The organism is Sphingomonas sp. PWP1-2, from assembly GCF_049898305.1.
Taxonomy (GTDB): domain Bacteria; phylum Pseudomonadota; class Alphaproteobacteria; order Sphingomonadales; family Sphingomonadaceae; genus Sphingomonas; species Sphingomonas glacialis.
Genome location: NZ_JAFCXM010000005.1, coordinates 281,149 through 335,202, shown reverse-complemented (window position 1 = coordinate 335,202; position 54,054 = coordinate 281,149). Strand labels below are relative to the sequence as shown.

Here is a 54,054-nt window from a genome sequence, read left to right as displayed (position 1 = left end):
TGACGGCGCCAGCGCGAGAGAACCGCCAGATACCGTCCCCGGCTGCGACAAAACGGTTCGTCGCATCGACGAACGGATTTCCGCATTCGTCATCGCTGCGTCAGTTGCGGTTCATGTGGCCCGCGCTATCGGTGACGCGACCAGAAGATTGGCGGAGCCTTGCGCCACCTCGATCGTTCTGCGCTTCATGGCCCGCACGGCACGGTTCGCCGCACTGGACCGCCTCTGGAGATCGAAATGCCGATAGCTTCCCCAACGCTTAGAAAATCCCTGGTGGTCGCGCTCGGCGCCGTCACCCTGCTGACGTCCGCTTGCGCTACCGAATCCACCTATGGCCCCGCGGTCGGACGCGGCTTCGAACGCTCGGGCTATAGCGATCGCCAGATCGAGGCGAACCGCTTCATGGTCAGCTTCTCGGGCAACAGCTACACCGCGCGCGACACGGTCGAAAAGTATCTGCTGTATCGCGCAGCCGAACTGACGGTCCAGAACGGTGGCGATTATTTCGTCTTCGCCGATCGTGAAGTCGACAAGAAGACGCGCACCTATACCACGCCCGGAATCGGCGGGTTCGGCGGCGGCTTCGGTTATGGTGGCGGCTTCGGTGGCGGCTATTGGGGCCCGAGCTGGCGCTATCGCGGCCGTGGCTTCGGCTGGCGCAGCTGGGATCCGTATTTCGGCGATCCCTTCTTCGACCGCGGGATCGACGTCAACACGATCGACAAATACGAAGCCAATGCCGAGATCGTGATCGGCAAGGGTCCGAAGCCCAAGGACAACATTCGCGCATTCGACGCGCATGACGTGATCGCCAACCTCGGGCCGAGCATCGTCACGCCCAAGTGATCGCGCGCCCGGTCGCGCCCAGCGCGGCCGGGACCTGATACCGAATACGAAAAAGCCGCACCCGCTCTTGAGCGGATGCGGCTTTTTTGTTGGAGCGGCGCCCGTGGGGGCGCCGCGTCCTTAGTAGCGGTAGTGGTCGGGCTTGAACGGGCCTTCGACCGGAACGCCGATATAGCCAGCCTGCTTCGGGGTCAGCTGCGAGAGCTTCACGCCGAGCTTTTCGAGGTGGAGCGCGGCGACCTTCTCGTCGAGGTGCTTCGGCAGGACGTAGACTTCGTTCTTGTAGTTCTCGCCCTTGGTCCACAGCTCGATCTGCGCGAGCGTCTGGTTGGTGAACGATGCCGACATCACGAACGACGGGTGGCCCGTGGCGCAGCCGAGGTTTACCAGGCGGCCCTTGGCGAGGATGATGATCTGCTTGCCATCGGGGAACTTCACCAGGTCGGTGCCCGGCTTCACTTCGTCCCACTCATAGTTCGACAGCGCGGCGATCTGGATCTCCGAGTCGAAGTGGCCGATGTTGCAGACGATCGACATCGGCTTCATCGCCGCCATGTGCTCGGCGGTGATGACGTCGGCATTGCCGGTCGCGGTGCAGAAGATGTCCGCGCGAGTCACGGCCTCTTCCATCGTCACGACTTCGAAGCCCTCCATCGCGGCCTGCAGCGCGCAGATCGGATCGACTTCGGTGACCATCACGCGCGCGCCGCCGTTGCGGAGCGACTGCGCCGAACCCTTGCCGACATCACCGAAACCGGCGACGCAGGCGACCTTGCCGGCGAGCATCACGTCGGTCGCGCGACGGATCGCGTCGACCAGCGATTCCTTGCAGCCGTAGAGGTTGTCGAACTTCGACTTCGTCACCGAGTCGTTGACGTTGATCGCCGGGAACGGCAGCTCGCCCTTCTTGGCGATCTCATACAGGCGGTGGACGCCGGTCGTGGTCTCTTCCGAAACGCCCTTCAGGTTCTTGACGGTCTCGGTCAGGTAACCGGGATACTTCGCCACGAACGCCTTCAATGCGCGCTGGAATTCGACTTCCTCGTCATTCTCGGGCTCGCCCATCGTGTGGCCGGCTTCGAGCTTGGCGCCCCACAGCGCGAACATCGTCGCGTCGCCGCCGTCGTCGAGGATGATGTTGGCGGTCTGGCCGTTGCCACCCTTGTCGGCGTCTGCGCCCCAGTTGAAGATGTCGCCTACATAGTTCCAATAGTCGGCCAGGCTCTCGCCCTTGATCGCGAACACGGGAACGCCCGTCGCGGCGATCGCGGCAGCGGCATGGTCCTGCGTCGAGAAGATGTTGCACGTCGCCCAGCGGACGTCGGCGCCGAGCGCGGTCAGCGTCTCGATCAGCACTGCGGTCTGGATCGTCATGTGGAGCGAACCGGTGATGCGCGCGCCCTTCAAAGGCTGCGATGCGGCGAATTCCTCGCGCAGCGCCATCAGGCCGGGCATCTCGGTCTCGGCGATGTTGATTTCCTTGCGACCGAAATCGGCAAGCGTGATGTCGGCGACGACATAGTCGTTCGCAGGGCGGTCGAGAACGGTGGCCACGGGGCTATCTCCGGTTGTGTGATGCCGCGCCCCTACCCGCAAAACGCCTGCGGATCAAATATAAAGATATCTTTATATCTTGCCCGGAAATCCGGAAAACCGTCTCACGCCCGGCCGGCTTGGCTCACCAGCAGGCGCGGATCGATCCCGGCAATCGCAAAACCCGCCTCCCAGCGGGCGTCGGCCGCGACATCGTACAGGAGATCCGGCGTCGCCGCGACGTTGAACCAGCCATGCCGCGTCATCTCGCCATCGAGCTGCCCCTCGGACCACCCGGCATAGCCGAGCGCGACAAGCCAGCGCGACGGGCCACGGCCCTCGGCAATCGCCTTGAGCACGTCGATCGTCCCCGACAGCCCCCACAGCGCACCCGCCGCGCCGGCCACTTCGATCGTATCCTGCCCGGCCCAATCGAGCGTGTGGAGCACGAAGCCGCGCCGCGGCTCGACCGGGCCGCCGAAATGCACCGGGGCATCGGGCGCAACGCCCGGATCGATCTCGAGCTGCTCGAGCACGGCGTGCAGCCCCAGCCCCTCGATCGCCGTGCCGACCCCGATGCCGAGCGCACCCTCCGCGTCATGCGCGCACATCGCGATCACGGCATGATCGAAGCGCGGGTCGCCGATCCCGGGCATCGCCAGCAAAAACTGGCCGGTGAGAAAGGTCGCTTGGTCCATGCCCTGAACATAGGCCCGCGACACGCGGCTCGCCACGCTTGAAATTCGCGCGCGCCTGCACGACGTACGGCGCGCCGCTCGCACTTTCTTCACCGGGCGGCGCAACAGGAGAGATTTCCATGACGATCAGCGTCGGCGACCGTATCCCGAGCATCACCCTCACCAAGGCCACGGCCGATGGCCCCGATCAAATCAGCTCGGACGAGTTCTTCAAGGGCCGCAAGGTCGCGCTGGTCGCGGTACCCGGCGCCTTCACCCCGACCTGCTCGGCGCGTCACCTGCCCGGCTTCGTCGACAAGGCTGCCGAACTCAAGGCCAAGGGCGTCGACGAGATCGCGTTCACCTCGGTCAACGATGCCTTCGTAATGGGCGCATGGGGCAAGGCGAGCGACGCTGGCGATATCGTGATGCTCGCCGACGGCAATGCCGATTTCGCCAAGGCCGTCGGCCTGACCTTCGACGGTTCGAAGTTCGGCATGGGCGAGCGCAGCCAGCGCTATTCGATGCTCGTCAACGACGGCGTCGTCGAGCAGCTCAACGTCGAAGCCCCCGGCGCGTTCGAAGTCTCGTCGGCCGAGCATCTGCTGAGCGAAATCTGACCCTCGTCGCGGCGAAGCGAGCGATCGCGACGCCGCGCCGATCGCGCTCACGGAACCTGGCCCGTCTCAATGAGTTGCTAGGGATGAGTTCATTGGAAAGGGCAGTGCCATGAGCGACGACAAAATCGATTCGACCAAGTCCGCGGCCAGCACGACCGAAACGATCATCGAGCAGGCCGAAGGTCTGTTCGAGCAGGCCAAGGACGCCGTGACCGAGGCGTTCACCGCGACGGTCGACGCGGCCAAGGCCAACCCGCTTGCCGCTGCCGGAATCGCGGCAGGTGCAGCAGCGGCGATCGCTGGTGCGGCGTTCGGGGCGAGCAAGCTGCTCGCCAAGGATGACGAGCCGACCAAGACAGACGCGAAGGCCTGACAGCCTCAAGATCGCGTGCCATCCCGGCCAACGTCGGGGTGGCGCCGACTTGCCAGCGTAACGGTCCCGGTTTAGCCCTTTGGGATGACGCAAGCATCCGACATCGTCGCCGAACTCGATCGGCTCTATCGCGCCTCGGTGGCGCGGCTTCAGCAGGCGCTGACCGCCTATCTCGCGACGGGCGAACAACCCGCACCCGAAAGCCGCCACGATGGCAGCTTCGCCTATCCCGAAATCCACCTTCACTATCGCGGTGGGAGCGACCGGCCGACGCCAATGCGATCGTTCGGCCGGCTCGTCACCGAGGGCGATTACGCGATCAGCGTTACCAAGCCCGCGATCTTTGCCGACTATCTCACCGAACAGTTGACGCTGCTGATCGAGGATTACGACGTCACGGTCGAGGCGGTCGCGGGGCGGCAGGAAATCCCTTTCCCGTATGTGATCGATCCCGGCCACGCGCTCAGCCTCGACCAAGTCTCCGCAGTCGAACTCGCGCGCTATTTCCCGGCAACCGAGCTCGCGCATATCGGCGACGAGATCGCCGACGGCCTATACGAAGTCAGCGACGGCGCGCGCCCGCTCGCGCTGTTCGATGGCCTGCGCACCGACTTCTCGCTCGCGCGGCTGCGGCATTACACCGGGACGCCGCCCGAGCATGTCCAGCGCTACGTCCTGTTCACCAACTATCACCGCTATGTCGACGAGTTCGTCCGCTGGGCGTTCAGCCAGCTCGCGCCTGGATCCGACGGCACACCGTCGCGCTACAGTGGCGTGTCGGGTGCGGGCGGCGTGCTGCTGCGCGCGGGCGACGATGTCGAGGCGGCGCTCGCCGATACCAGCGCATGGCGGCGGCACCAGATGCCGGCCTATCATCTGATGGCGGCGGACGGCACCGGGATCACGCTCGTCAATATCGGCGTCGGCCCGGCGAACGCCAAGACGATCTGCGATCATCTGGCGGTGCTGCGGCCCGAGGCGTGGCTGATGATCGGCCATTGCGGTGGCCTGCGCCCGAGCCAGCGGATCGGCGATTACGTGCTCGCGCACGCCTATCTGCGCGACGATCACGTGCTCGACGACGTCCTGCCCCCCGCGATTCCCGTCCCCGCGATCGCCGAGGTCCAGCTCGCGCTTGCCCGCGCCGCCGAGACGATCTCGGGCCAGTCGGGCGACGAGCTCAAGCGGCGGCTGCGCACCGGCACGATCGTCACCACCGACGACCGCAATTGGGAGCTGCAATATTCGCGCAGCGCCCTGCGCTTCTCGCTCAGCCGAGCGGTCGGGATCGACATGGAATCGGCGACGATCGCCGCGCAGGGCTATCGCTTCCGCGTGCCCTATGGGACGCTGCTGTGCGTCTCGGACAAACCGCTCCACGGCGAATTGAAGCTGCCGGGGCAAGCCAACCGCTTCTACGAACGCGCGATCAGCGAGCATATGCGGATCGGCATCGAGGCGTGCGAGGAATTGCGCCGCGAGGGGCAGAAGCTCCACAGCCGCAAGCTCCGCGCGTTCAACGAACCCCCCTTCCGCTAAGCCACGCCCCGTTGGGGGACACCCCGGCGGCTTCGTGCGTTACGCAAGCTCAACGAACAAGGACGACCCCATGGCAACGCCGCCCAAAAAGCCGACCGATACTGAGTCTAAGCGCCCGGCGGCGGACGCATCTGCGACGCCGCCCCCACCGGCCAAGGCCAAGCCCGCCACCCCGCGCAAGACAGCGGCCACCAGCAAAACGCCAGTTGAAGCCACGGTAAAGGCCACCCCGACCAAGGCCCCCGCCCCGCGCAAGCCCGCCAAGCCGCGTCCGACGACCTCGACGCGCGCGACGGCAAGCAAGCCAGCGACCGCGCGCAAGGCGCCTGCCAAGACGACTGCCGCCGCCGCCGCCGCCGCCACGCCGCGCGCCAAGTCAGGGAGCCGCTGGGGCAAAGCCACCGTCGTCGGCGGGATCGCCGCGATCGGCGCAGCCGCCACCGCCGCGCTCTTCGCCCTGCGCTCGAGCACGCCGCGCGATGAAAAGCTCAACCCCGGCGCCCACGCGCATCAGGCCGACGGCACCGATTCAAGCGCGTCGTTCGAAGCCGGGATCGCCGACGAAGGCACGGTTCCGGAGTAAGTCCGGACGGTGATCGGTCGTAGTGCGACCGATCACCTCTTGATCACCGCTCGGCCAGCCTGAATTCTACCGTCAGCGTCACATCGGTCGCCACGGAGTCGCTAGGAGCCGAGGCGGCGAGGCCGATCATCCGGACCATCTGACCTGCAAAATCGGTCGAGTTCCAGTCCTGCTTCTCGCTGATCCTGGTCAGCGTGGCAGGTCCGGATCCTAGCGACACGGCGTACGCAGCAGCTTCCTGCCTTGCCTTGGCCAATGCTTGCTGCTTGGCCGCACGCCGCGCTGTCGTATCGTCGATCGAGATCGCGAGCGGCTTTTCGGCCGGTTTCGCATCGGCCGCCGTAAGCGCCGCAATCGCCACGGACCGATTTGGCGCGTCAAACGAAACCGGTGCATTCGCACCGAGCCGCTCGGCCGGCTTCGGCTTCGTCGCCGCTCCGGGACTTGCGAGCAGATCCTTCAAATCGACCGTATTGCAACCATACGACCCGCGCGTGCCGGACATCGCCCCCATCATCCCGGCGAGCGAGGGCCGTTCGAGCGGCTGCGCCTTGGTGACGCCGATGGCCCGCAGGCTCGCTTCGAGCTCGGCGACCTTGCGCGCCAACGCCGCATCCGCCTCGGCCTTTGTAGCACCGCAGGCGAGGACGTTGCCCGAGACGCGAAAGCGATCCGCGGGCGTTTCAACGTGTCCGGAGGCAACGATCTCAACCGTCACAGGCGGGCTCCCGCCGGTGACGGCCTGGCCCGCGAGAACGGCCATGATCAGGAAGGACGTTACCATCCGCTTGGCTTCCCCTGGTTCTGCTTGTCCAACCACGCCTTGAGTGGCGCGAAATACTCGACCATCGCCTGGCCCGACAGCTCGCGGCTGCCGGTGAACGCCTGCAGCGCCTCGGGCCACGGCTTCGACTGGCCCATCGCGAGCATCGCGTCGAGTTTCGCGCCGACTTCCTTGTTGCCGTAGAACGAACAGCGATGCAGCGGCCCGGTCCAGCCCGACTGCTTGCACGCCGCCTGATAGAATTGGAACTGGTAGAGCCGCGCGAGGAAGTAGCGCGCATACGGCACGCTCGCCGCGACATGGTATTTCGCGCCCGGATCGAAGCGCGTCTCGTCGCGCGGCACCGGCGGGACGATCCCCTGATACTTCAGCCGCAGCTCGTTCCAGCTCTTCTCATACTGCGCCTCCGGCGTCGCGCCCGAGAACACGCCCCAACGCCATTTGTCGATCAGCAGGCCGAATGGCAGGAAGGCGACCTTGTCCATCGCCTGCTTGAGCAGCAGCCCGATATCCTTGTCGGGGCTCGGCACCTTGGCGGGATCGAGCAGGCCGATCTTGACCAGATAATCGGGCGTGATCGAAAGCGCGACGAAATCGCCGATCGCCTCGTGAAAGCCGTCGTTCGCGCCATTGCGGTAGAGGAAGGGCTGCGCGTTATACGCGCGCTGATAGTAATTATGGCCCATCTCGTGATGGATCGTGACGAAGTCGTCGCCATTGACCTTGGTGCACATCTTGATCCGCAAATCATTGACGCTGTCGACGTCCCACGCCGAGGCATGACACACGACTTCGCGGTCGGCCGGCTTGACGATCTGCGAGCGCGCCCAGAAGGTATCGGGCAGCGGCTTGAAGCCGAGCGAGGAATAGAAGCCCTCGCCGGTCTTGAACATCTTGATCGGATCGTAGCGCTTGGCCTTCAGCAGATCGCCGACGTCGTAGCCGACATCGCCTGCGCCTGCCGGGGCGACGACATCATAGATATTGCCCCATTCCTGCGCCCACATGTTGCCGAGCAGGTCGGCGCGGATCGCGCCGGTCTTGGGCTGCACCGCGTCGCCATATTTCGCGTTGAGCTTCCAGCGGACATAGGTGTGGAGCGCCTTGTAGAGCGGCTCGACCTGCTTCCACAGCGTGTCGGTGGTCGCCTCGAACTGCGCAGGCGTCATGTCATACCCTGAGCGCCACAGCGCGCCGACATCGGCATAACCGAGCCCCTTCGCGCCCTGGTTGGCAATCACCACCTCGCGCGCGAAATCCTTGCGCATCGGCGCGCCGACGGCGTCGTGCCAGCTGACCCACATCTCCTTCGATTTGGCAGGATCGCGCACCTCGCCCATCGCCGCCTCGATATCGCTGCCGTTGATCGGCTTGCCGTCGAGCGTTCCCTTGCCCTTGCCGTAATCGGAGCCGAGCTTGGTCACGATCGTCGACAGCTCGGCTGCAGCACCCGGCGTGGTCGGCGCGGGCAGCGTCAGGCCGTTGCGGAGCAGATCGAGCTTGCGCTTGGTGTCGAACGACAGGCCGGGCAGGCTCGCATATTTCGCGGCCTCGAGCGCGAGGCGGACCTGCATCTCGGTGCCCTCGGCGCCGAACTTGGCGGCGATCGCATCGGTGTCATCGGTGATGTAGGTCGCGTTGATCCACGCCGCCTGCTGCGCCGGGGTAGAGAAATCCGCGAGCTCCTTTTCCGCACGCGCGACGAAGGCGTCGGCCTCAGCGGTGGTGGGGGCGGCCGTCGCGGCAGCGGGCGCCGGCGCGGCCGCGGCGAGCGTCGGCGTGGTCGCCAGCGCCAGAACGAGCGCGAGCGAAGAAATACCTGTGCGGATCATGGAAAGCCCCGTTTTACGTGATGCGGCAATCTGTGCCGCATCCCGCGCCCGGTCAAGCCGCGAGAAACTCTGCGATTGCCGCGCCGAGCTCGGGCTTGAGCACCGCGCTCATATGGTTGCCCGGCACTGACCGGAAGGTCGCATGCCGCATCGCTTCGGCGAGCGCTTCGCCCGAGCCATTGTCGTCGTCATCGACGCCGGTGACAACGAGGGTCGGTGTCTCGATCGCCGCGATCGCTGCGGCGGGCGTATCGACGAAGGTGTCGAGGATGCGCAGCAATGCCACCGGATCGCCGCCGGTGGTCTTGAGGAACGCCTCGGTCAGCCACTCGCTGCTCCCGCGCGCGAAGCTGCCGAGGTTGGTCAGCACATTGTGGAAATAATGCCCGCGCCCCGAGGTGTGGAGGATGCCCTCGAGCCCCATCCCCGACAGCACCGCGCGCCGCGGGGTCGCGCCAGTGGCAAGCATTCGCATCGTCGTACGCCCACCGAGCGAATAGCCCGCGAGATCATAATCGGAGAGCCTAAGGTGCTCGATCAGCGCGAAGCCGTCGCGCATCAGCACGTCGGGCGGATAGCTGGCGGCATCATGCGGCTTGGCGCTGTCGCCGTGCGCGCGCAGATCGGGCATGATCACGCGGAAACCGGCCTCGGCGATCTTCGCGGCGTGGCCATATTTGATCCAGTTGATCGTCGCGTTCGAGAAGAAGCCGTGGATCAGCACGACAGGGCGCCCCTCGCCCATTTCGCGCCATGCCAGGCGGGTGCCATCGAAGCTCTCGAAGAACTGCGGTTCAGTCGGGGAGTTTGCCAAGCGCTTTCATCCATCGATCGGCCGTGGAGGGATTATCCGCCACGCGCGTCGTCGTCGGAAGGTCCTTAGTGTCGAGCCATGCCGCGTGCCAAGTCTCGGGCGAGAAATGCTGCATCGGGCGGAAACGCGACGGGTCGTCGAAGCTGCTGACGGTGATACAGATCATACACGCGGGCTGAGTCTACGGAGCGTGCCCGCGCCGAACCGTCACAGCAACCGAGCATCATGCGACAGACGGCAGGATGGCGTCCTTCCCGCGATCATGTGCTGTCGACCGATGACATCCCACAAGGTCGAAAAAGGCCCGCGGCGAGTCGTCACGCTGTCCGGCAGCGTCGAAGAAATGCCAGAGATCCAAATTGGGGATCAGCAGATGCGCTGGCGCGGCGCTGCCGCGCTTGGGCAGGCTCGACAAGAAGCGATAGCGGGAATCGAGGAGGAAGAAGTCCAGGTCTCCCCTGCGCTCCACCCGTCGCTGCGCCTCCAAATCTTTCGACCGATCGAGCAATGCGGTCCCGCGGATGTGGCGCCCACCGTCGGTGCCGCCATACCAAGGCAGCCAATAACTGGTGCGCCCGGTCTTTACGCCGTGGACAGCCACCACCACGCCTTGCGGCCAGTCCTCGTTGATCGGCGCATTTTCGAAATGGACCGTGACACCCGGATTGCTGCGCAGGACGTAGCGCGCATTCGCGACGGGGCACATGTGCACCGCCGCGACTGCCAGCAAACCGAGTCCGATCATCAGTCCCCCTTGTTGAGATACCGCCGCCCGAGCAACTCCGCGATCTGCACCGCGTTCAACGCCGCACCCTTGCGGAGATTGTCGCTAACGCACCACAAAGACAAGCCATTCTCGACGGTCGAATCCTCGCGCACGCGGCTGATGAAGGTCGCATATTCGCCGACGCATTCGACCGGCGTGACGTATCCGCCGTCCTCGCGCTTATCGACGAGCATCACGCCGGGCGCCTCGCGCAGGATTTTCTGCGCCTGTGCCGCCGAGATCTCGTTCTCGAACTCGATGTTGATCGATTCCGAATGCCCGACGAACACCGGCACGCGCACGCAGGTCGCGGTGACCTTGATCTTGGGGTCGAGGATCTTCTTGGTCTCGACCACCATCTTCCACTCTTCCTTGGTCGACCCATCGTCGAGGAAGCTGTCGATGTGCGGGATCACGTTGAACGCGATCTGCTTGGTGAACTTCTTGGCTTCGGCCGAATCGCCGACGAAGATGTTGCGCGATTGCTCGAACAGCTCGTCCATCCCCGCCTTGCCCGCGCCCGACACCGACTGATAGGTCGAGACGACGACACGCTTGATCTTGGCGAAATCATGCAAGGGCTTGAGCGCGACGACCATCTGCGCGGTCGAGCAGTTGGGGTTGGCGATGATGTTGCGCTTGGTATAGCCCGCGATCGCGTCGGGGTTCACTTCCGGCACGATCAGCGGCACGTCGGGATCCATGCGGTAGAGCGACGAATTGTCGATCACCGTGCAACCCGCCGCGGCAAAGCGCGGCGCGTGGATCTTGGTCCCTTCCGAGCCGATCGCGAACAGCGCCATGTCCCAGCCTGTCGGATCGAAATGGTCGATATTCTGGACCTTGAGCTTGCGCCCCGTCTCACCGAAATCGACCTCGTCGCCCTGGCTGCGCGACGACGCGACGACGGCAATATCGTCGAGCGGGAACTCGCGCTCCGCCAGAATATTGAGCATCTCGCGCCCGACATTGCCCGTCGCACCCGCGACCACGATCCGATAACCCATAACTTCCTCCAATTCGGAACGCGCCCGTAGCGACATTACGCCGGCGCGTCCAATCGCTTTGCTAATCGTGCGTGCGCGCCTGCCAGGTCGCATGGGTTATTCCATGCACCGTTGCGAGATGATCGGTCAGCGCATCGAGCTCGCTGACCGCTATATTGGTACTGACGAGCTTGGCCACAATCTCCACCCGGTCCTCGCCACGCGAGATGATGTCGAGTTCGGCAACGGGCAGCTGCGCGGTCTCGAGATGCTCGGTCAGCAAGTCGCCCATCGGGCCGGCGTCCTCGGCATCGGTGGTGATCGTCACGCTATACGTCGCCTCGACGCTGCGCCCCTCGAGCGGGATGCGGTTGATGGCATCGACCAGCGGGCGCAGCATCGTGTTGGCGAGGATGACGAAGCCGGTGAGCAGTACCGCCTCGGCGATCATGTCGCTCCCCGCGATCGCGCCGACCGCAGCCGAGCACCAGAGGGTTGCGGCGGTGTTGAGACCGCGGACGTTCATCCCCTCCTTCATGATCACGCCCGCGCCGAGGAAACCGATCCCCGACACGACATAGGCGATGATCCGGATCGACTCGACGTCGCCACCCAAGCGCTGCCCGAGATCGACGAACGCCGCCGAACCGAGCGCGACCAGCGCATTGGTGCGAAGGCCCGCGGTACGCTGGCGATACTGGCGTTCTGCACCGATCAGCGTGCCGAGGATGAAGGCCGCGACGTAGCTGACGACGGTGTCGAGGAACGGCCAGAGGTGGAAGGTGGTGAGGAACCGCATGATGATGGCCGCCCTAGCCCGATTGTCTCGCTACCGCCTCCCCGGCGAAGGCCGGGGCCCAGGAGCGAAGGTAGAGGTAACGGAGCGCAGCCGCTCGCATGCTCTCGTGTCGCTCCTGGGCCCCGGCCTTCGCCGGGGAAGTATCAGCGCCGTTATTCTTACTTCTTGTCCTTCACGTTGCGATCGAGGAACGTCAGGATCGTCCCCCACAGATGCTCGCTGATCCCCGGCCCACCCACACGGTGGGTATAGCCCGGGTAGAACATCATCTCGAACGGCGTCGCGGTCGCCTGCATCCGTGCCGCAAACGCCGTCGAGTTGGTGAAGACGACGTTGTCGTCGGCCATGCCGTGGATCAGCAGCAGCGGATCCTTGATGTCGGGCGCCTTGCCGAGCGCGTCCGACGCGAGATAGGCCTGCTTGTCGGCGACCGGCGAGCCCATGTAGCGCTCGGTATAATGGGTGTCGTACTGCTCCCATTGCGTCACCGGCGCACCCGAAACGCCGGCGGCATAGACGCCCTGGTTCGCCTCGAGCATCTTGAGCGTCATGTAGCCGCCATAGGACCAACCATAGATCGCGACCTTCGCGGGATCGACGAACGGCTGGCTCTTGATGAACTTCGCGCCCGCAAGCTGGTCGGCGACCTCGACCGTCCCCATCGCGCGGTAGATGTGATCCTCGAACGCCTTGCCGCGATTGTACGAGCCGCGATTGTCGATCTGGAAATAGATATAGCCGTGCTGCACCAGGTACTGCGGCAACGCGCCGCCCCAGCCGCGCGTGACCTGCTGCCCGGTGCCGGGGCCGCCATAATGCTGGAAGAAGACCGGATATTTCTTCCCCGGCTCGAGCGGCGGGGTGATCATCTCGTAATAGAGCTCGGTACCGTCGTCGGCCTTGATCGTGCCGAACTTGGTCTGCTGGTGGCTGGCGAGATACGGGTAGTATGGATGCCCTGGCTTGATCGCATTCTCGTTGATCCACGACAGCCGCTTGCCGTCGACGTCGGCGAGATAGACCTGCGTCGGCTGCGTCGGGCTCGAGCGCGAGACGATCATCCGCGTCGCGGCGTCGTCCATCGTGCCGTTGTTCCACCAGCCGGCTTCGGTGAGGCGCGTGATTACGTTCGGGCGCGCGATGTCGACCGAATAGAGGTGCTGCTCGAGCACGCCATCCTTATTACCGGTAAAGAACAGCCGCCCCTTGGCCTCGTCGACGCCGAGCAGCGCCTGGACGACCCAGTCGCCCTTGGTCAGCGCGGTCCACGTGCCCTTGTCGAAGCGATAGAGATGGCCGAAGCCGGTCCGCTCCGACCGCCAGATCAAGCTCCCGTCCTTCATAGGACGATAGGCGTCGGACAAATTGAGCCAGCTGCGCGTGCCCGATTTCTCGGTGAACAGCACCGTGGCCTTGCCCGTCGCAGGATCGACCTTGAGCATGTCGAGCGTCTTCTGGTCGCGGCTCTCGCGCTGGACGAACAGCGCGCTGCCGTCGGGCGTCCAGTCAACGCGCGCGAGATAGATGTCGGGATTGCTGCCGAGGTCGACCTTCACCTTCCCCGACCCGTCCGCCTTCATCACGTACAGCGCGACCGCGACGTTGGGCGTCCCCGCGGCAGGATAGCGCTGGTCATAGACCTTGGTTCCGTTCGCACCGATCGCCGCACGCGTGACGATCCCGACGGGCGCCTCGTCGAAACGCTCGACCGCGATGTGGCTGTCGGCAGGCGACCACCAATATCCCGTCCGCCGGTCCATTTCCTCCTGTGCGACGAACTCCGCCTCGCCCCAATGCACCGTCCCGCCGCCATCGCTGCTGACGGCACGCGCATCGCCGCCGCCGAGCGGCTGGACGAAGAGGTTCTGCCCGCGCACGAAGCTGACGAAGCCACCCTTGGGGCTGATCACCGGGTTGAGCGCGCCATCGCCCGGCGCGTTGGTCAGCCGTCGCGTCGTGCCATCGAGCCCGGCGAGATAGAGGTCGCCATCGATCGGCACGAGGATCGTCTTGCCATCGGGCGCCCAGTCATAGGTGACGATCCCCTTCGAGCCCGCGATGCGCGCGCGCTCGCGCTGCATCTTCTCGGCCTCGGACAGTTCGGCGCCCGAGCCGACCTTCTTCGAATCGACCAGCATCCGCTCGACGCCGGTGCGCGTGTCGCGCGCCCACAGGTCGAAGCGCTCCTTCTCGTCGGCGCGCGGGCGCAGCGAGGTGAGCAGCGTACCATCGGGCGAGAGCTTGACGCCGCGCGGCTGGACGCCCGAGAGGTCGGGGCTGCCGAATACCGCTTTCAGCGTCAGCGGGGTGGCGACGGGATCAGCAGCCATGGCCGGCACCGCCGCACAGGCGAGCATCACGCCCGCAAAAGCCCAACTCGCCCGCATCCCGCATCTCCAGTCCCTGTCGCGCCCCAGACGGGCGGTGGAGCGCGCTTATCGCGGGCCCCGCGCGCCAGGTAAAGGGACGTTAGGCGAGTGCAGGCGCGCCCTCGGCTTGCGGCGCGCGCGGACGCTTGCGCCATGGCAGCACGCGCTGCTCGACCAGCGACCGCCACGCCCATTCGACCGGCGCGATGTCGTACTGCCGCACCCACAGGTTCGCGCCGACCAGCAGCACCGCGTCGATGACGAGCGCGGTCACCATCAGCGGCCCCCAACTCATCTTGCCGTACAGGCCGAGGACGAACGGCGGATACAGCACCCAGAGGCAGATCAGCGTCTGCGCGATGTAGATCGACAACGCGGTCCGCCCCGCCGCAACGAAGGGCCGCAACAGCCGCGCGCCGAACACGGTCGAGACGAGCAGGTTGATCAGCGCGACATGCCCGAGCGTCATTGCCTGACGCGCAATCTCGTAGCTCGCCCAGAAGGTGTAGGGGCCGTTGCCGAACTGCATCTGCTCGTGCGCGCCGATCATGCGAAGCGGGATCCCGACACCATAGGCGATGACTGCCATCCCGACATAAAAGCGCCGCGACCGCCGCCCCTGCAGGATGCCGAGCTTGTAGAGCGCCGCGCCGAGCAGCATCACGCTCGCCGCCTCCCAGACGAACAGCACTTCGAGAAATTGCGATTCTATGTCGAGAAAGCTGTGCCATTGCGCCGCTGCCCAGGTCGCGAAGGTGCCGGTCCGCGCGGCGTCCTCCGCCGCAATGTCGCTGCGCGATTTGGCCTTGGTCTCGGCGCGCTTCTTGGTCTTCTCGGCCTTGTTCTTGAGCAGCTTGCGCTCGTCGGCGGTCGGCTTGGCACCGGCCGCGACCTTGGCCTCGATCGCAGCGACCTGCGCACGCGTCTGCAGCGTCTGATAATAGCCGAAATAGCCGCCGCCGACGAGCTGGAACAGCGCGAGCGTCAGCCCGATCATGATCAGCAGCCGCGGCCGCAACCGCCGGAACAGGAACGCCACCAACGCCGCCAGCCCATAGGTGTGCAGGATGTCACCAGGCCAGAGCAGGATGAAGACATGGACGAGCCCGAAGGCGAACAAGATCAGGTTGCGCACATAGTAGCGCCGCAGCACGACCCTTTCGCCCGCCCGTTCGGCGACACGGTCGGTGAGGATCACCATCCCCGCGCCGAACAGCATCTCGAGCATGCAGCGCGCGGTGCCGTTGGCGAACACCTCGCGCAGCCACCACGCCACCTGATCGCTCGCCGACCAGCCGAGATGGCGAATGTCGTCGAACGACGCATAGAGCGACTGCCCCATGTCGTTGATGTTCATGAACAGGATGCCGAGGATCGCCACCCCGCGCAGGATATCGAGCACCGCGATGCGCGGCGCGCCATCGGGTTCGGCGGCAGTGGTGATCGCGACGTCGGACATGTTTCCCCCCATGGCCTCAAATCGCGAAAAGTATAGCGCGATGACGTGTGTTATGCAAGCATTACACGATCCCGCTTTCGGAAGGAAAGCAGCGCTGCGAGGGTATTCGATGCAACAGAGACGTATCCGTCTGGTCGCGCTCGGCGCCGCGCTCCTCGTCGCGGCGGCAAGCCCCGTGTCGAGCCAGTGGATCCATGACCGGATCTACCCCGCGCCGACCGCCCCGATCGCCGCCGCGCCGCTCCCAGCGGGCGCGCAGCGGGTGAGGCTGACGACGAGCGACGGCCTCGCCATCACCGGCGCCGAAATCGCACCTCGGCCGGGCCAGCCGACGCTGCTCGTCTTCCACGGCAACGCGTCGAGCGCGATGGGCTCGCTCGACTGGTTCGCACCATTGATCGCCGCGGGCTATGGCGTGGTCGCCGCCGAATATCGCGGCTATTCGGGCAATCCCGGCCGAGCCGACGAAGCCGGCCTCGGGCGCGATGCCGACGCGTTCTACGCCGAGGCCAAGCGCCTTGCCGGCAGCGACCGCGTGATCGTCGTCGGCCACAGCCTCGGCGGCGGTGTCGCGTTCGGCCTCGCCATGCGGCAAAAGCTCGACGCGCTGGTGACGATCGGCACCTTCACCGGCCTGCGCGCGATGGCACCCAAGATCGCGCGCAGCTTCATCGCCGATCGCTACGACAATCTTGCCGCGGTGCCCAAGCTCGACGAGCCGTATTTCCTGCTCCACGGCATCGCCGACGACACCGTTCCCGCCGCGATGGGGCAAGAGCTCCACAAGACCGCGTTCCTCGCCAAGCGCGACGGCTTCAGCGCGGTGATCCGCGGTGCCGGCCACCATCCCGACGGCGCGGTGATCGCCCCGATCATCGAGGCGATCACCGCGCGCCTCGACCATCCCGACGCCTCCACCCCGCCGCTGCCCGACAGCGTCAAGCTGATCGCGTTCCGCTAGGTCGCGCTGCGCGGCGCTTCGGGCTAGGAGGAGCGATGACCGCCCCGCTCCCCACCGTGTCGCGCGAAGAACCGCTGCAACGCGCCGACCTCGAACGCCTCATCGCGAACGGCCCGCAGCATCTCCTCGACTGCGACCTCGACGACGCCGACCTGTCGGGGCTCGATCTGTCGCACTGGCGCTTCGAGCGGTGCAGCCTGCGCCGCGCCGACCTATCGGGCGCGCGGCTCGAGGCGACGGCGTGGATCTCGTGCCGCACCGCCTTCGCGCAGTTCACTCGCGCCGATCTCGCCGACGCGCGCTTCGAAGCGAGCGATCTCAACAACGTGAGCCTGCGGGGTGCCACGCTGACCGCCGCCAGCTTCGAACGCTGCAAGCTCACCGGCGCCGACCTGTCCGACGCCAAGGCGTTCGACCTGCGGTTCGACGAAGTGCTGCTGATCAACGCCAAGCTGCCCAATTTCTCCTTCCGCAAGCAGACGCTGCGCAAGCTCGACTTCGGCCAGGCCGATCTGCGCAAGAGCGACTTCCGCGCGGCGGTGTTCGAGGAGTGCAGCCTGCGCGACGCAGGGGTCGCGGGCTGCCGCTTCGACGGCGCCGACTTGCGCGGCTGTGATCTCGGCGGGATCGCCTTGGTCGACGCGCGCCAGTTCCGCGGCGCGACGATCTCGCGCGAGCAAGCCGGGCAGTTGCTGGGAGAATTGGGCCTGCGCGTCCTTTAGCGCCCCACCGTGTTGCGCCGCAGCACAAACCGCAGTACCTAGAGCGCACTCGCATGGACCCGGTGCAAATCCGGGTGGCTATTCCGGCCGCCGATCCGCCGGACAACGCACATCGCACTCCAAATTTCGACGCCGCTCTCGACAGACGGCGCAGCTGCGATTTTTGCGGACACTCCTTTTATGAACAGCACTCCCCTTTCCCGGTATCGCGCCGAATGGTTCAGCGGCATCGGTGGCGCCCGCCGCGATCTGCTCGCCGGCCTGGTCGGCACCTTTGCCTTGATCCCCGAAGTCATCGCCTTTTCGTTCGTCGCCGGGATCGACCCCGAAGTCGGCCTGTTCGCCTCGTTCGTCATCGGCATCGTCCTCGCCTTTTTCGGCGGGCGCCCGGCGATGATCTCGGGCGCCGCCGGATCGGTCGCGCTCGTCGCGGCGGCGCTGGTGCACGGCCACGGCCTGCAATTCCTGCTCTACGCGACGGTGCTCGCCGGTCTGCTCCAGATCGTGTTCGGGCTGCTCAAGCTCGACGTGCTGCTGCGCTTCGTCTCGCGCTCGGTGCGGACGGGCTTCGTCAACGCGCTCGCGATCCTGATCTTCTCGGCACAGCTGCCGCAGATGCTCGGCGTCACCTTGCACACCTATGCGATGATCGCGGGTGGCCTGGCGATCATCTACCTCGTGCCCCGCATCACGACCGCGATCCCCTCGCCGCTGATCTGCATCGTCGTGCTGACCGCGATCAGCATCGCCTTCCCGATGCCGATCCACATTGTCGCCGATCTGGGTCGGCTTCCCACGTCGTTGCCCGCGTTCGCCTTGCCGAACGTCCCGCTCGACTGGGCGACGCTGCGGATCGTCGCGCCCTACGCCTTCGCGATGGCCGCGGTCGGCCTGCTCGAATCGATGATGACGGCGAGCGTCGTCGACGATCTCACCGACACCACCAGCTCCAAGGCACGCGAGTGCAGCGGGCTCGGGCTGGCGAATGTCGCGGCCGGGCTGTTCGGCGGGATCGCGGGCTGCGGCATGATCGGCCAGACGGTCGGCAACGTCCGCTATGGCGGCCGGGGGCGGCTGTCGACGCTGGCGGCGGGCCTGTTCCTGCTCGTCATCATGGTGCCGCTCCGCCCGTGGGTCGCGCAGGTGCCCGTCGCGGCGCTGGTGGCGATCATGATCATGGTGTCGATCAGCACCTTCTCGTGGAGCTCGCTCGCCGATCTGGCGCGGCATCCGAAGGTCTCGGGCGTCGTCATGCTCGCGACCGTCGTGGTGACGGTGGCGACGCACGATCTCTCCGCCGGCGTCGGCGTAGGCGTTCTGCTCAGCGGCGTGTTCTTCGCCTTCAAGGTGACCAAGCTGCTGCGCGTCGACACGACGTTCGATCCCGCGACCGATACGCGCATCTACACCGTGTCAGGGCAGGTCTTCTTCGCCAGCGCCGAGATCTTCGCCGATCAGTTCGACCTGCGCGACACGGCGCGGACCGTCCGCATCGACCTGACGCGCGCGCATCTGTGGGACGTAACCGCGGTCGGCACGCTCGAGGATCTGGTCACCAAGATGCGGCGCCACGGGACGATCGTCGAGCTGATCGGCCTCAACCAGGCAAGCGCGATCCTGGTCGACCGGCACGCGCCGCTGGTCCGCGCCGAGGCCTAAGCCCAAACAAAAAGGGCGCGGGGATCGAAATCCCCGCGCCCTTTCCTGTGCCTTGCGGCGCTGGCGATCCGATTACTCGGCGGCAGCGACCGTCTTGGCCGGACGCGTGTCGCGACGCTCGGCGATACGCGCCGACTTGCCGGTGCGGCCACGCAGGTAATACAGCTTCGCACGACGCACCGCGCCCTTGCGGACGACTTCGATGCTGTCGATGTTCGGCGAATACAGCGGGAAAACGCGCTCGACGCCTTCACCGAACGAAATCTTCCGTACGGTGAAGTTCGAACCCATGCCCTTGTTCGAACGCGCGATGCACACGCCTTCGTAGTTCTGGACGCGGGTGCGCTCGCCTTCGACCACCTTCACGCCGACCTTCAGCGTATCGCCGGGGCGGAATTCGGGGATCTTCTTGTTCTCGAGAAACTTGGCGATGTTCTCGGCTTCGATCGTCTGGATGAGATTCATCTCATGCGTCCTTCTTCGTTCGTCGCGCGCCAGAGGGCGACTGGACCCGAGCACCCTCATGGCGCTCCCAGAGATCCGGCCGCCTTAGCCGTGTTTCGGTCTCGGCCATGTGCTTGCGCCATGCCGAAATCCTCGCATGATCCCCCGATCGCAACACTTCGGGGATCGTGCGCCCTTCCCATTCATAAGGTCGGGTGTACTGCGGGTATTCGAGCAGCCCCGTTTCGAAGCTCTCGTCCACGCCACTGTGAGCCGCGCCCATTACGCCGGGGAGCAGCCGAATGCAAGCATCGAGCAGGACAAGCGCGCCCATCTCGCCGCCCGACAATATATAGTCGCCGATCGAAACTTCCTCGATCTCGCGCGCGGCGAAGATGCGTTCGTCGAAGCCTTCAAAGCGCCCGCAGAGGATGGTGACGCCGGGACCTTCGGCGAGTCTGCGCACGCGCGCCTGCGTAAGCGGGCTCCCACGTGGCGTCATCGCGAGCAGAGGGCGTCCGGCGGGGACGCTGTCGATCGCTGCGGCGAGGATATCGGGGCGCAGCACCATCCCCGCCCCGCCGCCCGCCGGCGTGCCATCGACAGTGCTGTGCTTGTCGGTCGCGAAATCGCGGATGTTCCGCGCGTCGAGGCTCCATTTGCCCTCACCGAGCGCGCGGCCGGCGAGCGACAGGCCAAGCGGTCCGGGGAACATCTCGGGATAGAGCGTGAGGATAGTCGCGGCGAAGGTCATGCCAGCGTCCAATCCTCGACACAAAGATCGGGAATACCCTTAAAGTCACGGACATTCCCGGTGACAATGGTCAGCTTGCAAGCAAGAGCGTGCGCCGCGATCAGCCTGTCGTAGCTTGCCCGAACGAAGGGAAGCGCTGCATAAATCCGAGCCGATGCCTGATCGAACGGCAGTACCGGGATGCTCTCCAGAAACGCGTCGATAATGTCGAGCGGCGGCGGCTTGCCATTCATCGCGCCATGCGCGACCTCGGCATAGGCAATCGCCGACGTAACCATATCATCCTCGTCGCACATCGCCATCCGCTCCCGCAACCGAGAACTCGATGCCGAAATCGCTGCGATGATGATATTGCTGTCGAGAAGATACTTCACGCTTCAGGTTCGACCGGCGCAAGCCAATCAGGATCGTCCGACAGCAAGGTGCGATGCTCAAAAACGCGATCTTCGCTCGCGATGGGCTTCAGGTCGAGATGTTGGCCGATACCCCAGACCTTATCGATATTGAACTTACGCTTGGGGATGTTGACCGGCTCGACGATGAAGCTGCCGCGATCCTCACGCACTTTCATCTCCATGCCCTCCTTCACGCCCAACGCCTTCGGCAATCGCAGCGCGACCGAGTTGCCGGACTTGAAGGTTTTAGCAGTGTATTCGTCGCCCATCTCAAACTCCGTATATACAAGGCGTATATACATTCCGCAAACCCGTCAAGGAACGCCCTGCTCTCTCGCGCGTATCGCAGCCATGGACGATTGCATCATCATCGGCGCCGGTCCCGCCGGCCTTACCGCCGCGATCTATCTCGCGCGATTTCATCTGAAGATCAGGCTCTTCGATTGCGGCAGCAGCCGCGCCGCGCTGATCCCGCGGACGCACAACCATGCCGGCTATCCCGGCGGGATCAAGGGCACCGAACTGCTCCGCTTGATGCGCGAACAGGCGGCCGAATTCGGCGCGCTGCGCGAAGAGGCAGAAGTCACCGCGATCGTCCGCCGCGGCGACGATTTCACCGTCGAGGTCGAAGGCCGCAGCTTCCCTACGCGTTCGGTGCTGCTGGCGACCGGCGTGGTCAACCTCCGCCCCAAGATGGACGGCGCCGTTCACGACGCCGCGCTCGAGAACGGACTGATCCGCTATTGCCCGATCTGCGACGGCTATGAGGTCACCGACAAGCGCGTCGGCATCATCGGGACCGCCACACACGGCATGAAGGAGGCGCTGTTCCTGCGCGGCTATACCAAGGACGTGACGCTGATCGCCCCCGGCGGCGCGCATGAGCTCGACGACAGCTGCCGCGCCAAGCTTGATGAAGCGGGCATCGTCCACCGCGACGGGCCTTGCACGCCGATCGAGGTCCAGGGCGATCAGATCGTCATCACCACGCCCGACGGCGCGCTCAGCTTCGACAGCATCTATCCCGCGCTCGGCTCGACGATCCGCTCGCACCTGGCGGTCGCGGCGGGCGCCAACGCAACCGACGAGGGCTGCCTGGAAGTCGACGACCACCAGCGCACCTCGATCCCCGGCCTGTTCGCGGCAGGCGATGTCGTGAAAGGGCTCGACCAGATCAGCCACGCGATGGGCGAAGCCGGCGTCGCCGCGACGACGATCCGCAATTTGCTCGACGAGCGGCAGCCGCTCAGACGATAAAGCCGGCCTCGACAACGAGCTTTTCGGCATTCCACTCGGGAACGGCGTCGGCGTTCATCGGGATCATGAAGCGTTTGCCCGGCTTGCCGTCCTCGGACGGCCGTTCGATTTCGATCACGTCGCCCGCGCCGAAATCGTCGATCGCGACGACATGGCCGAGCGCCTCGCCCGTGGTCGAAACCGCAGGCAAGCCCAGCAAATCGGTGTGATAATATTCGCCGTCCTCGAGCGGCGGCAGCGCCGAGCGCGGTACGGTCAACTCGGTCCCGCGCAAGGCCTCGGCCTTATTGCGGTCGGTCACTTCGGCGATCCGCGCGATCATGCCGTTGCTGCCGTGGCGCACCGACTTCAACGACAGCGTGCCGCCGTTGAAGTCGGTATACGCGGCAAGATCCTCGGTGAAGACCTTGAGACGGACCTCCCCCGTCACGCCGTGCGCGCCGATGATGACGGCGAGCGTGACGGGGTTGTCCTGTTGCATCAGCCGTTCGCCGGGGTTTCTTCCGAGGTCGCCTCAGCAACGGCTTCGGCTTCCGGGGTCGGGGTTTCGGTCGCGGCTTCTACTTCGGTAGCGACGACTGCTTCGGTCTCGGCCTGGCTGGCAGCGGCAGCGGCTTCAGCAGCCTCGGCAGCGGCAGTGGCTTTGGCCTCTTCCGCAGCGGCAGCGGCTGCAACCTTGGCTTCTTCCTCAGCGGCGGCTGCTGCGACCTTGGCGGCCTCGGCATCGTCGAGCTTCTTCTGGCGCTCTTCGACGCGCTCGACGGCCTTCTCGCCGGGCTTGCCCTTGTTCGGGTTGTTGCGGGCAGCGCGCTCGCGCACACCCTTCACGTCGAGGAAGCGGGCAACGCGGTCGGTCGGCTGCGCGCCGACGCCGAGCCAATAGGTCGCACGCTCGGTGTCGAGCACGATGCGCTTCTCGTCATCCTTGGCGAGCAGCGGGTTATAGGTGCCGATCTTCTCGATGAACTGGCCATCGCGCGGTGCGCGCGCATCGGCGACGACGATGCGGTAATACGGGCGCTTCTTGGAACCGCCGCGCGAAAGACGAATGCTGACTGCCATGATAGAGTACCTTCTTGCTTTAATCTGTTGATCGGGTTGAACTTATTTCTTCTTGAGCAAATTCTCGAAGCCGGGGGGAAGCTTGGTCTGGCCGCCGCCGAGGCCGGGAAGACCGCCCCCGCCGCCGCTCAGCATCTTGGCCGGGTCGATGCCGCCCATTCCGCCGAGCGCACCGCCGAGGCCACCCATGCCGCCGCCACCGCCGAACATCTTGGCCATGCCGGCAAGGCCGCCCATCTTCTTGATCTTCTTCATGGCGTTGGCCATTTCCTGATGCATCTTCAGGAGCTTGTTGACGTCCTGCACGGTCGTCCCCGAGCCCTTGGCGACGCGGATCTTGCGCTTGGCGTTGAGCAGTTCGGGCTTGCGCCGCTCCTTCGCGGTCATCGAGGTGATGATCGCGTCCATCCGCACCAACACCTTTTCGCCGCCGACCTGGTCGACCATGCCCTTGGCCTTGCCCATGCCCGGGATCATGCCGGCGAGCGCGCCGATGCCGCCCATCCGCTGCATCTGCTTGAGCTGGGCGCGCAGGTCGTCGAGGTCGAACTGCCCCTTGGCCATCTTGGCGGCCATCTTCTCGGCGTCTTCGACCTGGATCGCTTCGGCCGCGCGCTCGACGAGGCCGACCACGTCGCCCATGCCCAGGATGCGGCCAGCGACACGCTTGGGATCAAAGGCCTCGAGCGCGTCGAGCTTTTCGCCCATGCCGGCGAACTTGATCGGCTTGCCGGTGACGGCACGCATCGACAATGCCGCACCGCCGCGCGCATCGCCGTCCATCCGGGTCAGCACGATGCCGGTGAGCGGCACCTGCTCGGAGAAGTTCTGCGCGACGTTGACGGCGTCCTGGCCGGTCAGCGAGTCGACCACTAGCAGGATTTCGTTCGGCTTGGCGACGTCGGCGACGGCGCGCATTTCGTCCATCAGCGCCTGGTCGACGTGGAGACGACCCGCGGTGTCGAGCATCAGGACATCATAGCCCTGCAGCTTCGCCGCCTGGACCGCGCGCCGTGCGATATCGACCGGCTGCTGGCCCGCCACGATCGGCAGCGTCGAGACTTCGGCCTGGGTGCCGAGCACGGCCAGCTGTTCCTGCGCGTTCGGGCGATTGACGTCGAGCGACGCCATCAAGACCTTCTTGCCCTGCCGCTTGGCGAGCCGCAGCGCGATCTTCGCCGTGCTGGTCGTCTTACCCGAGCCCTGCAGGCCGACCATCATGATGATCGCCGGCGGCGTTACGCCGAGTTCGAGCTCGGCCGCCTCTGCGCCGAGCATCTCGGTCAGCGCATCGCTGACGATCTTGACGACCTGCTGCCCAGGCGTGACCGAACGCAACACGTTCTGGCCGACCGCCTGTTCGGTGACCTTATCGACGAAATCGCGCGCCACCGGCAGCGCAACGTCGGCTTCGAGCAGCGCGACTCGCACTTCGCGCATCGCGCCGCGCACGTCTGCCTCGGTGAGCGCACCGCGCCCCCGCAACCGATCGAACACACCGCCAAGACGGTCGCTCAGGCTCTCGAACATCCGAAAAAACCCTTCCAAAACATCGCCGCCGCACCGTAACGCAAAGAGCGCCGGCGGACGAAACCTCGTCGGCCGGCGTAGCCCCATGGGGCAGCCCTTACGCTCCAGTGCAGGAACGATCCGCGCGCCCTACGCCGTTTCGATGCGCCGCGCAACCGTCGGGCTTAACGCGATCTACACGGCTGTCGTGAGAAGAGACAGGTTCAGTGTGGGGTGGACAGCTTTCTATGACGGTCGAGATACGTGGCGAACCGAGCGACGCGGGCAGCTCTGCCCCGCCCAAACGCCGCGAGATCCTCAACGGCGCGATCACGGTCGCCTCGATCCTGCTGTTCGTCGGGACTGGCAGCTCGGTGCTGTCGACCACCGTCCGGCGCTATTTTTACGGCGGCGAAGGGCCCGACCAGACGCTGGTGATCGCGCTGCTGCTCAACGTCGCGCTGATCCTGTTCGGCTGGCGCCGCCACCGCGAGCTCGCGCATGAAGTGACGATCCGCACCGCCGCGGAGGAGCGCGCGCAGATGCTCGCCGCCAAGGATCCGCTCACGGGCTTCCTCAACCGCCGCAGCCTGGCCGAGGAAGGCGCCGCGATGTTCGTGCGGGCGCAGGCGCGCAACAAGGCGATGGCGCTGCTGATGCTCGATCTCGACCATTTCAAGATGGTCAATGACATGCACGGCCATGCGACCGGCGACGCGCTGCTCCAGCAGGTCGCGCTGCAGATCGCCGAGGCGATGCCGAGCGTCGCGCTCACCGCGCGCTTCGGCGGCGACGAATTCGCGTGCGCCTTCCTGTTCGATGCGGCGCACCCCGCGACCGTCGAGCGGATCGCCGAAAAGCTCGTCAGCCAACTCGCCCAGCCGTTCCGGATCGAGGGATTGCAGCTGCACATTTCGGTCTCGGTCGGCATTTCCCGCTCGGACTTCGATTGCGCGAGCATCGACGCGCTGATGCGCTCGGCCGACATCGCGATGTACGCCGCCAAGAATTCGGGCCGCAACCGCTTCGCCTGGTTCGACCTGTCGATGGAGCGCGAGCTGCAAGCGCGCAACGAGCTCGAAGTGGGCTTGCGCAACGCGATCCCGCGCCAGGAGATCGTCCCCTATTTCGAACAGCAGATCGACCTCACGACGGGCCGGCTGAGCGGGTTCGAAGTGCTGGCGCGCTGGGAACATGCGACGCGCGGGCTGATCGTGCCCGACACCTTCATCCCGATCGCCGAGGAAACCGGGATGATCGCCGATCTCTCGCTGTCGCTGATGCGCCAGGCGTTCCTCGCCGCGAAGGATTGGGACGCGGCGCTGTCGCTGTCGGTCAACATCTCGCCGAGCCAGCTGCGCGACGCGTGGCTCGCACAGAAGATCATCAAGGTGCTGACCGAGACAGGCTTCCCCGCCAGTCGGCTCGAGATCGAGATCACCGAGACCGCGTTGTTCGACAATCTCCCGCTCGCGCAATCGATCGTCGGCAGCCTCAAGAACCAGGGAATCCGGCTCGCGCTCGACGATTTCGGGACGGGCTATTCCTCGCTCGCGCATTTGCGCGCGCTGCCGTTCGACCGGATCAAGATCGACAAGAGCTTCATCATGTCGATGACCGAGAACACCGAAAGCGCCGCGATCGTCACCGCGATCACGCGGCTCGGCGACAGCCTCAATTTGCCGATCACCGCCGAGGGGATCGAGGATCTCGCGGTCGAGGAGCGGCTGCGCGGCCTCGGCTGCGGCAAGGGCCAGGGCTATCTCTACGGACGTCCGACGAGCATCGCCAACACGCGGCGACTGCTCGCCGAGCGGCGCTTGTTGCAGAACGCGGCGAGCGAAGCGGGCGAGCCCGACGAACGCCGCGCGGGCTGACTTCTTACTCCCCTCCCAGAAAGAGAGGGGCTGGGGGTGGGTCGGCCCGTGGAGAGGTCGACGCCAGCCTTAGGCCGCCCCACTCCCGCGCCCGCCCTTCCGCCGCCGCGACGCGCGATCCATGGACTTACCGCCCCACGCCCCCTAGATCGCGACGCAATGCCCGATCCGCAGATCATCTCCCTCGGCTGTCGCCTCAACATCGCCGAAAGCGAAGCGATCCGCGCGCTTGTTGGCGGGCGTGATTTGGTCGTCGTCAACAGCTGCGCCGTCACCAACGGCGCGGTCGCCGAGACGCGCAAGGCGATCCGCCGCGCGCGTGCCGAGCGGCCTCTGGCGCATTTGGTGGTGACGGGATGCGCCGCGCAGATCGACCCGGCGAGCTTCGCTGCGATGCCCGAGGTCGACCGCGTGCTCGGCAACGCCGAGAAACTGACGGCGCAAGCGTGGGCAGCCCCCGATCCGGTGATCGTCGGCGATATCCTCCGCGTCCGCGAAACCGCCCCGCACCTTGCGCCCGCTTTCGCCGCGCACGCCCGCGCCTTTGTCGAAGTGCAGAACGGCTGCGACCATCGCTGCACCTTCTGCGTGATTCCCTACGGCCGCGGCAACAGCCGCTCGGTTCCGGCCGGCGCGGTGATCGATCGGATCGCGGCGCTGGTCGATGCGGGCCACCGCGAGATCGTGCTGACCGGCGTCGACCTCACCAGCTACGGCCCCGATCTGCCCGGGGCGCCGAGCCTCGGGCAGCTGGTCGAGCGGATCCTCCGCCACGTTCCCGCGCTCGAACGGCTGCGGCTATCGTCGCTCGACGGGATCGAGATCGACGATCGCCTGTTCGCGCTGCTGACGCAGGAGCGGCGCCTGATGCCGCACGTCCACCTCTCGCTCCAGGCGGGCAACGACATGATCCTCAAGCGGATGAAGCGCCGTCATGCGCGCGCCCAAAGCGTCGCGCTGGTCGAACGCCTCAAGGCGGCGCGCGCCGACATCACGATCGGCGCAGACCTGATCGCCGGTTTCCCGACCGAGGACGACGCGATGTTCGCCGACACGCTCGCGCTGATCGACGAGTGCGACGTCGTCCACGCGCACATCTTCCCCTATTCGGAGCGCGACGGCACGCCTGCCGCACGGATGCCGGCGGTGCCCGTGCCCGTCCGCAAGGCGCGCGCGGCGCTGCTGCGCGCGGCTGGCGCGCGGCGCAAGGCGGTGTGGCTGCGCGGGCTGATCGGCACGACGCAGGACGTGCTGGTCGAGCGACCGGGCGATCGCGGCCATACGCCCGGTTTCGCCGAGGTGCGCTTCGACACGCGGGCAGTCGGGGTGGTGCAGACCGTTCGCATCATCGACACCAACGGCAGCACGCTTCGCGCCATTCCCCTCCCCGCTTCCCCGGCGCAGGCCGGGGCCCAGTCGTGGAACGGCCGTGGGGAAGTCCAGCCCTCGCCAACATCCGCCATTTCTCCTGGGCCCCGGCCTTCGCCGGGGAAGGAAAATCCGTTGCAGTTGCAAGAGATCAGCGCATGACCCCCACTTGGCACGACAAACTCCTCGGCGGGTTCAAGCGCACCTCCGACCGGCTGCTCGGCAATCTTGCCGGGCTCGGCACCGGCCCGCTCGACCGCGCGACGCTCGACGAGATCGAGGAAGCGCTGATCGCCTCCGACCTCGGCCCGCAAACCGCCGCGCGCATCCGCCACCGCCTGTCGACCGGCGTGTTCGAGCGCGACATGGAGGATCTCGGCATCCGCCTCGTCGTCGCCGAGGAAATCGAGAAGGTGCTCGACACCGTCGCCAAGCCGCTCGAGATCACCGGCTTCCCGCGCCCGCACGTCATCCTGGTGATCGGCGTCAACGGCTCGGGCAAGACGACGACGATCGCCAAGCTCGCGCATCTGCTGAAGGAACAGGATTACGGCGTGATGCTCGCCGCCGGCGACACCTTCCGCGCCGCCGCGATCGGCCAGCTCGCCACCTGGGCCGAGCGTGCGGGCGTACCGATCATCTCAGGCAAGGAAGGCGGCGACGCGGCCGGGATCGTCTATGAGGCGGTCAAGCAGGCGACCGCCACCGGCATCGACGTGCTGATCGTCGACACCGCCGGGCGCCTCCAGAACAAGCGCGAGCTGATGGACGAACTCTCGAAGATCCGCCGCGTGCTCGGCCGGCTCAACGTCGACAGCCCGCACGACGTGCTGCTCGTGCTCGACGCGACCACCGGCCAGAACGCACTCAGCCAGATCGAGGTGTTCAAGAAGGATGCCGGCGTCACCGGGCTCGTGATGACCAAGCTCGATGGCACCGCACGCGGCGGCGTGCTCGTCGCCGCGGCCGAGCAATACGGCCTGCCGATCCACGCGATCGGCGTCGGCGAGGGCATGGGCGATCTGCGCCCGTTCGACGCGAACGAGGTTGCGCGGATCATCGCCGGCGTGGAAGGGGTCCGCAAATGACCCCTACCTCCCCCAAGAAGCCGCTCGGCGCCGGGCAGCGCCTGGCGATCGACATCGGCCCGATCGCGATCTTCTTCCTCGTCAATTTCCTGACGCCCGGGATCGACATGGTCAAACTGATCGCGGGGACGACCGCGTTCATGATCGCGAGCATCGCGGCGATGATCTATTCGCTCGTCCGCTCGGGCCGGATCTCGCCGATGTTGTGGCTGACGGGCACGCTGGTGCTCGTGTTCGGTGGGCTGACGCTCTATTTCCACAATAAGGAATTCATCCAGATCAAGCCGACGGTCATCTACGCGATGCTCTCGGCGATTCTGGTCTTCGGGCTGCTGACCGGACGGCCGCTGCTCAGCCTGTTCCTCGAAGCTGCCTATCCCGGCTTGAACGAGACCGGCTGGCGCAAGCTGACGATCAACTGGGCGCTGTTCTTCGCCTTCCTCGCGGTGATCAATGAAATCGTCCGCCACGAATTCAGCTACGCCTTCTGGCTTGGCTTCAAGCTGTGGGGCGTGATCCCGCTGACCTTGATCTTCGCCTTCGCCAATGTGCCGATGCTGATGAAGCACGGCTTCAACACGCAGGACGACCCGCCCGTCCCGCCAGTGGAGTGAAGCCGTTTAGCCCTCTCCCATCCTTCATGGGAGAGGGTTGGGTGAGGGTCTTCTTCTCGTCGGCGCATGTCCAGCAGAAGGCCCTCACCGACTGCGACTAGGTCCGCCTGAAGGAGGCGGACCTAGTCTACGTAGCCTCTCCCGCGCGCGGGAGAGGAAAAACAATCCCTCAGGCATCTCAGGAAATCGCGGGGGAGAGCGCATTCGCTCGATCCCCCGCACGATCGTGTCGCCGTTGCCGGTTTTTACCGGCGGCCCCTCATCCGTCGTTTGTGTTCTGATCCGGCGCTACGACAGCGATTTCGCTATACCAGCCGCACAAACAAAAAAAAGGCCGGTCTTTCGACCGGCCGTGAAAGTTTTAGGAGAGGATGCCTGAAAGGCACACTCTTTGTGCACTGCAGCAGGATCCTTAGCAACTGCAATGTACGCGCTACCAACTGCACCGCGTGCAACTGCAATCGTTTGAACCGCCGCTGTGGCTCAGGCCGCGTCGAAACGCTTGCCGGCTTCGTCCCAGTTCACCACGTCCCACCACGCCTTCAGATAGCCCGGACGATCGTTCATGTAGGTGAGGTAATAGGCATGCTCCCACACGTCGTTGGCGAGGATCGGCGTGCCCTTGTCCTTGGCGTCGTCCATCAACGGGTTGTCCTGATTCGGCGTCGAGACGACCTTCAGCGCGCCGCTCTCGTCCTTGATCACCCACGCCCAGCCCGAACCGAACTGGCCCGCACCCTTGGTGTTGAAATCGTCCTTGAGCTTGTCGAGGCCACCATAGGCGTCGATCGCCTCGGCGAGCGCGCCCGACGGCTGGGTCGAGCCGGCCGGGCCCATGATCTTCCAGAAGAAATCGTGGTTCCAGAAACCGCCGCCATTGTTGCGCACGAGCGGCGGCAGCGTCGAGATCATGCCGAGGATTTCCTCGATCGTCTTGCCCTCGAGCTTCGGGTCGGCAGCGACGCCTTCGTTGAGCTTGTTGGTGTAAGCCGCATGATGCTTGTCATGATGGAAGGTCATCGTCTCTTTCGAGATCGTCGGCTCCAGCGCGTCATAGGCATAAGGCAGCGGGGGAAGTTCGAAAGCCATGGGTCTTCTCCTGTAAAGCTCGATACGCAAACGTCAGGCCCGGCAAATGGGTCCCGCCCGCTCGTTACGCAACCGATTCTGTCGCCGCGCCCGAAATCAGCCCGTGGCGCTTCAGCGCGTGGCGCAGCTGGTCGTAACTGAGGCCGAGCGCCTCGGCAGTCGCGCGCTGGTTGAAGCGGTTCTCGGCCATCGCCGTCTGCAGCATCTCGCACTCGAAGCGCGCGAGCCGCGCCTTGTAATCCATCGGTTCCGCGGCTGCCGCGGACGGCGGCGCTGCGACGGGCGGTGCCGCTGGTGCGACTGCGCTGGGCTCGGCAAGCGACACCATCGTCGCCGGCCGGTGCGGCGAGTGAAACGGGTCGAACTGGATCGCGTCGATCGGCCCGTCCAGATCCCAGCGATACACCGCACGCTCGACGACGTTGCGCAGCTCGCGCACGTTGCCCGGCCATTGGTACGCGACGAGCGCCGCTTCGGCCGGTTTGGTGAAGCCCGGCCAATGGTCGCGCCCGAGCTCGGACGCCATCCGCCGGCCGAAATGCTCGGCCAGCACCAGAATGTCGTCCACGCGCGCGCGCATCGGCGGCAACGTCACCACCTCGAAGCTCAAGCGGTCGAGCAGATCGGCGCGAAACTGATGCCGCGCGACCTTGTCGGGCAAATGCTCGTTGGTCGCCGCCACGATGCGGACGTCGACGCGCATCGGCCGCGACGCTCCGATCCGCGTCACCTCGCCATATTCGACCGCGCGCAGCAGCCGGTCCTGCGCCGCCATCGACAGCGTGCCGAGCTCGTCGAGGAACAGCGTGCCGCGATGCGCCTCCTCGAACCGCCCTGCCCGCGCCTTGGTCGCGCCGGTGAACGCGCCAGCCTCGTGCCCGAACAGCTCGGCCTCGATCAGCGTCTCGGGCAGCGCCGCGCAGTTCATGATGACGAGCGGCTGGTCCCAGCGCGGGCTCAGGCGATGCAGGCGCTCGGCGACGAGTTCCTTGCCCGTCCCACGCTCGCCGATCACGAGCACCGGCCGGTCGAGCGCCGCCGCGCGGCTGGCGAGTTCGAGCGCGTCGAGAAACGCGCCCGATTGTCCGATCACTTGGGTCGTTCGCTCCATTCCCAACGCTTGGCGTAAAATCCCAAGCCTTGGCAAGTGTGTTTTTTAACTACCACACCCAAACCCACGCAAATCCGCCATTTCGAAAACTGGCACGCTCCCTGCAAAGCTGTTGGCATCGCCCCACGGGGCTCCGCACTTCCGCCAAGGAGACACGAAATGAACAGCGAATATAAGTCGGGCAACTCGGTCGCCCAGATCTTCGTCGCCCTCGTCGCCACCGTCCTGATCGGGTCGGTCGCCATCGTCGGCACGGTCGGCCCGGCCACTGCCGCCCCTGCCGCGATCAGCACGATCGCCTGAGTTTTCTCGCCAGTATCTGCGTACCCCCCGAAGGAGTAACATCATGGGCATCTTCAGCCGAACCCGCGACATCATCGCCGCCAACTTCACCGACCTGCTCGACAAGGCCGAAGACCCCGCCAAGATGATCCGCATGATCATCCTCGAGATGGAGGAAACGCTGGTCGAAGTCCGCGCCTCCGCCGCGCGCACGATCGCCGACCAGAAGGAAATGCGCCGCCACATCAGCAAGCTCGGCAGCTTGCAGGAGAGCTGGACCGAAAAGGCCGAGCTCGCGCTGTCGAAGGGCCGCGAGGACCTCGCCAAGGCTGCGCTCGTCGAGAAGCAGAAGGCCGCCGACATGGCCGGGCAGCTCAGCGGCGAGATCAGCGTCCTCGACGAGGCGCTGCGCAGCTCGGAAGAGGACATCGCCAAGCTCACCGGCAAGCTGCGCGAGGCACGCACCCGCCAGAACTCGATCGCGACGCGGCTCGAGAGCGCGCAGAACCGCTTCAAGCTGCGCGACCTCTACGCCGGGCCGAAGATGCAGGACGCCTTCAGCCGCTTCGAGATCATGGAGCGCCGCGTCGACATGGCCGAGGGCCGCGCCGAGGTCGCCGGCTTCGGCGCCCCGCCCAAGACGCTCGACGAGGAAATCGCCGAGCTCAAGTCGGCCGAGAAGGTCGAGGCCGAACTCGCCGCGATGAAGGCCCGCGTCGGAAAGGACGGCTGAGGTGGAGGACGTCCTCGTCCCCATCGCCGTCTGCGGCACGCTCTTCATCGGGATGCCCTGGGTGATCCTGCACTACATCACCAAGTGGCGGCAGGCGCCCAAGATCACCAACGAAGACGAGAAGCTGCTCGACGAGCTCTACTCGCTCGCCCGCCGGCTCGAGGAGCGCCTCGGCACGGTCGAACGGATCATCGCCGTCGATCACCCCGAATGGCGCGCGAGCATGCCGCTCGCCGAGCCCACCCCCTACGATCCAGCACGGAGGAACTGAAATGTCCGCCAGCCGCACCAAATTCTACCTCGACAAGCAGAACAGCAAATGGCTGGGCGTCTGCTCGGGGATCGCCGATTACACCGGCATCGACGTGACGCTCGTCCGCGTCGGCACCGCGATGCTGACGCTGGTCACCAGCGGCTGGGTGTTGCTGGCGTACATCATCATCGCCTGTGTCGCCGACAAGAAGCCGCTCGGCCTCTACGACAGCGCCGAGGACGCCAAGTTCTGGCAGGGCGTGCGCGCCAACCCGACGCGCTCGACCGCCGAAGTCCGCAGCAAGTTCCGCGACATCGACCGTCGCCTCGCCGACATCGAGATGATGTACACCAGCCGCAACACACGCCTCGCCGACGAGATCGACAGCCTGCGCTGATCTGATCCGGGCTTGGGGCAAAGCCAAACAGGGGAAAACACATGAGCAACCTAGCACTTTTGATCCCGGTCGCGGCGATCACGGTCGGACCCGTCGCCTGGGTCGTGAACACCTGGGTCCGTGCCAAGCACGGCTATCCGATCGAGACAAAGAAGGGCGAACTGATCCACCGCGGCGACGACCTCAGCCTGACCCGCCAGACCGACCTGCTCAAGGCCGAGAACGACAAGCTGCACGGCCAGGTCAGCCGGCTCGAGGAGCGCCTCGCGGTGCTCGAACGCATCGCCACCGATCCCGCCGAGCGTGTCTCGCGCGAAATCGACGCGCTGCGCTGATCCCGAAAGGATACCGCCATGGGCTTCCCCATCGCACTGCTGATCCCGATCTTCGCGGTCTGCATCCCGCTCTGCGCCGTGATCGGCATCTTCATAGTCCGCCCGTGGCTGCGCCATCAGGAGCGCCGCATGGAGATCGAGGCGACGCTGGTCGCCGAAAAGGCCGCGCAATATGCCGCGCAGACCGAACGGCTCGAACAGCGCGTCCGCGTGCTCGAGCGGATCATCACCGACCGTGGCGTCAACCTCTCGCATGAAATCGACCGCCTGCGCGACGCTCCACTCAACTAACTCTTTACAAACAAACTCTTTCTCCCCGAGGATATCATGATCGCATTCTTTATTGTGCTCGCCGTCGTTACGGCGGGGGGTGTCTGGGCGACCGAAAGCGTCGACCGCCCACGCCGCCGCAAACTTCGCGAAGCCGCCGTCCCGGCCGAATAAGCCGGTCCAGTTCCACCCTTTTGAAGGAGTGACCCAAATGAACCCGTTTGAAATGGTCGTCGCGATCATCGTCGTGGTCACGCTCGGCCGCGTGCTGATGGCGCGCTACGGCGTGGTCCACACCAAGCATGGCGAGGACGTCCGCTTCCGCGACGATCCCGCAGCCCAGGCCGAGAACGACCGGCTGCGCGACGAATTGCGGGCGATGAAGGAGCGGCTCGCCGTGCTCGAACGCCTCGCCACCGACAATAACGACAGCGGCGCCCGCCTCGATCGCGAGATCGAGAAGCTCCGCGACCGGCCCTAACCGATGACCCTTTTTGCAGGAGCAGGGATGATGACCGACCCGACCTTCTACATCACGATGGCCACCGCCGGCCTCGCCGGGCTTGCGATGCTGACCGGCGCCGCGCTGACCGGCTGGCGCGGCTGGCTCGCCTTCAAGCAGCAGGAACTCCACGCGTTCGGCGATCCGACACCAGCGCAACCGCTGCCCAATGCGAGCGCGCGGATCGAGATCGCCGATCTCAAGGAGCGGATCCGCAAGCTCGAGGCGATCGCGGCGGGCGTGGACTTGTAATCCGTCGCCCCGGCGCAGGCCGCGGCCGCTATGCCGGGCGCGCTGCACCAGCCCCGCACACGAGCCATCGGCCCCGGCCTACGCCGGGGCGACGGTTGGGGTTGGCACCCTCGGAGGGTGCGGTATAGCAACCCCCATGCAAACCCTCGCCGATCTCGAATCCGAATATAGCTTCCTCGATGCGGACGACCGTTACCGGCTCCTCATCGATCTCGGCCGCGAGCTCGAACCGATGCCCGACGCACTCAAAACCGATGCGACGCTGGTGCGCGGGTGCTCGGCCTCGGTATGGGTCTATCCGATGGCGGAGGACGACGGCACGCTGCATTTCCTCGCCGATTCGAACGCTGCGATCACCAAGGGGATCATCGCGCTCGTGCTGCTGGCGGTCCAGGATCAGCCCGCCGCGGCGATCCTCGCCACCGACATCCCGACCGAGCTCGCGCCGTTCGATCTCAAGAACCAGCTGAGCTCGAACCGTACGCAAGGCATTCCCAACATGATCGCGCTGATCCGCGACACCGCCGCGCGCTACGCCGACGCCTGATGCCCGCGCGCGCTCAGTGCGGCACGACGAGCGGCGTCCCCGTAAAGCGCTCCGGCTGGCAGCCGAGCACCGGATCGTAGCGCACGCTGCGCCGTGCGATCAGCGGGACCGACGCGGTCACGGTGCGCGTCGCTGGATCTTCGGACAGCCGGATCGGCTCCATCCCCGGCTCGAAATCCTTGTGGCAGTCGCCGAGCGGCCGCCCGCTGACATAGCGGCACCCGCACGCGACTCGCGCGGCGTAGCCGACGCCGAGCTCGAGCTGGGCGCGGTGGCCACGCACCCACGCATAGCTGCCCCCCGCCACGACCAGCACCATGGCGAGCAACGACCCAAGAATCAGGCGTCTTGCATTCATCACCGCCGAGCCTAGTCTTCGTCCATGCGAATGAAAAGCCATTGGCTGATGCTGGCGAGCGCACTGCTCGCGACCGGATCGGTCGCCGCCCCTGACCCCGGCCCGCTCGCGCCGCTGTTCCGCGCCGATGTCGGCGAAACGCGCGCCGCGCTGCTGCTCCGCGACGGGCAGGTCGTCGCGAAACGCTATGCGCCGGGCTATTCCGATGCGACGCGCTTCATCAGCTGGTCGATGGCCAAGACCGTCACCGCGCTGCTCGTCGGAGACCTTGTCGCCGACGGCAAGCTCGCGCTCGATGCGCCCGCGCCGATCGCCGAATGGCACGAAGCGGGCGATCCGCGCCGTGCGATCACGCTGCGGATGCTGCTGAATATGGCGTCAGGGCTGGCGCACACCGAAGTCGGCGATCCGGTCGAAGCGTCGGACACCAACCAAGTGCTGTTCGTCAGCGGACCGCAGGCGATGGCAGCGCGCGCGATCGGTGCGAAGCTCGAGGCCAAACCCGGTGCGAAGTTCGAATACAGCTCGCTGACGACGCTGATCCTGTCGGAAATCATTACGCGCACGCTGACGACGAGCACCGACCCCCGCGAGCGGGCACGCGCCTACCAGGCGTACGCCGAGCGCCGCCTGTTCACCCCCGCGGGCATCACCAGCGCACGGCTCGAATTCGACGGCGCGGGAACGCAGATCGGCGGATCGCTGATCTACATGACGCTCGACGATTATGGCCGGCTCGGCAGCGTGCTGCTCGCGGGCAAGGCGCCCGACGGCACGCAGATCGTCGCGCCCGACTGGCTCGCCTTCATGAAGACGCCGTCGCCCGACAATCGCGAATATGGCGGTCAGCTCTGGCTCAACCGGCCCGGCGGGGTCGACCGGCGACCCGCGCTGTTCCCCGACCACGGCCCCGCCTCGTTGGTGTCGTGCCTCGGCCATCTCGGCCAGTTCGTCATCGCCTCGTCCGATCAGAAGCTCGTGCTCGTCCGGCTCGGGAAGACGCAGGATGACACGCCCACCTTCACGACGCTGCGCACCCGCCTCGGGCAGATCGTCGAGCGCATCCCGCTCGCCGCTCGGGGAGAGACCCGGCGCTAAGTGCGAGTGCAGTTGCAGCACCGTGGTCGCTTGACGAATGCCAGATGGCGACGCCGGAGCGTCTAGTCTCGCGGAATGCCCTTATCGGGCGCTGCGCCAAGCCCAAGCTCGGCGGCCACCGCGGCAATCGGCAGACCTTCGCGCACCAATAGCCACTCGCCCGGCGCGGCACCGTTCACCACCGTCACCGCGCCCTTCGGACACACGCCGAGGCATTTTACTTCGATAATCCCGAGCGAGCCCTTGCGGCCCTTGGCGACATCGAGCTCGGCGCGCAGCGCCTTGGCGAGCCCGGTCTTGCCCTTCGGCCCGAACCCGCCGCCGATCTTCTTCGAACATTTCTTGCAGACCAGCAGCGTGTTCGCCCAGTCCGAACGGACGGTCTTCAAGCCTCGGGCTTCCACTGGCGCTGCTCCTCGGCAGCTTTCAGCACGTCATACGCCGCCTGGATCGCGAGGAAGCGCGCCGCAGCCTCCTTGTCGCCGGGGCGGACGTCGGGATGGTTCGACTTGGCCAGCCGCCGCCACGCGACGCGCACCGCCTCGAACTCAGCATCGACTTCGAGCTCGAGCACTTCGAGCGCGCGCATCTCGTCGCGCGATCGGCTGCCGTCACCGCGCCCCGCCCACTGATTGTGGCGCGATTCGGTATAGCCTTCGGCGGTTTGCGTCTCGGCGCGCTCGCGCTCGGCGGCTTCCTCGGCGCTGAGGCCTTCGAAATAATTCCAGCCGCGATTGTACTCGCCGGCATGGACCTGACAGAAATACCAGCGTTCCGGGCTGTTGGGGGATTTCGGCGCGGGGCAATCGCCCTTTTCGGTGCAGCCGTGGCGGTCGCACAACCGTACGGTCGCGGCCTCGCTGCCAGCCTCGCCATAAGCGCGCCAGCGCGGAAAACCCCAGTCGACCGATCGTGATGATGTACGCGCCATAGTGGGCCATCTAAGCATCGCGGTGCGATAGCGCCATGACGCTTTTGTGAAACGCCCATGAAAAGCGTCGAAAACGAAAAAGCGCCAGAGGGTCTGTAAGCCGGGTTCTGTCCCCCCCGCCCTGCGACGGGGTTAGGCGACCATTCCTCTAGGACGACGTTTGCACGCCGCCTCAAGCAATCAACCCGGGTGACGAGCTGAAACGAAGCCCATGTGCCACCCCTATTCGATCTTGCTCCCGGTGGGGTTTACCATGCCGCTTCGGTTACCCGTCGCGCGGTGCGCTCTTGCCGCACCCTTTCACCCTTGCCTGTTCCTCGCCCCCTTGCGGGAAGCTCGGACATCGGCGGTCTGCTCTCTGTGGCACTGTCCCTGGGGTCACCCCCGCCGGGCGTTACCCGGCACCGTCGTTCCGCGGAGCCCGGACTTTCCTCGCGCGCTCGAAAGCACCCGCGGCCGCCCGACCCTCTGGCTGCGCGTTCCTTAGTCGTCCCCGGTCGGCTTTGGCAACAGCAGTGCGAGCAGGATGCTGCGGCATTCGCCGTCGATCACGCCGTCGATCAGCTCGGGGCGGAAGCGCCGCTGGAACGCGACGACCGCGGCGAGCTTGTCGCGCACGTCATAGCCGAAGCGCTCGAGCGCGACGAGGAAGCCGGCATCGGCCCACATCGGGTCGAGCAGCTTCTTGGTCGGTCGCGGCAAAGCGAGGCGCACCTTGGCGAGCCGGTTCCACGGGAACAGCTCACCCGGGTCCTGCTTGCGCGCCGGCGCGATGTCCGAATGGCCAACGACGTTGCCGCGCGTGATCCCGTGGCGTTCGGTGATCCCCGCAACCAACGGGATCAGCGCATCGATCTGCTCCTCGTGGAAAGGGCGATAGCCGAATTCGTGCCCCGGATTGACGATCTCGATCCCGATGCTCGCCGAATTGACGTCCTCGATCCCGCGCCAGCACGATTTGCCGGCGTGCCACGCGCGCTTGTCCTCGGGCACCATGCGCAGCACTTGCCCGTCCTCGGCGATGAGATAATGCGCCGAGACCTTCGCTTCCGGGTCGCGCAGGCGGTCGATCGCCGCCTGTCCGGTCTGCATGCCGGTATAGTGCAGCACGATCATCGACACCGGCAGCGAACGGTCGTCGAAATTGGGCGAGGGCGTTTCGATGATCGTCATGGGGAGGTCCCTACGCAAGCCAAACCAGAGCTTAAGCACGGACGCGCGCGACAAGGAACCCCGTCAGCAACGGCTGGTAGCAGAGCTCGTCAAACGCTCGATGCGTCGCGTTCGTAGAGGCCGCGATACGTCGGGCTCGGCTGGAATGCCTCGGTCTGGCCGATTGTGGTCTCGCCCGCACCCAGCACGAGCACGCCGCCGGGCTGCAGGATCGTGGCGAACCGGTCGAGGATCTGCCGGCGATCCTCGGGGGTCAGATATAGCAGGACGTTGCGGCACAGCACGACGTCGAAGCGCCCCGACGGCAGCGTGCCGGCGACCAGGTTCATCCGACGAAACGCGATGCGGCGGACGAGTTCGGGCTTGGCGATCCAGTCGGTGCCATCGGTGTCAAACCATTCGACCATGCGCCGGATCGGCAACCCGCGCTGGATTTCGAATTGCGAGTAGCGCCCGCTGCGCGCCCGCGCGAGCGCCGCTTCGGACACGTCGGTGGCGATGATCTCGGGCATCGCAGCCCCGGCGAGCGCCGGCTGTTCGGCAAACAGCATTGCGAGCGACAACGGCTCCTGGCCGAACGAGCAGCCGGCGGACCAGATCCGCAGCCGCCGTTCGGGATGGTCGACGCGCATCGCGGCGAGCGCTCTCGCGACCAGATCGAGCACCGCGGCATCGCGAAAGAACGAACTTTCCTGGTTGAGCAGCGCGTCGGCGACCTGCTCGGCAATCGTCGGCGAGCGCTGTGCCGCCACCGCCAGCGCCTCGAGCGAAGCGAGCCCGAGGTCGCGCATCAACGGGGTGAGCTCGGTCTCGATCCGCCACGCGCGGTTCGCGCCGAGCTGCTGCCCGGTGCGAGACTCGAGGATCGCGGTCAGCACGCCCATCGTGCCCGCAGGTGAAGCGCGGTCGAACGGCAGGTTGAACTTCAGCGCGTCGCTGCCATCGCTCATGCCGGACGTCGCCGCGTCGCGACGATACGGCCGATCTCGGCCGGCGGCAGCAGCGCGCTGGCGAGCCCGGCCGTCGCGATCGCGCCCGGCATGCCCCACACGACCGAGCTCGCCTGATCCTGCGCAAGAACGATCCCGCCGCGATCGACCAGCCGGCGGGCGCCGTCGCTCCCGTCGCGCCCCATGCCGCTCAGCACGATCCCGAGCGCGCGCGCGCCGTAAACCTCACCCAGGCTGTCGAACATCGGATCGACCGAGGGCATGCAGCCGCTCTTGCTGGCCTCGCTGCTCAGCCGGATCGCGGCGCCGTCGCCGGTGCTGACGACGCGCATATGCGCATCGCCCGGCGCGACGATCGTCCGGCCGGGGCGGATCCGCATCGAATCGGTCGCGACGTCGCACGGTCGGTCCGCCATCATCGCGACCTGGGCTGCAAAGAACGGCATGAACGAGCCTGGCAAATGCTGGGTAATCAGGATCGGCAGCGGGAACGACACGGGCAGCTCGCGCAGCAGGCTGGCGAGCGCGTGGATCCCGCCGGTCGAGGCGCCGATCGCGACGATGTCGAACCCCTGCCCCGTCGCGAGCGCAGCGCTGGCGCCATCCGATTCGGGGCGTCGCGGCGACAGCCCAAACGGCGTCTCGGCGGGGGTTTCGACCGCCAGCAGGCGGCGCAGCTTCTCGACGATCGCAACCGAGAACCGCCCCGCGAAATCGCCCACGCCGGGCTTCATCAGCGTGTCGGCCGCGCCGAGCGCGAGCGCCTCGATCGTCGCGGCAGCGCCTTCGGCGGCGGCGGACGAGACGATCAGCACCTTGGCCCCCTGCCCCGCGACGATCAGATCGGGCAGTGCCGCCAGCCCCGAAGTCCCGGGCATTTCAATATCGAGCACGACCGCATCGACCGGTGTCGCGCGCAGAAACGCGAGCGCCGCGTCGGCGTTCGAGACAGCGCCCGCGACGATGAAGCGCCCGCCTTCCAGCGCCCGCGCGATCACCGCGCGCGCCACGGCCGAATCATCGACGATCAGCACCCGTGGCGAGTCGTCGACCGCGCTTCCGGCGATGAGGGAGGGAGCCAGGGGCATCATGCGCCCTCAGGCCATGCCGACAATCTGAAGCTTGCTTTCGAGCGTTTCGCGGTCGAACGGCTTCATGACATATTCGTCGGCGCCCGCCTCGATCGCGGCGCGGATGTGCGCCATGCCGTTTTCGGTGGTGCAGAACACCACCTTGGGGCGGCTCGCGATCGCGCTGTCGCGCAGCGCGCGCAGGAAATCCATGCCGCTCATCACGGGCATGTTCCAGTCGAGCAGCACGACGTCGGGCGCGCAGGCGAGGCACGAATCGAGCGCCTCGCGGCCATCGCCGGCTTCGGTGACACGAAAGTTGAGCGTCTCCAGGATGTGGCGGGCGACCTTGCGGATCACCTTCGAATCGTCGACGACGAGGCAGGTTTTCATGAATTCACCCTGTTAGAGCACGCTATGACGGACTTTGCCCGAAATGCGTAAGCGTCCCGTTAATCTCACGCCGCAAGCGCCAGCCCGCGCGGAATGAGCGCCGCCAGGCCGATCGCGAGGATCGGCTCGCCATCGCGCTCGATGATCCCGCGCCCGACGGTCAGCCATCCCTTGTCGAGCACGATCCCCGCCGCCAGCGGCGCGAGCTCGAACGGCGCGACATCGTCGAGCGCATCGACCAGCACCGCATAATGGTGCCCCTCGACGATCGTGATCACCGCGCGCGTCGCGGCGGTCGTTCCCGGCTCGAGCCCGAGCGCGGCACGCGTGTCGATTACGGTCACCACGCGGCTGCGCAAAGCAGCAAGCCCGCGCACGTGATGGTCGGCGCGCGGCACCGGGATGATCGTCCCGATATCGACCACCGATTCGACCTGGTCCGATTCGATCGCGACGATGCGACCGGCGATCTGCGCGATCAGGAAGAGTGGCATCAGCGGCCTCCTGCCGAGCGCGCGACCGCCGCCAGCACGGCGGGGCGATCGTAGCGGAAAATCGTGTCGCTGGCGCCTTCGGCCTCGCGCCGCAGCCGGACGACCGGGATCTGGCTCGCCGACGGCGCGGCGTCGCTTTCCATCCGCACCAGCACGCGCGGCACTTCGCCCGGGCGAAGCGCATCGGTGACGCGGTATCCCGACGCTTCGAGCACGGGCTTGAGAAAGGTCGTCATCCACGCCGATTCGGCGCTGTCGAGCAGGCACAACGGCGCGTCGGGCTCGGCCTCGCCGCCGCCGTGCGCCGAGAAGATCCAGAACAGGTCGAGCACTTCGATCTGCTCGCCGTCGATCGCGACGACGCCCGCGATCGGCCCTACCGCATGCGCCGGCACGATCGCGCTCGGCAATTCGACGATGTCGAGCGCTTCCTTGATCGCATAGGCGATCTCGGTCGCGCCGTCGCGCAGCCGCAGCACCGAAACCGTCGGCAGCGCCGCCCATTCGCCGAGCGCGACGAGCGGGATGATCCCCCCCTCGACCGACAGTCGCAACCGGCCCGCCGACATGCGGATCGCGCCCGTCGCGACCGGTTCGACGCGGTCGATCACCGACAGCGGCACGATCCGGCGGCAGCCGTCGAGATCCTCGAACAGCAAGGCCTGCACCCCCGGCACGGCCTCGACCACGGCATCCTCGTCGGCCGCGGTCGCGCGCGTGAACACCAGCCCGGCGACGTGCGCGATTCCCGCGCAATCGAGCATCACCATCGGCAGCCCGCTGTCGGGCAGCGTCTGGCCGGCATAGATCCCCGTAGCCATGATCGCGGGCGCGGCGGGCTTGATGACCAGTTCCTCATGATCGAGCACCGCGTCGACCGCGAGCGCATAGCTCCCCCCCGACACGCTGACGATGACGAGCATCGCCGGGTCGAGCGGCGCAAAGCCGAGCATATCGCTCAAATCGATCAGCGGCATCCGCCGGTCGCGCACGGTCGCGGTCAGCGTATCGCCGATCCGGTCGATGCGGATCGTCTGCCCCCCGACGCGGACGATCTCCTCGATTGCCTGGCGCGAGATCGCGAAGCGCTGGTCGCGCACGCCGACGCCGATCGTCGACATGATCGACAGCGTCAGCGGCACATGGATCGCGATCCGCAGGCCCGTCCCCGGCGTGTTGAACAGTTCGATCCGTCCGCCAATCTGTTCGACATTGGCGCGCACCACGTCCATCCCGACGCCGCGCCCCGAGATCGCGGTGACGACCGTCTTGGTCGACAGGCCGGGCTCGAAGATCAAATCGAGCTTCGCCTGTGGGCTCAGCGCGCGCAACTCGGCCTCGCTGCGGCGGCCCTCCTGCGCGATCTTGGCGATCAGCGCATCGACGTCGATCCCGCGCCCATCGTCGCAGATCTCGATGATGATCTGGTTGCCCGATTGCCGGGCGGAAACGTTGAGCCAACCATTCTCGCGCTTCTTCGCCAGCCGGCGGAGCGCGGGCGGCTCGATCCCATGGTCGATCGAGTTGCGGATGATGTGGACGAGCGGATCGCGCATCATCTCGATCATCTCGCGGTCGAGCTCGACGTCGCTCCCCTCGATCTGCAGCGTCACCGACTTGCCGAGCTCGGCCGCGGTATCGCGCACCATCCGCGGCAAAGCCGAGAACAGCGCATCGATCTTCTGCATCCGGGTCCGCGTGACGGTGTCGCGCATCTCGGCAACGGTCAGCGACAGCCGCTCGAGCGCCGCCTCGACGCTCGGGTCGGCGCCGTCGTCGCGCAGCCGCCGCGCGAGCTCGTTGCGCGCCAGCACCATGTCGGACATGCCGCTCATCATCCGGTCGAGCAGATCGACGTTGAGGCGCACGCTGCGGCTCGGTGCGCGGCTCGGCGTCACCACGCTCACCGGGGCGGCGGCCTGCGCGCCGGAATCGAGCGCGGCGACGAGCAGATCCTCCCCCGAATCATCGACGGCATGGCCGGCATCGATCGCCTCGACCAGCTCGCCGATCCGGTCGACGATGGCGAGCACGGCGTTGACGAGCGCGGTATCGGGGGTGCGCTCGCCCGCGCGGACCGCGGCGAGCACGTCCTCGGCGGCATGGCTCAGCCGCGCGAGTCGCGGCAGGTCGAGAAAGCCGCAGCTCCCTTTGACGGTGTGGACGAAGCGAAAGATCGAATCGAGCCGGTCACGGTCGCCGGGCGCCGATTCCCACGCGACGATCTCGCCCGAGAGTGCCTCGAGCGTCTCGCGCGTCTCCGCGATAAATTCCTGTAAAAGGTCGTCCATGAGTCCCCGCGAAACGCTACGGAAGACCATGGCCGAAGAATGGTTAAGGGCGGGTATAGCGTCCGGAATTGCGCCGCCCGCGCCGGGGCTTGGCGGTCGCGGGGGGTCAGCCGGCCTTGAACGCAGCCCCGAACAGCAGCACCGCATCGCCCGGATCCGATACCTGCACGCCGCCCCCGCCCTCGGCGACGAGCGCATGGACGAGATAGGCCGCGGCGGCGCGCGGGGTGATGACGGCATCGCCCTGCGTGCCCGTCAGCGCGGCGCGCATCTCGCCATCGAGCACGATCCGCGGGCCCGTCGCGCGCACCACGATCTCGATCTGGCCATCCACGCTCTCGGCCCCGACATCGAGCTGCCCGCCGCGCACCAGCGCATCGCCAGCGATCAGCGCGAGGTTGAGCAGCACCTTGATCGCAGGCTTGGGCAGCGTCGCATCCTCGACCAGCCAGCCGAGCTTGACGCGGTGCCCGTCGCCGAACAGCCCCTCGATCGCAGCCCGCGCCTCGCGCGCGTCGACGGTCTCGCCAAAGCCGCCCGCCGCCCCGAACGCGAGCCGGAAGAATTTGAGCTTGTTGGCCGACGCCCTGGCGCTTTCGCTGAGCAGCTCGAGACAGCGCGCGCGCATCTCGGGATCATGCTCGTCGGCGAGCAGTTCGAGCCCGTTGTTGAGCGCACCCACCGGGCTCAGCAGATCATGGCAGAGCCGCGAGCAGAGCAGGCTGGCGAAGTCGACGGAGGTCATCGTCATGAGATAAGCGGCTTTCGGGTCACACGGTGTCGGTTCTTCTTACGCCGCAGGGCGCTTGGTGCAAGCGGCGTGGGGTGGGAAGCCCGGTATCGGCGCGCGCGCGATGGCTAGCCTGGCACGCCTGCGACGGTCGGCGTTCGCTGCCGCCACCCAAAACCGCCACCGAGGCGAAGGTCGCGGTCGCACCATTTCCGATCCGCCGCGCGCCGCGCGACATATCGATCCCGGCTTTCACCGGGGGGAAGCATCACCCAATGTCTGGGTTTGGGTGGTGAGCAGCCGTTCGGCAGACGTTATCGGGCGGTGCGACGACGCCGGTAGAACATCAATGCTGACAGGGCAGCTAACCCCACAACTGAACCAAGCGCGCGAAATTGGAGAACATTCTCGGGTTCCGCAGCCGCATGTCCTCCGAAACTCCCAAGGGCGAAACCGAGAGCAAGAAAGAGTCCGGCTATACGAGCGTGACCTCGGTGGCCCAACCAGCCCACGATGGCCCAACCCAGAAGTCCGTAAATTAGGACGTTCGCGCAAACGGTAACGACGGTGAGCATGCGCAACGTTTCCTCAGATCAGGCTTGGCGAAGCTAACCAGCCGAGACCGCAACCGCAATCTTTCGTCCGCTATTGGGCGAAAACAGACGTGGCCCTGTCCTACAAGGCGGCCGCCATGGTATAGCCTGCGCGGCTCTTTGAAATCGTCAGACCCGCGCAACCGCATTGGCGCCAAAACGGAAACGATCGCCGGTGTAAACACCATGTCCAGGGGTCAATCGAGTCAACCTCCGCACGGTTCGTCGCACGCGCAGCGGCGGATCGCGCTACAGTGTCCAGATAACCACGTTACCCACCAGCACCGCCGCCATCACCAGCATGAGCACGCCCTTGCGGACGTCCTGCCGCTTGGCGATCAACACGCCGCCGCCGATCAGGCAGGCGAAGGCGGCGAGCATGGCAAGAGCAGGCGCAAGGCCTTCGAGGGCGGTCATGCAGAACCCTAACCGTTAGGCCCACGCCAAGTCGACCCTTCCCGATCCCCCGGCGCCGCGAAGATCAGTCGGTCCCGGCCAGCACCGCACCATAAGCGGCCAGATCGACATTCCCGCCCGACAGCAGCACCAGCAGCCCCGGCTCGACCGCCACCTTCCCGCTCAACGCCGCCGCCAGTGCCACCGCGCCGCCCGGCTCGACCACCAGCCGCAAGCGCTCCGCCGCCCAGCGTTGCGCGATGCGGATCTCCGCCTCGCTCACCGCAACCCCCGTCGCGCCCCGCCGCGCGAGCACATCGAAGGTCAGCCCCGACACCCGCGTCGTCTGTAACGCGTCGCACGCGGTCGGCGGCGGCGAATCGCCGACGGGTTCGATCCACCCCGCCTCGAGCGAGCGCCGCATGTCGTCCCACCCCGCGGGCTCGACCACGGTGACGCCCGCGTCGGGCAGGGCCAGCGCCAGCCCCGCCGCGAGCCCGCCGCCGCCGCACGGCACCACTACGCGAGCAGCACTCCCCAGCCCCGCCGCCGCCATCTGCGCCGCCGCTTCGATCCCGGCGCTGCCCTGCCCCTCGATCACCCACGGATCGTCGAAGCTCGGCACGAGCACCGCGCCCCGCGCCTCGGCGAGTCGCGCGGCGATCGTCTCGCGGCTCTCGGTCTTGCGGTCGTAGCTCACCACCTCGGCCCCCAGCGCGAGCGTCCCGTCGCGCTTGGCCTTGGGCGCATCGGCGGGCATCACGATCGTCGCGGGCATCTGCAGCCGCCGTGCTGCCCACGCGACTCCCTGCGCGTGATTCCCCGACGAGAAGGCGACCACGCCTTTGCTCCGAAAATCGGGTTCGATCGCGGTCAAACGGTGCCACGCCCCCCGCAGTTTGAACGCGCCCATCGGCTGCAGGCACTCGGCCTTGAAAGCGACCGCAACACCTTGAATATCCACGACGAACAGCGGCGTTGTCGGCACCACCGCAGCGACCTTGGCGGCGGCGTCGCGCACCCCTGCGCGGGTCGGCTGTCTTAAAATCGTCACGTGTCACCTCCGGGGGGGTCCAAAACCGCTTTACATTGAAAAAGCGCGACCCTATTTCGCCCATCCGCTGCCCCATGGGACTTCCAACCGCAAGGCAGTGTTTTCGTGAACTTGTCTGCGGACATTGGAGGTCCCTTGAATTGCACAATCTACATCGCGCGCTGGGGTTAGCGACCACCCCTTCGACTGCCGTTACCGGCATCGACATCGCTAAGCAGAAGCCGGTCCAGCCGGTTACGCTCGTTCGTCCGCACGCTGCTGCGCGTGCGGCCCGGTTCTTCGCCGAGAAGTTCCCGGGTCGCTCGATGTATGCGGTCAAGGCGAACCCCTCGCCGGATCTGTTGAAGATCCTGTGGGACAGCGGAATCACGCATTACGACGTGGCCTCGATCGCCGAAGTACGGCTGGTGGCGTCCACGCTGCCGGGCGCGACCCTGTGCTTCATGCACCCGGTCAAGGCACCCGAGGCGATTCGCTCGGCCTATTTCGACTATGGCGTGAAGACCTTCTCTCTCGACAGCGTGGAAGAGCTCGAGAAGATCGTCGATGCGACCGATGGCGCCGAAGACCTGACGCTGTGCGTCCGGCTCCGCGTCTCGTCGGAGCATAGCAAGCTGAGCCTCGCGTCGAAGTTTGGCGCGGCACCGGGCGAGACCAAGGACCTGCTGTTCCGCGCTCGCCAGGCGGCGGATGCGCTCGGCATCTGCTTCCATGTCGGTTCGCAAGCGATGACGCCCGAAGCCTATGCCAATGCGATGGAGCGCGTCCGCGCGGCGATCGTCGAGGCAGCGGTGACGGTCGACGTGATCGACGTCGGCGGTGGTTTCCCCTCTTCCTATCCGGGGATGGAGCCGCCTCCGCTCGAGCGCTATTTCGAGACGATCCACCGCACGTTCGAATCGCTACCGGTCAGCTATTCGTCCGAGCTGTGGTGCGAGCCCGGCCGTGCACTGTGCGCCGAGTACAGCTCGATCGTGGTGCGCGTCGAAAAGCGTCGCGGCGATGAGCTCTACATCAACGACGGCGCGTACGGCGCGCTGTTCGATGCGGCGCATATCGGCTGGCGTTTCCCGGTCGAGCTGCTGCGCGAGCCCGAGAGCCGCTCGAAGGATATGCCCTTCAGCTTCTACGGCCCGACCTGCGACGACATGGACCATATGGTGGGGCCGTTCTACCTCCCCGCCGACGTCAAGGCCGGCGACTATCTCGAGATCGGGATGCTCGGCGCTTACGGGTCGGCGATGCGCACCGCGTTCAACGGCTTTGGTTCGGACGAGACGGTGATCGTCTCCGACGAGCCGATGGTGTCGCTGTACGGCGAAGAGGTCTATGGCGACGAACAGCCAGAGGTCGCTTCGAACGTCGTCACGCTGTAACAGGCCAAGTCCATTACGATCCGTCACCCCAGCGAAAGCTGGGGTCTCCCGGAAGCGCGCGTCTCGCCCGCCCCCGGAGATCCCAGCCTTCGCTGGGATGACGGCTGTTTGCTAAGGAGTTTTCCATGAACGACATGTCCAACCGCAAGGCCGAGCTCCTCTCGACCACCGTCGAGCATATCGACATCACCAAGTTCGACGCGCGCCCGATCGTCGACGCGATGAAGAAGATGAGCTTCACCAGCCGCGACCTCGGCCGCGCGACCGACATCTACAACCAGATGCTCGCCGACAAGGATTGCTCGATCTTCCTCGTCATCGCCGGTTCGACCTCGGCTGGCGGCTGCATGGATCTCTATGCCGAGCTGCTGCGCAACAACATGATCGACGGCGTCGTCGCAACGGGCGCGTCGATCGTCGACATGGATTTCTTCGAGGGCCTCGGCCACAAGCATTACCAGGCGCTCGAAGTGCCCGACGACGACACGCTGCGCTCGCTGCTGATCGATCGGATCTACGACACCTATATCGACGAAGAGCAGCTCCAGGATTGCGACCACACGATCCTCGAGATCGCCAACTCGCTCGAGCCGCGGCCGTATTCGAGCCGCGAATTCATCCGCGAGATGGGCAAGTATCTCGTCGAGAACGGCAAGAAGGAGAACAGCCTCGTCAAGCTCGCTTATGAGCATGACGTGCCGATCTTCTGTCCGGCGTTCGTCGATTCGTCGGCGGGCTTCGGTCTGGTCAAGCACCAGGTCGACCGCGCCAAGGAGGGCAAGCCGTACATGGTGCTCGACGCGATCGCCGATTTCCGCGAGCTGACCGACATCAAGATCAAGGCGGGCGTCACCGGCCTGCTGATGATCGGCGGCGGCGTGCCGAAGAACTTCATCCAGGACACCGTCGTCTGCGCCGAGATCCTCGGCCATGACGACGTGCAGGTCCACAAGTACGCGGTGCAGATCACCGTTGCCGACGTGCGCGACGGTGCCTGCTCGTCCTCGACGCTGCAGGAAGCGGCATCGTGGGGCAAGGTCAACACCGGCATCGAGCAGATGGTGTTCGCCGAAGCCGGCTCGGTCATGCCGCTCCTCGCCTCGGACGCCTACCACCGCGGCCTGTGGAAGGACCGCGTCAAGCGTCGCTGGGGTGCCAGCTTCGACTGATCCGTTGCAAAGCAAGACTAACTGAGGCAGCCTCTCCCAAGGAATTGGGGGAGGCTTTTTCATGCACAGCGAGATTTTGAAACCGGTCGTGGCGATGATCGCCTGGACGCTGGTGATGCTGCTGTGGATGTTGGCGACGCGCCTGCCGGCGATGAAGGCGTCGGGGATCGATCTCGGCACGCTGGTCGGCACAAAGCCCGCCGATGCCGACCGCGGGCTGCCGCCCAAGATCCAGTGGGTCGCGCACAATTACAATCACCTGATGGAACAGCCGACGCTGTTCTACGCGGTGTGCGGGGTGATCGCGCTGACCGGCACGGGCGACGGCGCGAACGCCTGGATCGCCTGGGCGTATGTCGCGTTGCGGATCGCGCACAGCATCTGGCAGGCGACGATCAACAAGGTCTCGGTGCGGTTCGCATTCTTCCTGGGCAGCTCGCTGATGCTCGTCGCGTTGACGCTGCACGCGGCGCTGGCGGTATTCCGCTAGCTCAGCCGAACAGCCGCGCCATCGCGCGTTCGAGCATCACCAGCTGCCACAGCGTCCGCCCATGATCGGCGCGTCCGCTGCGATGATCTTCGGCGAGCTGCGCGATCGTCGTGGCGTTGAACCAGCCCGTTCCAGCGAGCACGCGCGATGATGCGAGCCGCGCCGCCTCATCCGCCAAGGCCCCGCGAAACCACGCGCTGATCGGCGTCACGAAGCCCATCTTGGGGCGATACAGGATGTCCTTGGGGAGATAGCGCTCCATCGCCTTCTTGAGCAGCCACTTCCCCTGCCCGCCATGCAACCGCATCCCGACGGGGAGTTTTGCGGCGAACTCGACCAGACGGTAATCGAGCAGCGGCTCGCGCGCCTCGAGGCTGACCGCCATGCTGGTGCGGTCGGCCTTGGTCAGGATGTCGCCGGGCAGCCAATGCTGGAAATCGGCATATTGCGCGCGGTCGAGCGCGTCGCGCGCCGGTGCATCGCGCATCGAGCGGACATAGCGATCCTCGGCGCGGTGCCCACCAAGCGCCGCTCTGGCGGCATCGGTAAACAGCGCCGCGCGCAGAGCCGGCGTCGTCACCCCGACCGAGCGCGCATAGCCCTCCGCGCCATCCTCGGCGAGCGCGAGCAAGGTCGTCTTGGCGCGCAGCGGTCGCGGCGCCCAATCCGCTTTGGGATACCAGCGGCCGAGCGTGCCAAATACGGTGCTGCGGACCGACGCCGGCACCAAGCCGCGCATGCGCTCCTCGGCGGCCTGGAACTTGTAGCGCCGATAGCCCGCAAACGCCTCGTCTGCACCGTCCCCAGACAGCGCGACGGTGACGTCCTCGCGCGCCAGCTCGCACACGCGGTAGGTGGCCAGCGCCGAGGCATCGGCGAAGGGCTCGTCGAACGCATGGACCAGCGTGTCGATCAGCGAGAAGTCGTCCGCCGCCACCACCCGCTCGCGATGCTGCGTGGCGAAACGCTGCGCGATCTCGTCGGCGTATTTGCGCTCGTCGAGGCTGCTCTCGTCGAAGCCGATCGTGCACGTCCGCACCGCCCCGCGCGACGCCTCGGCCATCAGCGCGACCACCGCCGAGCTGTCGACTCCGCCCGACAGGAATGCGCCGAGCGGCACGTCCGACACCATCCGCGACGTTACCGCCTCGCGTAGCAGCGCGGTCAATTCTTCCTCGAGCGCCTTGGCCGATCCGGTCGCGCGCTTCGAGAAATCGACGTCCCACCAGCGCGACGGCGCCGGCACCGGCTTGCCACGCTCGATCAGCAGGCAATGCCCCGCGGGCAGCTTCTTGACCCCGGAGACCAGGCAGGCATCGTCGGGCACATAGCCGAACGCCAGATAATCCTCGACCGCGCGGATATCGGGCACGCGGCGCACGAGCGGATGCGCGAGCAGCCCTTTCAATTCCGACGCGAACGCCACCGCGCCATCGGCCAGTTCGACGTAATGGAGCGGCTTCACCCCCAGCCGGTCGCGCGCGAGGAACACACTCTGCCGCCGCGCATCGTGGAGCGCGAACGCAAACATGCCGTTGAGCCGGTCGAGCATCGCTGGCCCCCACGCCGCCCAGCCGTGAAGCAGCACCTCGGTATCGCCCGCGGTGACGAACACCGCACCCGAGGCCTGCAGCTCGGCGCGAAGCTCGGCGAAATTGTAGATCTCGCCATTGTAGGTGACGGTCAGCGCGCCGTCCTGGCTCGCCATCGGCTGCGGCGAGCCGGCAACGTCGATGATCGACAAGCGCCGATGGCCGAGCCCGACGCCCGGCGCGGTCCACACGCCCGAGCCGTCGGGCCCGCGGTGCGCCTGAGCGTCGGCCATCGCCTGGATCCGCGCGGGATCGACCGGCTTGGGGGTCGCGGGATAATAGAGACCGGCGATGCCGCACATCAGCGCGACATCCCGGCGGCACGATCGGCCACACGCTCGATCGGACCGAGCGCCGCGATGAAGCGCGTCATCGCCGCCCGCGCGTCATGCCCCGGCAGAATCTCGGCCGAGACGTGCACCGCCACCGCGCGCTGCGGCCCACCGAGCAGCTTGGCCTTCAGCGTTTCCAGTTTCACGATCGGCCCATTGGTCGTCAGCGCATCGCCGACACGGTACCACGTTACGATCTGCCGCTCGACCGGGCCAGGGGCGCTGACGCGGATCACCGACCCACCCGCAAGATCGGGCAGATCCTCGACACGGAGCCACACATCGTCCTCGCGGATCGGCCCGACGCCGAACGCGACGATCTCCTTGCCCTCCTGCTGGCTGCCATAGACCGCGATCGCCAGATCGACCGTCTCGCCCGCCGCATCGGCAAAGCGCCCGAGCAGGAAATGGTCGGCGCCCGGATAATTGGGGGACCACACCGCGCGCGTGCTCGTCGCGACGCGGTGCCAGCCCGGCACCTCCGGCAGCGAGATCTCCGCCGGCAGACTTTGCGCCCGCCCCGCGATCGCGCTCGACCAGGCCGGGAACACCGCCGCGACCGCGAGCACGAGCGCGGCTGCGACCACCGCGTCGAGCCGCAATCGCGGGACGCTCTGCAGCTTTGCGGGATCGAACACCGGCGCATCGGGCGCGCGGTCGAACCAGCGCCAGCCGATCGCCAGCGTCGCCGCCATCACCAGCCCGAAGAACACCCAGCCATAGACGATATGGTCGAACCCCGTCGCTTGCTCGACCGACGTATGATAGGCCGCTAAGATCGTGCCGAACGCGCGGATGCCATTGGCAAGCACGGGCACGATCACTGACACGAGCAGGAACAGTGCCCGCCTGCGCCACGACACGAAGCAGACGTTGGCGACGAGCGTGCCATAGGCGATCATCGCGATCACGAACTTCGCGCCCGAACACGCCTCGGCCACTTCGAAATAGCCGTTGGGGATCGTGATCAGCACACCATCGACTTGCGCGGGCACACCGAACAGATGGAGCAGCGGCATCGTCATGCCGACGGTCACGCGCTGCAACGGCTCCTCGAGCCCCTCGCCGAAGGGCACTAGAAACACCGCATAGGCGAGCGGGAAGAGCAACGCGCGCGCGACATTGGGGCCGAGCAGCGTCACCACCGCGCCTTGCAGCATCATCACGATCCCGAGGTGCCGCGCGAGCGCGACGCCGCCGGCATCGCCGAACAGCCAGCCGAGCCCGCCAAGCGCGACGATCGCCAACCCCGGCGCCCAGGCAATCGGCGCAACTTGCGCGAGCTCGCCGCGGCGCTGCCATACCAGCCAGGCGAGCACCGGGGTGATGAACAGGCAATGCCCGAAAGTCGTGCTCGTCCACCAGATCGTCGTCAGTGCAGCGACATCGCTCCGGAACAGCGCGAGCAACGCGACAGCGACGACCGTCAGGATCGCCGTCTGCCGCCGCCACAGCGGCGCGAGCGACGCGCGCGGGTCCGCAGACGCGGGCACGGGCATCGCGATCGGCACCGGCTCAGGCCGCTGTGCGGCGCGGCGGCGCCTGGACGCTGATCCCGAGGATCGCATCGAGCGGCGCAAGCCGTGCTTCCCAGCTGTAGCGCGCCTGCACCTGCGCGCGGGCGTCGCGGCCTAGTTGTGCCGCGGCTGCAGGATCGTCGAGCAGCGCGATCACCGCATCGGCGATCTCGCCGACGCTCTCGCCGACGCGCAGCGTGTCGGCATGGTCGATCCCCTCCGCCGCGGCGCGCGACGCGACCACCGGCCGCGCCATCGCCATCGCCTCGAGCACCTTGTTCTGGATCCCGCGCGCGAGCTTGAGCGGTGCGACGACGACCGACGCCGCGGCAAGCCAGCCGCGCACATCGGCGACTTCGCCGGTGACGATCACACCGGGCTGCTTGGCAAGCGCCTTGACCGCCTCGCTCGGCGCGCGCCCGACGATCGCGAAGCGCGCGTGCGGAAAGCGCATGCGAATGTGCGGGAAGATCGCCGCGACGAACCAGCTCACCGCCTCGATATTGGGGCGATAATCCATCTGCCCCGTGAAGACGATCAACGCATCGATCGCGTCGATCTGCGTGAACGAGGCATCGGGTGCAAA

Annotated in this window: 60 protein-coding genes, 1 other RNA gene, 1 pseudogene and 1 other annotated feature (1 of these 63 only partly in view); of the genes and pseudogenes, 26 read left to right on the top strand and 36 right to left on the bottom strand. The window is 66.4% G+C overall.

Annotated elements, in window-relative coordinates; translation table 11 throughout:
* The first annotated feature begins 237 nt into the window (after window positions 1-237).
* On the top strand, window positions 238-846 hold the full coding sequence (locus ACP7C5_RS14940; protein WP_189676926.1) for a CC0125/CC1285 family lipoprotein: 609 nt from the start codon (window positions 238-240) through the stop codon (window positions 844-846).
* Between the two features lie 120 nt (window positions 847-966).
* Here the strand turns inward: ACP7C5_RS14940 and ahcY are convergent, their stop codons facing one another.
* Both ahcY and ACP7C5_RS14930 read right to left on the bottom strand, forming a co-directional pair.
* Window positions 967-2,400 carry an adenosylhomocysteinase gene (gene ahcY, locus ACP7C5_RS14935; protein WP_133187511.1) on the bottom strand — a complete coding sequence of 478 codons (1,434 nt, stop codon included), beginning with the start codon at window positions 2,398-2,400 and terminating at the stop codon, window positions 967-969.
* Window positions 2,401-2,504: 104 nt separating this feature from the next.
* Complete coding sequence (locus ACP7C5_RS14930) at window positions 2,505-3,077, bottom strand: YqgE/AlgH family protein (protein WP_426264851.1); 573 nt, start codon at window positions 3,075-3,077, stop codon at window positions 2,505-2,507.
* A 119-nt stretch (window positions 3,078-3,196) separates the two neighbouring features.
* On the opposite strand from ACP7C5_RS14930, the gene ACP7C5_RS14925 reads away from it, so the two are divergent.
* The 4 genes from ACP7C5_RS14925 to ACP7C5_RS14910 all read left to right on the top strand — a co-directional run bounded on the left by ACP7C5_RS14925 (window position 3,197) and on the right by ACP7C5_RS14910 (window position 6,171).
* Window positions 3,197-3,676: a peroxiredoxin gene (locus tag ACP7C5_RS14925; protein ID WP_133187507.1), complete on the top strand. Its 480-nt coding sequence runs from the start codon at window positions 3,197-3,199 to the stop codon at window positions 3,674-3,676.
* Between the two features lie 109 nt (window positions 3,677-3,785).
* Entirely contained in the window at window positions 3,786-4,049 is a 264-nt protein-coding gene (locus ACP7C5_RS14920) for a hypothetical protein (protein WP_322159553.1), read from the top strand.
* Between the two features lie 84 nt (window positions 4,050-4,133).
* The gene (locus tag ACP7C5_RS14915; protein ID WP_322159555.1) at window positions 4,134-5,588 is read left to right on the top strand and encodes an AMP nucleosidase; all 1,455 of its coding nucleotides are present in this window, start codon (window positions 4,134-4,136) and stop codon (window positions 5,586-5,588) included.
* Window positions 5,589-5,658: 70 nt separating this feature from the next.
* On the top strand, window positions 5,659-6,171 hold the full coding sequence (locus ACP7C5_RS14910) for a hypothetical protein (protein ID WP_426264827.1): 513 nt from the start codon (window positions 5,659-5,661) through the stop codon (window positions 6,169-6,171).
* A 43-nt stretch (window positions 6,172-6,214) separates the two neighbouring features.
* Here ACP7C5_RS14910 and ACP7C5_RS14905 read toward each other — a convergent pair whose 3' ends face one another.
* The 9 genes from ACP7C5_RS14905 to ACP7C5_RS14865 form a co-directional block, all read right to left on the bottom strand.
* Entirely contained in the window at window positions 6,215-6,955 is a 741-nt protein-coding gene (locus ACP7C5_RS14905) for an SIMPL domain-containing protein (RefSeq protein WP_426264826.1), read from the bottom strand.
* The gene (locus tag ACP7C5_RS14900; RefSeq protein ID WP_426264825.1) at window positions 6,949-8,787 is read right to left on the bottom strand and encodes a M2 family metallopeptidase; all 1,839 of its coding nucleotides are present in this window, start codon (window positions 8,785-8,787) and stop codon (window positions 6,949-6,951) included. The genes ACP7C5_RS14905 and ACP7C5_RS14900 overlap by 7 nt, the downstream gene beginning before the upstream one ends.
* Window positions 8,788-8,839: 52 nt before the next feature.
* Window positions 8,840-9,601: an alpha/beta fold hydrolase gene (locus ACP7C5_RS14895; protein ID WP_426264824.1), complete on the bottom strand. Its 762-nt coding sequence runs from the start codon at window positions 9,599-9,601 to the stop codon at window positions 8,840-8,842.
* A complete protein-coding gene (locus ACP7C5_RS14890; RefSeq protein WP_426264823.1) occupies window positions 9,582-9,767 on the bottom strand; it encodes a hypothetical protein in 186 nt (61 codons plus the stop codon). Before ACP7C5_RS14890 ends, ACP7C5_RS14895 begins: the two co-directional genes overlap by 20 nt.
* Window positions 9,768-9,824: 57 nt before the next feature.
* On the bottom strand, window positions 9,825-10,346 hold the full coding sequence (locus ACP7C5_RS14885; protein ID WP_426264822.1) for a hypothetical protein: 522 nt from the start codon (window positions 10,344-10,346) through the stop codon (window positions 9,825-9,827).
* A complete protein-coding gene (locus ACP7C5_RS14880) occupies window positions 10,346-11,374 on the bottom strand; it encodes an aspartate-semialdehyde dehydrogenase (RefSeq protein WP_189676917.1) in 1,029 nt (342 codons plus the stop codon). The genes ACP7C5_RS14885 and ACP7C5_RS14880 overlap by 1 nt, the downstream gene beginning before the upstream one ends.
* A gap of 61 nt (window positions 11,375-11,435) precedes the next feature.
* On the bottom strand, window positions 11,436-12,152 hold the full coding sequence (locus ACP7C5_RS14875; protein ID WP_189676916.1) for an MgtC/SapB family protein: 717 nt from the start codon (window positions 12,150-12,152) through the stop codon (window positions 11,436-11,438).
* A gap of 158 nt (window positions 12,153-12,310) precedes the next feature.
* Window positions 12,311-14,539, bottom strand: coding sequence for a DPP IV N-terminal domain-containing protein (locus tag ACP7C5_RS14870; protein ID WP_426264821.1), 2,229 nt, complete (start codon window positions 14,537-14,539; stop codon window positions 12,311-12,313).
* Window positions 14,540-14,621: 82 nt separating this feature from the next.
* Entirely contained in the window at window positions 14,622-15,980 is a 1,359-nt protein-coding gene (locus tag ACP7C5_RS14865) for a DUF418 domain-containing protein (RefSeq protein ID WP_426264820.1), read from the bottom strand.
* 109 nt (window positions 15,981-16,089) lie between these two features.
* On the opposite strand from ACP7C5_RS14865, the gene ACP7C5_RS14860 reads away from it, so the two are divergent.
* From ACP7C5_RS14860 to ACP7C5_RS14850, 3 genes are all read left to right on the top strand, one after another.
* Entirely contained in the window at window positions 16,090-16,941 is an 852-nt protein-coding gene (locus tag ACP7C5_RS14860; RefSeq protein WP_426264819.1) for an alpha/beta hydrolase, read from the top strand.
* Window positions 16,942-16,976: 35 nt separating this feature from the next.
* Window positions 16,977-17,663 carry a pentapeptide repeat-containing protein gene (locus tag ACP7C5_RS14855; RefSeq protein WP_426264818.1) on the top strand — a complete coding sequence of 229 codons (687 nt, stop codon included), beginning with the start codon at window positions 16,977-16,979 and terminating at the stop codon, window positions 17,661-17,663.
* Between the two features lie 52 nt (window positions 17,664-17,715).
* Window positions 17,716-17,771: a sequence feature (sul1 is cis-regulatory element that is thought to sense ions involved in sulfur or methionine metabolism; They are found in Alphaproteobacteria), on the top strand.
* Window positions 17,772-17,843: 72 nt separating this feature from the next.
* Window positions 17,844-19,322, top strand: a complete 1,479-nt coding sequence (locus ACP7C5_RS14850; RefSeq protein WP_426264817.1) for a SulP family inorganic anion transporter — start codon at window positions 17,844-17,846, stop codon at window positions 19,320-19,322.
* 72 nt (window positions 19,323-19,394) lie between these two features.
* On the opposite strand, the gene rplS is transcribed toward ACP7C5_RS14850, so the two are convergent.
* The 4 genes from rplS to ACP7C5_RS14830 are packed head-to-tail and all read right to left on the bottom strand — an operon-like array spanning window position 19,395 to window position 21,184.
* Window positions 19,395-19,787 (bottom strand): 50S ribosomal protein L19, encoded by a 393-nt coding sequence (gene rplS / locus ACP7C5_RS14845; RefSeq protein WP_010186138.1) that lies wholly within the window; start codon window positions 19,785-19,787, stop codon window positions 19,395-19,397.
* Between the two features lies 1 nt (window position 19,788).
* Complete coding sequence (gene trmD / locus ACP7C5_RS14840) at window positions 19,789-20,520, bottom strand: tRNA (guanosine(37)-N1)-methyltransferase TrmD (protein WP_426264816.1); 732 nt, start codon at window positions 20,518-20,520, stop codon at window positions 19,789-19,791.
* A complete protein-coding gene (locus ACP7C5_RS14835) occupies window positions 20,517-20,894 on the bottom strand; it encodes a type II toxin-antitoxin system VapC family toxin (protein ID WP_133187473.1) in 378 nt (125 codons plus the stop codon). Before ACP7C5_RS14835 ends, trmD begins: the two co-directional genes overlap by 4 nt.
* A complete protein-coding gene (locus tag ACP7C5_RS14830) occupies window positions 20,891-21,184 on the bottom strand; it encodes an AbrB/MazE/SpoVT family DNA-binding domain-containing protein (protein ID WP_206365635.1) in 294 nt (97 codons plus the stop codon). The genes ACP7C5_RS14835 and ACP7C5_RS14830 overlap by 4 nt, the downstream gene beginning before the upstream one ends.
* 82 nt (window positions 21,185-21,266) lie before the next feature.
* On the opposite strand from ACP7C5_RS14830, the gene ACP7C5_RS14825 reads away from it, so the two are divergent.
* A complete protein-coding gene (locus tag ACP7C5_RS14825) occupies window positions 21,267-22,172 on the top strand; it encodes an NAD(P)/FAD-dependent oxidoreductase (protein WP_426264815.1) in 906 nt (301 codons plus the stop codon).
* On the opposite strand, the gene rimM is transcribed toward ACP7C5_RS14825, so the two are convergent.
* The 3 genes and pseudogenes from rimM to ffh all read right to left on the bottom strand — a co-directional run bounded on the left by rimM (window position 22,162) and on the right by ffh (window position 24,764).
* On the bottom strand, window positions 22,162-22,653 hold the full coding sequence (rimM, locus tag ACP7C5_RS14820) for a ribosome maturation factor RimM (protein ID WP_426264814.1): 492 nt from the start codon (window positions 22,651-22,653) through the stop codon (window positions 22,162-22,164). The genes ACP7C5_RS14825 and rimM overlap by 11 nt on opposite strands.
* A gap of 140 nt (window positions 22,654-22,793) precedes the next feature.
* Window positions 22,794-23,234 (bottom strand): annotated as a pseudogene (gene rpsP / locus ACP7C5_RS14815) (30S ribosomal protein S16); the annotation flags it as partial.
* Window positions 23,235-23,276: 42 nt separating this feature from the next.
* Window positions 23,277-24,764: a signal recognition particle protein gene (gene ffh / locus ACP7C5_RS14810; protein ID WP_322159586.1), complete on the bottom strand. Its 1,488-nt coding sequence runs from the start codon at window positions 24,762-24,764 to the stop codon at window positions 23,277-23,279.
* Window positions 24,765-24,991: 227 nt separating this feature from the next.
* Between ffh and ACP7C5_RS14805 the strand changes: the two genes are divergently transcribed.
* The 4 genes from ACP7C5_RS14805 (at window position 24,992) to ACP7C5_RS14790 (ending at window position 29,690) form a co-directional block, all read left to right on the top strand.
* Window positions 24,992-26,620, top strand: a complete 1,629-nt coding sequence (locus tag ACP7C5_RS14805) for a putative bifunctional diguanylate cyclase/phosphodiesterase (protein ID WP_322159588.1) — start codon at window positions 24,992-24,994, stop codon at window positions 26,618-26,620.
* Window positions 26,621-26,779: 159 nt separating this feature from the next.
* A complete protein-coding gene (gene mtaB / locus ACP7C5_RS14800; protein ID WP_426264813.1) occupies window positions 26,780-28,150 on the top strand; it encodes a tRNA (N(6)-L-threonylcarbamoyladenosine(37)-C(2))-methylthiotransferase MtaB in 1,371 nt (456 codons plus the stop codon).
* Window positions 28,147-29,076 carry a signal recognition particle-docking protein FtsY gene (gene ftsY, locus ACP7C5_RS14795; protein WP_133187457.1) on the top strand — a complete coding sequence of 310 codons (930 nt, stop codon included), beginning with the start codon at window positions 28,147-28,149 and terminating at the stop codon, window positions 29,074-29,076. Before mtaB ends, ftsY begins: the two co-directional genes overlap by 4 nt.
* Entirely contained in the window at window positions 29,073-29,690 is a 618-nt protein-coding gene (locus ACP7C5_RS14790) for an inner membrane-spanning protein YciB (protein ID WP_189676902.1), read from the top strand. The genes ftsY and ACP7C5_RS14790 overlap by 4 nt, the downstream gene beginning before the upstream one ends.
* 483 nt (window positions 29,691-30,173) lie before the next feature.
* Here ACP7C5_RS14790 and ACP7C5_RS14785 read toward each other — a convergent pair whose 3' ends face one another.
* A complete protein-coding gene (locus tag ACP7C5_RS14785; RefSeq protein ID WP_189676901.1) occupies window positions 30,174-30,779 on the bottom strand; it encodes a superoxide dismutase in 606 nt (201 codons plus the stop codon).
* A gap of 64 nt (window positions 30,780-30,843) precedes the next feature.
* Window positions 30,844-31,890 (bottom strand): phage shock protein operon transcriptional activator, encoded by a 1,047-nt coding sequence (gene pspF / locus ACP7C5_RS14780; RefSeq protein ID WP_426264812.1) that lies wholly within the window; start codon window positions 31,888-31,890, stop codon window positions 30,844-30,846.
* Between the two features lie 159 nt (window positions 31,891-32,049).
* On the opposite strand from pspF, the gene ACP7C5_RS14775 reads away from it, so the two are divergent.
* From ACP7C5_RS14775 to ACP7C5_RS14735, 9 genes are all read left to right on the top strand, one after another.
* Window positions 32,050-32,193: a hypothetical protein gene (locus ACP7C5_RS14775; RefSeq protein ID WP_426264811.1), complete on the top strand. Its 144-nt coding sequence runs from the start codon at window positions 32,050-32,052 to the stop codon at window positions 32,191-32,193.
* A 43-nt stretch (window positions 32,194-32,236) separates the two neighbouring features.
* On the top strand, window positions 32,237-32,905 hold the full coding sequence (pspA, locus tag ACP7C5_RS14770) for a phage shock protein PspA (protein ID WP_206365634.1): 669 nt from the start codon (window positions 32,237-32,239) through the stop codon (window positions 32,903-32,905).
* A gap of 1 nt (window position 32,906) precedes the next feature.
* Complete coding sequence (pspB, locus tag ACP7C5_RS14765) at window positions 32,907-33,176, top strand: envelope stress response membrane protein PspB (RefSeq protein ID WP_133187447.1); 270 nt, start codon at window positions 32,907-32,909, stop codon at window positions 33,174-33,176.
* Between the two features lies 1 nt (window position 33,177).
* A complete protein-coding gene (pspC, locus tag ACP7C5_RS14760; RefSeq protein WP_133187445.1) occupies window positions 33,178-33,555 on the top strand; it encodes an envelope stress response membrane protein PspC in 378 nt (125 codons plus the stop codon).
* Window positions 33,556-33,596: 41 nt separating this feature from the next.
* Window positions 33,597-33,890, top strand: a complete 294-nt coding sequence (locus ACP7C5_RS14755) for a hypothetical protein (protein WP_133187443.1) — start codon at window positions 33,597-33,599, stop codon at window positions 33,888-33,890.
* 18 nt (window positions 33,891-33,908) lie between these two features.
* Window positions 33,909-34,181: a hypothetical protein gene (locus tag ACP7C5_RS14750; protein WP_426264810.1), complete on the top strand. Its 273-nt coding sequence runs from the start codon at window positions 33,909-33,911 to the stop codon at window positions 34,179-34,181.
* A gap of 190 nt (window positions 34,182-34,371) precedes the next feature.
* The gene (locus ACP7C5_RS14745) at window positions 34,372-34,641 is read left to right on the top strand and encodes a hypothetical protein (RefSeq protein ID WP_133187438.1); all 270 of its coding nucleotides are present in this window, start codon (window positions 34,372-34,374) and stop codon (window positions 34,639-34,641) included.
* Window positions 34,642-34,671: 30 nt separating this feature from the next.
* Window positions 34,672-34,914 (top strand): hypothetical protein, encoded by a 243-nt coding sequence (locus tag ACP7C5_RS14740; RefSeq protein ID WP_133187436.1) that lies wholly within the window; start codon window positions 34,672-34,674, stop codon window positions 34,912-34,914.
* Between the two features lie 136 nt (window positions 34,915-35,050).
* On the top strand, window positions 35,051-35,461 hold the full coding sequence (locus ACP7C5_RS14735) for a SufE family protein (protein WP_133187434.1): 411 nt from the start codon (window positions 35,051-35,053) through the stop codon (window positions 35,459-35,461).
* Window positions 35,462-35,474: 13 nt separating this feature from the next.
* On the opposite strand, the gene ACP7C5_RS14730 is transcribed toward ACP7C5_RS14735, so the two are convergent.
* Window positions 35,475-35,819: a hypothetical protein gene (locus ACP7C5_RS14730; RefSeq protein ID WP_133187432.1), complete on the bottom strand. Its 345-nt coding sequence runs from the start codon at window positions 35,817-35,819 to the stop codon at window positions 35,475-35,477.
* Window positions 35,820-35,843: 24 nt separating this feature from the next.
* Between ACP7C5_RS14730 and ACP7C5_RS14725 the strand changes: the two genes are divergently transcribed.
* The gene (locus ACP7C5_RS14725; RefSeq protein WP_426264809.1) at window positions 35,844-36,917 is read left to right on the top strand and encodes a serine hydrolase domain-containing protein; all 1,074 of its coding nucleotides are present in this window, start codon (window positions 35,844-35,846) and stop codon (window positions 36,915-36,917) included.
* Between the two features lie 62 nt (window positions 36,918-36,979).
* Here the strand turns inward: ACP7C5_RS14725 and ACP7C5_RS14720 are convergent, their stop codons facing one another.
* The 12 genes from ACP7C5_RS14720 to ACP7C5_RS14665 form a co-directional block, all read right to left on the bottom strand.
* Window positions 36,980-37,306 carry a hypothetical protein gene (locus tag ACP7C5_RS14720; protein ID WP_426264808.1) on the bottom strand — a complete coding sequence of 109 codons (327 nt, stop codon included), beginning with the start codon at window positions 37,304-37,306 and terminating at the stop codon, window positions 36,980-36,982.
* Window positions 37,303-37,848: a J domain-containing protein gene (locus tag ACP7C5_RS14715; protein ID WP_426264807.1), complete on the bottom strand. Its 546-nt coding sequence runs from the start codon at window positions 37,846-37,848 to the stop codon at window positions 37,303-37,305. The genes ACP7C5_RS14720 and ACP7C5_RS14715 overlap by 4 nt, the downstream gene beginning before the upstream one ends.
* An 80-nt stretch (window positions 37,849-37,928) precedes the next feature.
* An RNA gene (gene rnpB, locus ACP7C5_RS14710) (RNase P RNA component class A) lies at window positions 37,929-38,320 on the bottom strand.
* Window positions 38,321-38,331: 11 nt separating this feature from the next.
* Window positions 38,332-39,021 carry an N-acetylmuramoyl-L-alanine amidase gene (locus tag ACP7C5_RS14705; protein ID WP_426264806.1) on the bottom strand — a complete coding sequence of 230 codons (690 nt, stop codon included), beginning with the start codon at window positions 39,019-39,021 and terminating at the stop codon, window positions 38,332-38,334.
* 89 nt (window positions 39,022-39,110) lie between these two features.
* Entirely contained in the window at window positions 39,111-39,905 is a 795-nt protein-coding gene (locus ACP7C5_RS14700) for a CheR family methyltransferase (protein ID WP_426264850.1), read from the bottom strand.
* A gap of 62 nt (window positions 39,906-39,967) precedes the next feature.
* The gene (locus tag ACP7C5_RS14695; protein WP_322159609.1) at window positions 39,968-41,059 is read right to left on the bottom strand and encodes a chemotaxis protein CheB; all 1,092 of its coding nucleotides are present in this window, start codon (window positions 41,057-41,059) and stop codon (window positions 39,968-39,970) included.
* Between the two features lie 9 nt (window positions 41,060-41,068).
* Window positions 41,069-41,434 carry a response regulator gene (locus tag ACP7C5_RS14690; protein ID WP_189676892.1) on the bottom strand — a complete coding sequence of 122 codons (366 nt, stop codon included), beginning with the start codon at window positions 41,432-41,434 and terminating at the stop codon, window positions 41,069-41,071.
* A gap of 65 nt (window positions 41,435-41,499) precedes the next feature.
* Window positions 41,500-41,928: a chemotaxis protein CheW gene (locus ACP7C5_RS14685; RefSeq protein ID WP_133187419.1), complete on the bottom strand. Its 429-nt coding sequence runs from the start codon at window positions 41,926-41,928 to the stop codon at window positions 41,500-41,502.
* On the bottom strand, window positions 41,928-44,219 hold the full coding sequence (locus ACP7C5_RS14680; protein ID WP_426264805.1) for a chemotaxis protein CheA: 2,292 nt from the start codon (window positions 44,217-44,219) through the stop codon (window positions 41,928-41,930). The genes ACP7C5_RS14685 and ACP7C5_RS14680 overlap by 1 nt, the downstream gene beginning before the upstream one ends.
* Window positions 44,220-44,325: 106 nt before the next feature.
* Entirely contained in the window at window positions 44,326-44,970 is a 645-nt protein-coding gene (locus tag ACP7C5_RS14675; RefSeq protein ID WP_426264804.1) for a histidine phosphotransferase family protein, read from the bottom strand.
* Between the two features lie 821 nt (window positions 44,971-45,791).
* On the bottom strand, window positions 45,792-45,959 hold the full coding sequence (locus tag ACP7C5_RS14670; protein WP_426264803.1) for a hypothetical protein: 168 nt from the start codon (window positions 45,957-45,959) through the stop codon (window positions 45,792-45,794).
* 64 nt (window positions 45,960-46,023) lie between these two features.
* Complete coding sequence (locus ACP7C5_RS14665; RefSeq protein WP_426264802.1) at window positions 46,024-46,992, bottom strand: threonine ammonia-lyase; 969 nt, start codon at window positions 46,990-46,992, stop codon at window positions 46,024-46,026.
* A 140-nt stretch (window positions 46,993-47,132) separates the two neighbouring features.
* On the opposite strand from ACP7C5_RS14665, the gene ACP7C5_RS14660 reads away from it, so the two are divergent.
* The 3 genes from ACP7C5_RS14660 to ACP7C5_RS14650 all read left to right on the top strand — a co-directional run bounded on the left by ACP7C5_RS14660 (window position 47,133) and on the right by ACP7C5_RS14650 (window position 50,027).
* A complete protein-coding gene (locus tag ACP7C5_RS14660) occupies window positions 47,133-48,368 on the top strand; it encodes a type III PLP-dependent enzyme (protein WP_426264801.1) in 1,236 nt (411 codons plus the stop codon).
* Between the two features lie 125 nt (window positions 48,369-48,493).
* Window positions 48,494-49,537 (top strand): 1,9-bis(guanidino)-5-aza-nonane synthase, encoded by a 1,044-nt coding sequence (locus ACP7C5_RS14655; RefSeq protein WP_133187399.1) that lies wholly within the window; start codon window positions 48,494-48,496, stop codon window positions 49,535-49,537.
* Window positions 49,538-49,598: 61 nt separating this feature from the next.
* On the top strand, window positions 49,599-50,027 hold the full coding sequence (locus tag ACP7C5_RS14650; RefSeq protein WP_189676889.1) for an MAPEG family protein: 429 nt from the start codon (window positions 49,599-49,601) through the stop codon (window positions 50,025-50,027).
* Between the two features lies 1 nt (window position 50,028).
* On the opposite strand, the gene ACP7C5_RS14645 is transcribed toward ACP7C5_RS14650, so the two are convergent.
* The 3 genes in view from ACP7C5_RS14645 to ACP7C5_RS14635 are tightly spaced (at most 16 nt apart) and all read right to left on the bottom strand, a layout consistent with a single transcriptional unit that may run on beyond the window.
* Complete coding sequence (locus ACP7C5_RS14645; protein WP_426264800.1) at window positions 50,029-51,921, bottom strand: XrtA/PEP-CTERM system amidotransferase; 1,893 nt, start codon at window positions 51,919-51,921, stop codon at window positions 50,029-50,031.
* Window positions 51,921-53,450, bottom strand: coding sequence for an exosortase A (xrtA, locus tag ACP7C5_RS14640; protein ID WP_426264849.1), 1,530 nt, complete (start codon window positions 53,448-53,450; stop codon window positions 51,921-51,923). Before xrtA ends, ACP7C5_RS14645 begins: the two co-directional genes overlap by 1 nt.
* A gap of 16 nt (window positions 53,451-53,466) precedes the next feature.
* Window positions 53,467-54,054: the final stretch of a TIGR03087 family PEP-CTERM/XrtA system glycosyltransferase gene (locus ACP7C5_RS14635; protein WP_426264799.1), read on the bottom strand. It continues 624 nt past the right edge of the window; only the last 588 of its 1,212 coding nucleotides appear in the window; its start codon lies off the right edge, out of view — the gene reads right to left on this strand; its stop codon occupies window positions 53,467-53,469.

Coding starts and splice junctions, on each gene's coding strand:
- ACP7C5_RS14940 (WP_189676926.1), top strand. CDS start 238: ATGCCGATAGCTTCCCCAACGCTTAGAAAATCCCTGGTGGTCGCGCTC.
- ACP7C5_RS14930 (WP_426264851.1), bottom strand. CDS start 3,077: ATGGACCAAGCGACCTTTCTCACCGGCCAGTTTTTGCTGGCGATGCCC.
- ACP7C5_RS14925 (WP_133187507.1), top strand. CDS start 3,197: ATGACGATCAGCGTCGGCGACCGTATCCCGAGCATCACCCTCACCAAG.
- ACP7C5_RS14920 (WP_322159553.1), top strand. CDS start 3,786: ATGAGCGACGACAAAATCGATTCGACCAAGTCCGCGGCCAGCACGACC.
- ACP7C5_RS14915 (WP_322159555.1), top strand. CDS start 4,134: ATGACGCAAGCATCCGACATCGTCGCCGAACTCGATCGGCTCTATCGC.
- ACP7C5_RS14910 (WP_426264827.1), top strand. CDS start 5,659: ATGGCAACGCCGCCCAAAAAGCCGACCGATACTGAGTCTAAGCGCCCG.
- ACP7C5_RS14905 (WP_426264826.1), bottom strand. CDS start 6,955: ATGGTAACGTCCTTCCTGATCATGGCCGTTCTCGCGGGCCAGGCCGTC.
- ACP7C5_RS14900 (WP_426264825.1), bottom strand. CDS start 8,787: ATGATCCGCACAGGTATTTCTTCGCTCGCGCTCGTTCTGGCGCTGGCG.
- ACP7C5_RS14890 (WP_426264823.1), bottom strand. CDS start 9,767: ATGATCTGTATCACCGTCAGCAGCTTCGACGACCCGTCGCGTTTCCGC.
- ACP7C5_RS14885 (WP_426264822.1), bottom strand. CDS start 10,346: ATGATCGGACTCGGTTTGCTGGCAGTCGCGGCGGTGCACATGTGCCCC.
- ACP7C5_RS14880 (WP_189676917.1), bottom strand. CDS start 11,374: ATGGGTTATCGGATCGTGGTCGCGGGTGCGACGGGCAATGTCGGGCGC.
- ACP7C5_RS14875 (WP_189676916.1), bottom strand. CDS start 12,152: ATGCGGTTCCTCACCACCTTCCACCTCTGGCCGTTCCTCGACACCGTC.
- ACP7C5_RS14870 (WP_426264821.1), bottom strand. CDS start 14,539: ATGCGGGCGAGTTGGGCTTTTGCGGGCGTGATGCTCGCCTGTGCGGCG.
- ACP7C5_RS14865 (WP_426264820.1), bottom strand. CDS start 15,980: ATGTCCGACGTCGCGATCACCACTGCCGCCGAACCCGATGGCGCGCCG.
- ACP7C5_RS14860 (WP_426264819.1), top strand. CDS start 16,090: ATGCAACAGAGACGTATCCGTCTGGTCGCGCTCGGCGCCGCGCTCCTC.
- ACP7C5_RS14855 (WP_426264818.1), top strand. CDS start 16,977: ATGACCGCCCCGCTCCCCACCGTGTCGCGCGAAGAACCGCTGCAACGC.
- ACP7C5_RS14850 (WP_426264817.1), top strand. CDS start 17,844: ATGAACAGCACTCCCCTTTCCCGGTATCGCGCCGAATGGTTCAGCGGC.
- rplS (WP_010186138.1), bottom strand. CDS start 19,787: ATGAATCTCATCCAGACGATCGAAGCCGAGAACATCGCCAAGTTTCTC.
- trmD (WP_426264816.1), bottom strand. CDS start 20,520: ATGACCTTCGCCGCGACTATCCTCACGCTCTATCCCGAGATGTTCCCC.
- ACP7C5_RS14830 (WP_206365635.1), bottom strand. CDS start 21,184: ATGGGCGACGAATACACTGCTAAAACCTTCAAGTCCGGCAACTCGGTC.
- ACP7C5_RS14825 (WP_426264815.1), top strand. CDS start 21,267: ATGGACGATTGCATCATCATCGGCGCCGGTCCCGCCGGCCTTACCGCC.
- rimM (WP_426264814.1), bottom strand. CDS start 22,653: ATGCAACAGGACAACCCCGTCACGCTCGCCGTCATCATCGGCGCGCAC.
- ffh (WP_322159586.1), bottom strand. CDS start 24,764: ATGTTCGAGAGCCTGAGCGACCGTCTTGGCGGTGTGTTCGATCGGTTG.
- ACP7C5_RS14805 (WP_322159588.1), top strand. CDS start 24,992: ATGACGGTCGAGATACGTGGCGAACCGAGCGACGCGGGCAGCTCTGCC.
- mtaB (WP_426264813.1), top strand. CDS start 26,780: ATGCCCGATCCGCAGATCATCTCCCTCGGCTGTCGCCTCAACATCGCC.
- ftsY (WP_133187457.1), top strand. CDS start 28,147: ATGACCCCCACTTGGCACGACAAACTCCTCGGCGGGTTCAAGCGCACC.
- ACP7C5_RS14790 (WP_189676902.1), top strand. CDS start 29,073: ATGACCCCTACCTCCCCCAAGAAGCCGCTCGGCGCCGGGCAGCGCCTG.
- ACP7C5_RS14785 (WP_189676901.1), bottom strand. CDS start 30,779: ATGGCTTTCGAACTTCCCCCGCTGCCTTATGCCTATGACGCGCTGGAG.
- pspF (WP_426264812.1), bottom strand. CDS start 31,890: ATGGAGCGAACGACCCAAGTGATCGGACAATCGGGCGCGTTTCTCGAC.
- ACP7C5_RS14775 (WP_426264811.1), top strand. CDS start 32,050: ATGAACAGCGAATATAAGTCGGGCAACTCGGTCGCCCAGATCTTCGTC.
- pspA (WP_206365634.1), top strand. CDS start 32,237: ATGGGCATCTTCAGCCGAACCCGCGACATCATCGCCGCCAACTTCACC.
- pspC (WP_133187445.1), top strand. CDS start 33,178: ATGTCCGCCAGCCGCACCAAATTCTACCTCGACAAGCAGAACAGCAAA.
- ACP7C5_RS14755 (WP_133187443.1), top strand. CDS start 33,597: ATGAGCAACCTAGCACTTTTGATCCCGGTCGCGGCGATCACGGTCGGA.
- ACP7C5_RS14750 (WP_426264810.1), top strand. CDS start 33,909: ATGGGCTTCCCCATCGCACTGCTGATCCCGATCTTCGCGGTCTGCATC.
- ACP7C5_RS14745 (WP_133187438.1), top strand. CDS start 34,372: ATGAACCCGTTTGAAATGGTCGTCGCGATCATCGTCGTGGTCACGCTC.
- ACP7C5_RS14740 (WP_133187436.1), top strand. CDS start 34,672: ATGACCGACCCGACCTTCTACATCACGATGGCCACCGCCGGCCTCGCC.
- ACP7C5_RS14735 (WP_133187434.1), top strand. CDS start 35,051: ATGCAAACCCTCGCCGATCTCGAATCCGAATATAGCTTCCTCGATGCG.
- ACP7C5_RS14730 (WP_133187432.1), bottom strand. CDS start 35,819: ATGAATGCAAGACGCCTGATTCTTGGGTCGTTGCTCGCCATGGTGCTG.
- ACP7C5_RS14725 (WP_426264809.1), top strand. CDS start 35,844: ATGCGAATGAAAAGCCATTGGCTGATGCTGGCGAGCGCACTGCTCGCG.
- ACP7C5_RS14715 (WP_426264807.1), bottom strand. CDS start 37,848: ATGGCGCGTACATCATCACGATCGGTCGACTGGGGTTTTCCGCGCTGG.
- ACP7C5_RS14705 (WP_426264806.1), bottom strand. CDS start 39,021: ATGACGATCATCGAAACGCCCTCGCCCAATTTCGACGACCGTTCGCTG.
- ACP7C5_RS14700 (WP_426264850.1), bottom strand. CDS start 39,905: ATGGGCGTGCTGACCGCGATCCTCGAGTCTCGCACCGGGCAGCAGCTC.
- ACP7C5_RS14695 (WP_322159609.1), bottom strand. CDS start 41,059: ATGCCCCTGGCTCCCTCCCTCATCGCCGGAAGCGCGGTCGACGACTCG.
- ACP7C5_RS14690 (WP_189676892.1), bottom strand. CDS start 41,434: ATGAAAACCTGCCTCGTCGTCGACGATTCGAAGGTGATCCGCAAGGTC.
- ACP7C5_RS14685 (WP_133187419.1), bottom strand. CDS start 41,928: ATGCCACTCTTCCTGATCGCGCAGATCGCCGGTCGCATCGTCGCGATC.
- ACP7C5_RS14680 (WP_426264805.1), bottom strand. CDS start 44,219: ATGGACGACCTTTTACAGGAATTTATCGCGGAGACGCGCGAGACGCTC.
- ACP7C5_RS14675 (WP_426264804.1), bottom strand. CDS start 44,970: ATGACGATGACCTCCGTCGACTTCGCCAGCCTGCTCTGCTCGCGGCTC.
- ACP7C5_RS14670 (WP_426264803.1), bottom strand. CDS start 45,959: ATGACCGCCCTCGAAGGCCTTGCGCCTGCTCTTGCCATGCTCGCCGCC.
- ACP7C5_RS14655 (WP_133187399.1), top strand. CDS start 48,494: ATGAACGACATGTCCAACCGCAAGGCCGAGCTCCTCTCGACCACCGTC.
- ACP7C5_RS14650 (WP_189676889.1), top strand. CDS start 49,599: ATGCACAGCGAGATTTTGAAACCGGTCGTGGCGATGATCGCCTGGACG.
- ACP7C5_RS14645 (WP_426264800.1), bottom strand. CDS start 51,921: ATGTGCGGCATCGCCGGTCTCTATTATCCCGCGACCCCCAAGCCGGTC.
- xrtA (WP_426264849.1), bottom strand. CDS start 53,450: ATGCCCGTGCCCGCGTCTGCGGACCCGCGCGCGTCGCTCGCGCCGCTG.